Consider the following 56939-nt stretch of genomic DNA (forward strand, 5'->3'; position numbering starts at 1 on the left):
GGGTCGACGGCGGCAGGCTGCGGTTGCAGCGGGTCGGCGCGGACGACCGGTACGACTTCACGATCTACCTCGCGACCCGGGACACGGCCGGGCGGCTGTGCGGGGCGGGCGGGATCGACATCCGGGTGGGCGGGGTGCCGTACACGTCGTGCCGGGTGCCGGGCAAGGTGGTGATCAACCTGGACCGGTGGCGGACCTCGGCGCCGCACCTGGTCGACGCCGGGATGCCGCTGGACACGTACCGGCTCTACGTGGTCAACCACGAGGTGGGGCACCAGCTCGGGCACCGGCACGAGGGGTGCCCGGGTGCGGGCCGGGCGGCGCCGGTGATGCAGCAGCAGACGCTCTTCCTCAAGGGCTGCCGGCCGAACCCGTGGCCCTACGTGGGCGGGAAGCGGTACACCGGGCCGGCCCTCTGAGCGCCGGTTTGTGAAGAACATTCGCGGCATAGGCGGCAAAAGCAGCCAAATGCCCGAATTGCATGGCACGCTGAGGTCATGACGTCGTCGTCCCCTTACGACACCCCTGCCGCGCCGCCGTCCGAGCGTCCCGCCCTGCGCCGGATGCGACGGCGCCGCCGCCGCTCGGTGCTGCTGCTGGCGATGCTGCTCGCGGCCGTCGGCGGCGCGGTCGGCATCACCCGGCTGAACGCGCCGTCGCCAGGGCACGGTGGGACGTCGCTCGCCGCCGAACCGTCGCTGGCGCGCGGCGCCGAGGCCGACGTCCCGGCCCTGGCACCGACCGGCTACCCCACCGCCGGCCCCGGCACGTTCGCGGTGGCCCAGGGCCGATCTCCGGTACGCGGACAGGAGGGCCCGCTGCGCCGCTACCGGGTCGAGGTCGAGCAGGACACGGGGCAGGACGCCGACGAGTTCGCCGCCACCGTGGACGCGGTACTGGGCGACCCGCGCAGCTGGATCGCGTCGGGGGACCTGCGGGTGCAGCGGGTGCCCGAGGCGGTCGCCGCAGACTTCACCGTCTACCTCGCCACCCCCGTCACCTCCGAGCGGATGTGCGCCGAGGGAGGCCTGCGCACCGACCGGTACACCTCCTGCCGGCTGCCCGGCCGGGTCGTGCTCAACCTGGCCCGGTGGATGACGGCGGTGCCCGACTACGGCGCCCCGCTGGAGGTCTACCGCACCTACGTGATCAACCACGAGGTCGGGCACGAGTTCGGCGAGCTGCACGAGGCCTGCCCCGAGCCCGGCGCCCCCGCCCCGGTGATGCAGCAGCAGACGTACGGGCTGGACGGCTGCCTGCCGAACGCCTGGCCGTACGTGGGCGGAATGCGGTACGAGGGCGAGCCCACCGACGGCGTCTGAGTTATTCCCGGTCCCGCAGTTCGGGCCGAGTGTCCCTCATCATGGCCGATCCCCGTCCGGGCGAGCGACAATGGCGCGGTCACACCGCCGATCCCGGGGAGTCCACCGTGTCGTTGCCCCCGCTCGTCGAACCCGCCGCCGAGCTGACCGTAGACGAGATCCGCCGCTACTCGCGCCACCTGATCATCCCGGACGTCGGGGTGGAGGGGCAGAAGCGGCTGAAGAACGCCCGGGTGCTCTGTGTGGGTGCCGGTGGCCTCGGCTCGCCGGCGCTGCTCTACCTGGCCGCGGCCGGTGTCGGCACGCTCGGCATCATCGACTTCGACACCGTCGACGAGTCGAACCTCCAGCGCCAGGTCATCCACGGCGTCTCCGACGTGGGCCGGTCCAAGGCCGAATCCGCCGCGGCGTCGATCCGCGAGATCAACCCGCTGGTCAACGTGGAGATCCACAACACCGCGCTGGACCGGGAGAACGTCCGGGACATCTTCTCCCGGTACGACCTGATCGTCGACGGCACCGACAACTTCGCCACCCGCTACATGGTCAACGACGCGGCGGTGCTGCTCGGCAAGCCGTACGTCTGGGGTTCGATCTACCGCTTCGACGGCCAGGCGTCGGTGTTCTGGGCCGAGCACGGCCCCTGCTACCGCTGCCTCTACCCGGAGCCCCCGCCGCCCGGCATGGTCCCCTCCTGCGCCGAGGGCGGCGTGCTCGGCGTGCTCTGCGCGTCGATCGGGTCGATCCAGGTCAACGAGGCGATCAAGCTGCTCGCCGGCATCGGTGAGCCGCTCGTCGGCCGGCTGATGGTCTACGACGCCCTGGAGATGAGCTACCGCAAGATCAAGGTTCGCAAGGACCCGAACTGCGTGCTCTGCGGCGAGAACCCGACCCTCACCGACCTGATGGAGGACTACGAGGACTTCTGCGGCGCGGTCTCCGACGAGGCGCAGGAGGCGGTGGTCGACTCGACCATCACCGCGCTGGAGCTGAAGGACTGGCAGGACTCGGGCAAGGGCATCTTCCTGGTCGACGTGCGCGAGCCCGCCGAGTACGAGATCGTCCGCATCCCCGGCGCGACGCTCATCCCCAAGGGCGAGATCCTGTCCGGCGAGGCGCTGGCGAAGTTCCCGCAGGACCGGCAGATCGTGCTGCACTGCAAGTCCGGCGTCCGCTCCGCCGAGGCGCTGGCCGCGCTGAAGGCGGCCGGGTTCTCCGACGCGGTGCACCTCCAGGGCGGTGTGCTCTCCTGGGTCAAGCAGGTCGACCCGTCGCTGCCCGCGTACTGAGTCGTGTCGATGGGCCCGCCCGGCGCTCCGGGCGGGCCCGTCGTGCTTTCCGCGCCCCTGGCGTGGGCAAACGCCGGGTCGGGCAACCCTCCGGCGGATGCCCTCGACGACCGGTGGGCGGTACCGGCCCTGACCGAGCTGCCGAGGCGTAACCTCGGCCGCGCCAGTACCGTCAGTGCCGTGGTCGACTTGGACGCGGCGATCGGATTCGTCGTCGCTCACGGTGACGCGGTGGACCGCGCCCGTCTCTCCCGGCTGCGCTCCGGCGCTCCGGTGCCGCCCGACGTGCTCGACGCCGCCGAGGCCGGGCAGGCGCCGGGCGGCGGCTGGCCCGCGGTCCTCGACGGCGAGGTCGCCTCGATCGACGCGACCTGCTTCCGCCTGGCCGAGCTGGACGACCTCGGCGCGCTGGGCCGCCCGGCCGCCCGGCACGCGCTGGACTGGCTGGCCGCCCGGCAACTGCCCGACGGCGGCTGGGACGAGGACCCCTCGCTGGCCGGGCTCGCCCCCGAGTGGGCCACCCCCGGTGATCCCGAGGCCCGGCTCTACCAGACAGCCAACGCCGGGTTCTGGCTGACAGTGGCCGGGCTGGACGCGCGGGCCGCCGGTCCGCTGGACCACCGGGTCGGCGGCGCGTACGCCGGTGTGGTGCAGGCGGCGGCGCAGGCACTGGCCGCGCAACTCGCGCCGGACGGCAGCTGGCCGTCCTTCCTGCCCGCCGGCTGGCTCGCCGCCGCGGTGCTGCACCGCCAGCAGATGTACTACGAGTCGGCGCGCATCCAGGCGGTGCTGGCCGACCGGATCCCCCGGATGTCCCCGGCCGACGTGGCCTGGCTGGCCGCCACGCTGCGCCGGGTCGACGTGGGCGAGGAGCAGTGGCTGCTGGTCTCCGCGCGCAGGCGGCTCGCCGAGACGCAGCGCAGCGACGGCGGCTGGGACAGCGACGACGGCCACCAGTTCGACGTGCACACCACGCTGCGGGCGATCCGCGCGTGCCGCCCGAACACGCCCGAGGCCCCGACCTCCGGAGCGCCGTTCGTGGTGCCGCAGACCGCGGAGCTGCCCGCGCCGCCGGCCGTACCGGCCCCGCGCCCGCGCCGCCTCCCCACATCGCCGCCTGCGCCCGCGCCTGCGTCGCCCGCCCCGCCGGTAACCGCGCCCGCGCCCGCGCCTGCGTCGCCCGCCCCGCCGGTAACCGCGCCCGCGCCCGCGCCTGCGTCGCCCGCCCCGGCTCCCGATGCCGGGCCGCCGCCGCACCGCCTCGGCTCCGACCCTTCGCCGGGGCCGGGTGGCGTGTCGTCGGCCGGGCCGGGGACTGCGCCCGCTTCGTCGGCCGGGCCGGAGACCGCGCCTGCTTCGTCGGCCGGTCCGGACGGCGGGCCGGGGCCGTGGTCCGCCTGGATCGTCGCGCCCGACCTGCTCCCCGACGGGAGCACCGTGCCGGCTGCGCCGTCAGTGCCGGACCCGCCGTCCGGCCCGGTGCCGCCCGCTGCTCCGGTGCCCCCGGGGCTGCCTCCGCTCGTCACACCGCCATCGGCGGACGGGGATCCACTCCAGATCGCCTAGCCCGGCCAGTTGATCAACACCAGTTCGGCGAGATGGTGGCATCGGAGGCACCATGATGCCCCCACTACCCCGTACTGGTGGCCGCCCAGGGGACCGGACCGATCAGCGCAGGTGACCGTCTCCGGTGACCACGTACTTGGTGCTGGTCAGCTCCGGCAGGCCCATCGGCCCGCGCGCGTGCAGCTTCTGCGTCGAGATGCCGATCTCCGCGCCGAAGCCGAACTCGCCGCCGTCGGTGAAGCGGGTGGACGCGTTGACCATGACCGCTGCCGAGTCCACCCGGGCCACGAACTCCCGGGCCGCCCGCTGCGAGTCGGTGACGATCGCCTCGGTGTGGCCGGTGCCGTACCGGCGGATGTGCGCGACCGCCGCGTCGAGCGAGTCGACCACTGCGACGGAGATGTCGGCGGAGAGGTACTCGGTGCCGAAGTCCTCCTCGGTGGCCGCGACCACGGCGTCGGAGTGGGCGGCGACCTCGGGCGTGCCGTGCACAGTCACCCCGGCGTCGGCGAACGCGGCCAGCACCGCCGGCAGGAACGCGTCCGCGACGTCGCGGTGCACCAGCAGCGACTCGGCGGTGTTGCAGGTGGACAGGCGCTGCGTCTTGGCGTTCAGCGTGATCGCCAGGGCCTTGCCGAGGTCGGCGGCGGCGTCCACGTACACGTGGCAGTTGCCCACGCCGGTCTCGATCACCGGGACCGTCGACTCCTCGACCACGGCGCGGATCAGCGACGCACCGCCGCGCGGGATCAGTACGTCGACCAGGCCGCGGGCGCGCATCAGCTCCTTCACCGAGTCGCGGGTGCTGGAGTCGAGCAGCTGCACCGCGTCCGCCGGCAGCCCGGCGCCGGAGACCGCGTCGCGCAGCACCGCGACCAGCGCCGCGTTGGAGTGCGCGGCCGACGAGGAGCCGCGCAGCAGCGCCGCGTTGCCGGACTTCAGGCAGATCCCGGCGGCGTCGACAGTCACGTTGGGCCGGCCCTCGTAGACGATGCCGACCACCCCGAACGGCACCCGCACCTGCCGCAGTTCCAGCCCGTTCGGCAGGGTCGAGCCGCGTACCACCTCGCCCACCGGGTCGGGCAGCGTGGCCATCTGGCGCAGCGCGTCGGCGATGGCCGCCACCCGGCCCTCGTCGAGCGCGAGGCGGTCCAGCACGGCCGCCGACAGCCCGGCCTCGCGCCCGGCCGCCAGGTCCGCCGCGTTCGCCGTCAGGATCTCCGGGGTACGCGTCACGAGCGCGTCGGCCATCGCGTGCAGCGCGGCGTCCTTGACGGTACGGGTGGCCGTGGCCAGGGCTTCCGCCGCGTCCCGGGCTCGCCGGGCCTGCTCGACGACGCTCATCGTGCGTACTCCTTCAGACGGGGTTCAAGGAGGGGCCCCTTCTTAACAGACGTCTGTTAAGAAGGGGCCCTTCCTTACAGCAGGACCAGGTCGTCGCGGTGGACGACCTCGCGTTCGTACGCCGGGCCGAGCGCCGCGGCGAGTTCGGAGGTGGAACGGCCGAGCAGCCCCGGCAGCTCCACCGCGTCGTAGTTGACCAGCCCTCGGGCCACCGGCGCGCCGGCGGTGTCGACCAGGTCCACCGGGTCGCCCGCGGTGAACGCGCCGTCGACGGCGGTGATGCCGGCGGGCAGCAGCGACTTGCGACGGCCGACCACCGCCTGCACCGCGCCCGGGTCGAGGTGCAGGCGGCCGCGGGGGGCGGTGGCGTGCGCCAGCCAGAACAGACGGGCGGCGGGGCGGCGGCTGCTCGGGTGGAAGTACGTGCCGACCGGCTCCCCGGCCAGCGCCGGTGCGGCCAGCGGCGCGGCGGTCAGCACCACCGGGATGCCGAAGCCGGTGGCGATCCGGGCCGCCTCGACCTTCGTCACCATGCCGCCGGTGCCCACCCCGGCCCGGCCGGCCCCGCCCACGTCCACGCCCGCCAGGTCGCCCTCGCCGTGCACCTCGGTGATGCGGGTGCTGCCCGGGCGGGCCGGGTCGCCGGTCCAGAGCGCGTCGACGTCGGAGAGCAGCACCAGCAGGTCGGCGTCGACGAGCGCGGCGACGAGCGCGGCCAGGCGGTCGTTGTCGCCGAACCGGATCTCCTCGGTGGCCACCGTGTCGTTCTCGTTGACGATCGGCACCGCGTGCAGGTCGAGCAGCTTGCGCAGCGTCCGGTACGCGTTGCGGTAGTGGGCCCGCCGGGTCACGTCGTCCACGGTGAGCAGCACCTGCCCGACGGTGCGGCCGTGCCGGGCGAACGCGGCCGCGTACCGGCCGATCAGCAGGCCCTGGCCGACGCTGGCGGCGGCCTGCTGGGTGGCCAGGTCGCGCGGGCGCCGGGGCAGCCGCAGCGGGGCGAGCCCGGCGGCGATCGCGCCGGAGGAGACCAGCACCACCTCGCGTCCGGAGGCGGCGAGCCCGCCGAGCGTGTCGACGAGCGCGTCGACCCGGGCGTCGTCGAGGCCGCCCGTCGCGGTGGTCAGCGAGGACGAACCGATCTTGACCACGATCCGCCGGGCCGAGGTGACTGCTTCGCGCACCCGACCATTCTGCGCGCTGCGGTCTGCCGCGCCGCGGCGCGTTCCCATATCGTGGCAGCTCGTGACACCTGACGAATACGTCGAGGCGGTGCTGGCGCTGGTCGAGCGGATCCCGCCGGGGCGGGTGATGTCGTACGGGGCGGTGGCCGACGCGCTCGCCGACCGCTCGGGGCGGGCGTCGCCGCGGCTGGTCGGCTCGATCATGGCGCGGCACGGGGGCGGGGTGCCGTGGCACCGGGTGGTGAACGCGGCCGGGCGGATGCCGCCGGGGCACGAGCGCAGGGCCCGGGAACGGCTGCTCGCCGAGGGCTGCCCGTTGCGTGGCGACCGGGTGGACCTGGCGGCGGCGTCCTGGTCACCGGACGAGGGGATGTGACCCGGGCCATAACGTGAGTAACATTCGGCGCCATGACAGCTTCGGGCCTGCCCCGCCGGGTGCACCTCGGGTACGCGCTGGGTTCCCTGGTCACCGGCGCGTTCGGCACCGTGCCCGGGCTGCTCCTGTTGCCGTACCTCACCGACACGCTCGGCGTCGCCGCCGGGCTGGCCGCGCTGCTGGTGCTGCTGCCGAAGGCGTGGGACGTGCTCGTCAACCCGGTCGCCGGGCGGATCTCCGACCGGACCCGCTCCCGCTGGGGCGCGCGCCGTCCGTACCTGCTCGGCGGCGGGCTGGCACTCGCCGTCCTGTTCGCCTCGATCTTCGCCGCGCCGCTCGCCAACGGTCCGGGCGCCGCCGCGTACGTGGCGCTGGCGTTCCTGGCGACGGCCACCGCGTTCGCGTTCTTCCAGGTGCCCTACGTGGCCATGCCGGCCGAGCTGACCGCCGACCCGGCGGAGCGTACCCGGTTGATGACCTGGCGGATCGCGGTGCTGGCGCTGGCCATCCTGGTCTCCGGCGCGGTGGCCCCGGCGGTGGTGAGCGCGGGCGGCGACGGCGTGCCCGGCCACCGGTGGATGGGCCTGTTCGTGGCCGCGCTGATCGTCGCCGGCACGGTCGGCGTCTTCCTCGGCACCCGATCCGCGCCGACCGGGACGGTGGGCGAGAGCGAGCCGAGCCTGCGCGCTCAGCTCGCTGTCGCCACCGGCAACCGGCCGTTCCGGGTGCTGCTGATCTGCTTCGTGATCCAGTCCGCCGGGGTGGCCACCGTGCTGGCCGGGGTGAAGTACTTCGCCGACCAGGTGCTGCGTGAGCCGGACAGCGGCCCGACGCTGCTGTTCGCCTGCTTCGTCGCGCCCGCGCTGCTGGTCATGCCGCTCTGGTCCCGGGCCGGCGCCCGGCTGGGCAAGCGGGCGTCGCTCGTCGCCGCGTCGCTGATCTTCGCCGCGGGCGCGCTGGCCCTGGTCGCCGCGCCCGCTCTGCCCGCCGCCGCGGCCTACGCGGTGGTCGCGGTGATCGGCGTCGGGTACGCCGGCCAGCAGGTGTTCGCGCTGGCCATGCTGCCGGACTGCATCGCGTACGACACGGCACGCACCGGGCGGCGGCAGGCGGGCGTGTTCACCGGGCTGTGGACGGCAGGGGAGACGTTCGGGCTGGCGCTGGGGCCGGGCATCTACGGCCTGGTGCTCCAGCTCTCCGGCTACGTCTCCTCGTCCACCGGCACCGCCGCCGTCCAGTCCGACACGGCCCGGCTCGGCGTGCTGCTCGGCTTCACAGTGCTGCCCGCCCTGCTGGTGGCGATCCCGCTGGTGCTGCTGCGCGGCTACACCCTGACCCCGGCCCAGCTGGCCACCGCGTCCGGGGCCACAGTGCCCGAGGCCACCGCGTCCGGAACCACCGAGGCCGACGCCCCGGTCACGCGGGCGTGAGCACCGTCCGGCCCGTCCACGAGAGGAACCACCCGATGACCGACACGGCAGACGTGGGTGCGCTGCCCGCGCGGGGGATGCCCGCGGCGGACGTACTAGGCGAGATCCGCGCGCTGCGGGCCGCCGACCGCCCGACGCACGGCGGGCGGCTGTTCGCGTACGTCTACGACCCCGGCGTGGCCGGACTGGACGAGCTGGCGCAGGCCGCGTACGCGGAGAGCGCGCACGTCAACGGCCTCGACCCGACCGCGTTCCCGTCGTTGCTGGCGATGGAGAACGCGCTCGTCGGCGCCGCCGCGCGTCTGCTCGGCGGCGGTCCCGGCACCGGCGCACCGGACGTGGTCGGCAGCGTCACCAGCGGCGGCACCGAGTCGCTGCTGCTCGCCGTCAAGGCGGCCCGGGACGCCCGCCCCGACCTGACCGAGCCGCGGATCGTGGCGCCGGCAAGCGCGCACGCCGCGTTCGCCAAGGCGGCGCACTACCTGCGGGTCACGCTGGACACCGTGCCTGTCGACCCGGTGACGCTGCGGCCGGACCCGGCCGCGGTGGCCGCCGCGATCCGCCCGGAGACCGTGCTGGTGGTGGCCTCCGCCCCGTCGTACGCGCTCGGGGTGGTCGACCCGGTGACCGAGATCGCTGCCGTCGCGCAGGCCGCGGGTGTGCGCTGCCACGTGGACGCCTGCTTCGGCGGCTGGGCGCTGCCCTGGCTGCGCCGGCTCGGCGCGCCGGTGCCGCCGTTCGACTTCGCCGTGCCCGGGGTCACCTCGATCTCGGTCGACCTGCACAAGTACGCATACGCGCCGAAGGGCGTCTCGGTGCTGCTGCACCGCGATCCGGCGCTGCGCGCCCCGCAGTTCTTCGCGTACGCCGACTGGCCCGGGTACACGATGGTCAACCCGGTGATCGCCTCCACCCGGTCCGGCGGGCCGATCGCCGCCGCGTACGCCACACTTCGCCACCTCGGCGAGGACGGCTACCTGCGGCTGGCCGCCGCCACCCGGGACGCGGTAACCGGGCTGGCCGACGCGGTACGGGCCACCGGAGGCCTGCGGCTAATGGCCGAACCGGAGACCACAGTGGTCTGCTTCACCAGCGACGATCCGGGGCTCGACCTGTTCGTGCTGGTCGACGAGCTGACCGCGCGTGGCTGGCACACCCAGCCCCAGCTCACGTACGCCGATCTGCCGGCCAGCGTGCACCTCACGGTGACTGCGGCGGTGGCGCCCCGGGTGGCCGAGTTCGGCCCGGCGCTGGCCGAGGCGGTCGCGGCGGCCCGCGCCGCCGGGCCGGTCGTGCTGCCGCCGGAGCTGATGGCGCTGGCCGGCAGCCTCACGCCGGAGGCGCTCACCCCGGATCTGGTGGCCGGGCTTGCCGGCGGCCTCGGCCTGGCCGGCGGCGCCGGTGTGCCGGACCGGATGGCGGTGGTGAACACGCTGCTCGACGCCGCCCCGGCGCGGCTGCGGGAACGGCTGCTCGCCGAGTTCGTCGGGTTGCTCCAACGTCCGGCCTGGTGACGCCGCGACGCCCGGCCGGCGCGTGGGCGCCGGCCGGGCGGGCGACGGGTCAGCTCGCGGCGGCCGCGGTAACCGTGAACGACGTGGTGTTGTCCGACGGGTCCACGTCCTGCGGGTCCTCGGCCTGCCAGAAGTAGCTCCCGGTCACGGTGAGGCTGCCGGTGCCCAACTCGCCCGCCGCCGTGCCGACGGGCGCGCTGAGGAAGACGTCGAAGGTGCGCTCCTCGCCGGGCATGAACCGGCCGCCCGGCACGGTGAACCCGAGCGGGAAGCTCGGCATGTCCTGCGGCTCGATGTGGTCGACCTGCACCCCCGCGGGCAGGGCGGCGGCGACGTTGAGAGCGAAGGTCGGCGCGTCGTTGCCGTAGCGCACGGTGACCGGCATCCGGCCGAGCAGGGTGCCGTCCGGCTGCGGGGTCAGCGTCACGGCGCTGCCCCGGATGCTGAGGTCGGTGTCGACGGCCTGCACGTACGGTCGCGGCTTGCGCAGGCTGCCGGTGGTGGAGCGGAAGAGGGTGGTGAAGCCGGTGGCGTCCGAGGCCGCGGCGGCGCCGTCCGGGACGACCTCGATCCGCCCGCCGTTCGCGACCATCGGGTACGTGCGCGCCGTGGTCCAGACGTGGAAGCCCAGCCGGAAGGTGAGGCTCTTGCTGGCCTCGATCTGCTCGCCGCCGCAGCCGATCACCAGCCGGTTCTCCACCAGGCGGTCGTAGAAGCAGCCGCCGCCGGGCTCGATGGAGGTGAACGACGCCCCCGCCGGCTCGGTGACGACCAGGCTCACCGACGTCGCGGTCGACCGCCGGTTGGTCACCGTCGCGGTGAGCGTCCCGACGTACCCCCGGTCGGTCGGGTCGAGGACGAGCCGCTGGGCCGTGACGTCGACGCGGCCGGTGGCGGCGCCCGGCGCGGCGGCGGCCGGCGCGGCCAGGGTGATCAGTGCGGCGGTCCCACCGAGCAGTGCGGTGGCGATCCGTGCCGTACGTGTGGTCATGCTGTTCCTCCCGTGATTCCCCGTTGCCGGACGGCGGCATCTCCGTCCGTCCGATGCCGGTGACACGTCCAGACGGGACGGTCGGTTGCGATCTGTCGGTCAGCCGACGGAGGTCAGCTCGACCTCGTTGTCCTTCCAGTTCAGGTCGTTCCAGTACCGCTCCTGCGAGTCGATGTGGATCGCCCGCAGCGTCGGCGGCTCGTCGGCGGTCGCCGGATGGTCGAACGTGAACGTGTACGTCCTGCTCGCGCCCACCGACAGGGTGTCCAGCACGCAGGCGATGCCCCCGTCGAGCCGTACGTTCCGGCACCGGTCCAGGGCGGACCCGTTCGGTCTCGTGTAGTCGTACCAACCGGTGAACCCGAGCTGGCGCACGCTCACCGGCCCCCGGTTCACCACTGTCACGGTGACCGTTACCTTCCGGATCCCCTTCTTGTCCGGCGGCCCGGCCACGACGTCGCGGGCGGTCATCGTGAGGTCGGTCAGACGGGGGTCGGTGCCGAACTTCGTGGGTCCGTCGACCTGCCGGAACCGTTCACCGTTCCAGGCGTACGTCCGCCACTGCCGTTGCGGCGTCCATTCGGGTGTGCCGCAACAGGGCTGGATGTCGGCGACGTGCGCCCGGACCTCCCCGCCGTCCCGCACCGAGAACTCGGTGATGTCATCCATGCCCTCACGGGTGCCGACCACCCGGCCCATGGTGATGATCCGGCCGTCCCCGCCCCGATCGAAGGCGAGCACCTGTTTGCCCGACGCCTCGCCGTAGCGGCAGGCGACGAGGACGACCGTCTCGGTCGCGCCGTCGCCGTCGAGGTCGGCGTACTCCGGCCCGGCGAGCAGCGTCGGGACCGATTCGTCCTGCGGGCCGGAACGGAGCCGGACGTCGTCACTGACACAGGTCTTCGGTGCGTCCGGCCAGGACACGAGGTCGAGCTGGGCCGCGAGCAGCTGGGACCGCGTGATCCGCCCGTCCGGAGCGGCCGGGGTCGAGCTGGCCGTGCTCGGCGGCGGCGTCGACGGTGGCGGCGACGTGCTCTCGGACGGAGTCGGGGTGACTGTCTGCGCGGGCGCCGGGGGCGGTCCGGGCCGCCGGTCCAGGGCGGCGTTCGCACCCACCGGGATCACCACGGCAAGCACCACGGCCGCCGCGGTGACCACCGCTGTACGTCGGCGGCGGCGCCGGACCGTGCGCCGGACCGCAGCCGTCCCGGCCGGGTGCACCACAGGCGTGTACGCCGTGCGGAACTCGGCGAACTCGCCGCCGATCAGGATGTCGTCGGGCTCAGTCATGGTGGTTCACCTCGCTCGTGGTGGTGAGCTTCGCCGCCAGCGCGGTCCGCCCCCGGTACAGCCAGGACTTGACGGTGCCCTCCGGCACGTCCTCCTGCGCCGCGATCTGCGCGACGCTCAGATCGGCCAGGTAGTGCAGCACCACGGCGCGGCGCTGATGCGGCGGCAGCTCGGCCAGCGCGGCGGTCAGCGCGACCCGGTCCGGCCCCGGCCCCGGCACGTACTCCTCCCGCTGGCGGTGCAGCCACGCCTGGGCCGTCCGCAGCCGCCGCCAGCGGCTGGTGGCCAGGTTCCAGGCCACCCGGCGGACCCAGGCCACCGGATCGTCGTAGCGGGACACCCGGGACCAGCGGGCGAACGCCCGGCAGAACGCCTCCTGCACCATGTCCTGCGCCTGGGACAGGTCACCGCAGTAGGCGGTGAGCTGAAGCGTCAGGGACCGGAAGTGTGCGTGGTAGAGCCCGTCGAAGTCGACCGCCTCGCGCCTCTCGACGCGCCTCGCTGTCCCCTCGGGTGGCTCGTCGAGCATCGGCTCCCTCGTCACCGTCACCTGGTCCTCCCCGTGTGCGTACCGCCGACGCGGTCACGCCGGTCACACGCCCTGACGCCCGTACCGGTTGCGGGGGTTGCCGATCCGGGCGCTGTGGTTGACTGTCGGTTCAGGGACAGCGGAATTTCGCAGACAGGGGAGGGCCCGAGGTGCAGGTGCCGGCCGTGCTCGGCGAGCCGATCCGGTTCGTGCTGAACTGGGGCCGCCGCTACTCGCTCTGGGTGTTCAACTTCGGCCTGGCCTGCTGCGCCATCGAGTTCATCGCCACCAGCATGGGCCGGCACGACTTCATGCGGCTCGGCGTGATCCCGTTCGCCCACGGGCCCCGGCAGGCCGACCTGATGGTGGTCAGCGGCACCGTCACCGACAAGATGGCCCCGGCGGTCAAGCGGCTCTACGACCAGATGCCCGAGCCGAAGTACGTGATCTCGTTCGGCGCCTGCTCCAACTGCGGCGGCCCGTACTGGGACTCCTACTCGGTGACCAAGGGCGTCGACCAGCTCATCCCCGTCGACGTGTACGTGCCCGGCTGCCCGCCGCGCCCCGAGGCGCTGCTGCACGGCATCCTGCGCCTCCAGGAGAAGATCGCCGCCGAGCAGTCAGGCATCGGCGGCGTGCCCCGGCCCGACGCGCTCACCTCCCCGGCGGACGCTGTGGCGCGGCCGGTCGAGGCGCTCACCGCACCCCCGGTACGTCCGCCGGTCGGCTGAACCGCCAGGTGGCGGCGCGGGGCTAGCCTGCGGCTCATGACCGACCTCGCGGAGAAGCGCTCCGCATTCATCATCGACGTGCTGACCGAGGAGTTCGGCGCGTCCATGGCGATCGACCCGGCGGCGTTCCGTCGCAAGTTCCGCAAGATGGCGGCGTCACCGTTCGCCTTCTATCGGGGCAGCGCCGCGCTGTTCTACGCCGACCAGCGTGGCGACTTCGGCAGCGACCGGTTCCTCGACGAGCGGACCAGCCGGGTGTGGATCCACGGTGACCTGCACGCCGAGAACTTCGGCACCTACATGAACGCCTCCGGGCAGCTCGTGTTCAACGTCAACGACTTCGACGAGGCGTACGTCGGGCCGTTCACCTGGGACCTGAAGCGGTTCGCCGCCAGCGTGGCGCTGCTCGGCTACGCCAAGGCGCTCTCCGACCGGGTGATCGGCGAACTGGTGACCGGCTTCGCCCGGTCGTACCTGGCCGAACTGCGGGCCATCGCCGCGGGCGGGGACGACGCGATCGGCTCGATCACGCTCGACAACGCCGACGGCGTGCTGCGCCGGGTGCTCCAGCAGGCGCGGCTGAACACCCGGGTGGACCTGCTCGCCGCGCAGACCACGATCGACAACTACGAGCGCCGGTTCTCCCTCGGCGACGGCGTCCACGAGATCGACGACGCCACCCGGGAGAAGGTCTGCGCCGCGTTCGCCGACTACCTGCACACGCTGCCGGACTCGACCACCCGGATGCGCCCGGTCGCCGCCGGCATCAAGGACGTGGTGCTGCGCAAGGGCGTCGGCATCGGGTCGGCCGGGCTGCCGTCGTACAACCTGCTGCTGGAGGGGCACACCCAGGCGCTGGAGAACGACGTCGTCATCTACATGAAGCAGGCGCAGGTGCCGGCCGTGGCGCGGTACGTCGACGACGAGCGGGTCCGGTCGTACTTCCGGCACCAGGGTCACCGCACCGCCGAGTCGCAGCGTGCGTTGCAGGCGCACGCCGACCCGTGGCTGGGCTTCACCGAGCTGGACGGCGTCGGGCAGCTCGTCGCCGAGGTGTCCCCGTACGCGGCGGACCTGGACTGGGCCGACGTGAACGAGCCGGAGGCACTGGCGGGGGTGCTCGCCGACCTGGGCCGGGCGGTGGCCCGGATGCACTCGGTCGCCGACGACGAGTCCAGCCACGACCTGGTCGACTACTCCACCGAGGAGGCGATCGTCGCGGTCGTCGACGCCGACCCGGAGGCGTTCGTCGGCTACCTGGTCGACTTCGGCCACCGGTACGGGATCCGGGCGCGCGAGGACCACCAGCTCTTCGTGGACCTGTTCCGCAACGGCCGGCTACCAGGCATCTGAGAGGGCCGGGGCGCCGGGTCCGGCGCCCCGCCTCACTGCGTGAAGTCCAGCACCGCCTTGATGTCCTCACCGACCGAGGCGTACGCCTCGCGGTAGTTCGACAGCGGCACCCGGCGGGTGATCAGCGACGTCAGCCACGACTGTTCGGCCTGGGCGAGCGCCTCGGCGGCCATCTCCCAGTGCCGCCGCCCGGCGTTCACCGAGCCGAACACCACGTTGTTCTCCAGCACCAGCTCCCGGTTGAGCGCACCGGCGTCGAAGTTGATCGTCCGCCCGCCGCTGGACACACCGGTCAGGCAGACGATGCCGGTCGGCGCGGCCTTGCACATGGCGTCCAGCACCACTGTGGGCGCGCCGGTGCACTCGATCACCACGTCCGGCTTCACGTCCAGCTCGGGCACGGTCGCCGTGTGGTACGTCGCCCCGAGCGCCCGGACCAGCTCCGGCTTCGGCCCGGTGGTGTTGCGGTCCAGCACGTGCACCGACAGCCCACGCTGGCTGCCGAGCAGCGCGGCCAGCAGCCCGATCGGCCCGGCGCCGGTGACCAGCACGGTCATCGGTTTCCACTCGGCCCGGCGGCCGATCCGCTCGATGTGGTCCCACGCCTTCGCCACCACGCTCGTCGGCTCCAGCAGCACGCCCACTGATGCGAGCGCCGGGTCCAGGCCGACGGCGAACTTGGGCTGCAACCGCCAGCGCTCCCGGGCGAAACCGGGCAGTGCCTTGATGCCGTGCTCGGTGTACTGGCCGTTGCGGCACATGTCCCACTCGTCCACCGCGCAGTTCGCGCAGGGCACCGGATCGGGGTGGCGGACCACACCGGCGACCAGGTCACCGGTGTGCAACGTGCCGGTCGGATCATCCAGCACACGGCCCAGCGACTCGTGCCCGAGCACCAGCCGTTCCTGGCCCGGCGGCGCCTCGCCGTACTCGCCCGCGACGATCTCGTGGTCGGTGCCGCAGACACCCACAGCCAGCGCCTCGACCAGGATCGCGCCCTCCTCGGGCGGTGGCTCGGGCCAGTCCTCGACGAGCCGCAGTGAGTCCGGGACACCGGGGGTCACAGTCACAGCGCGCACGGACCTCATCTTTCCGCGCGCTCGCCCCGCCCGTCCGGCAAAGCGGCGATCCCGGCACGGGCGGCCCGGCCCGGTCCGCAGCCGTCGGCCATAGGATCAGCGCATGACTCCGGAAGAGGTCGGCCGGCGAGTGGTCGCGCTGCTCGCGCCCGTCGAGGCCACCGCATCGGTCTCCGGCGGTCAGGGGTACGCCCGCGCCACCGTCGACGTACCCCTGGCGAGCTGGGCGGACGCGGTGCGCGCGGCGCGCGACGACGCCGAGCTGGATCTCGACTTCCTGGACTGGCTGTCGGCGGTGGACGAGCTGGCCGACGGCTTCGACGTGGTGCTGCACCTCTGGTCGGTCCGGCACCGGCACGGGCTGCTGCTGCGCACCCGGGTGCCCCGGGACACGCCTGTCGTCGCCTCGGTGGTCGACCTGTTCCCCGGCGCCGCGTGGCACGAGCGCGAGACGCACGAGATGTTCGGCATCGACTTCGCCGGCCACGGTGAGCTGCGGCCGCTGCTGCTGCCGCCCGAGTTCGAGGGGCACCCGCTGCGCAAGGAGTTCGTCCTCGCCTCCCGGGTCGCCAAGCCGTGGCCCGGCGCGAAGGAGCCGGGCGAGTCGGAGGCGGGCGGCGGCCGCCGGCCGGTCCGGCCGCCGGGCGTGCCCGCGCCGGGTGAGTGGGGCACGACGCCCACGCCGGCGGGTGCGGCCGGCGCGGGTGAGGGCCCCCGAGGGGGTACGCCGGCGCGCCCGGCCCGCGAACGGCCGGCGCGGCCCGCTCCGGGCGAGCGTCCGGCGCGGCCTGCTGCCGCTGAGCGCCCGGCTCGGCCGACTGCCGGGGATGCTCCGGAGCGGGCTGTTTCCGGGGAGGCCGGGCCGGCGTCCGCCGCTGCTCCCGCGGCCGGTGAGGCGGGTCCGCTCGGGCGGCCGTTGCCGGGGGAGCGGCCGACCGGGCCGCCCCGCCAGGAGCCGGAGCCGGACGCGGCGGGGGAGAGCTGATGCCGGACTGGTTGGAGCTGGTCCTGCGCGTGGCAGGCGTGCTCGTCGCGTTCCTCACGCTGCCGCTGATCGTGGGCCAGGCCGAGCACAAGGTGATGGCGCACATGCAGGGCCGGCTGGGCCCGATGTACGCGGGCGGCTTCCACGGCTGGGCGCAACTGGTCGCCGACGGCATCAAGTTCGTGCAGAAGGAGGACGTCACCCCGCGCGACGCGGACCGGCCGGTGTTCCGGCTGGCGCCCGCTGTGGCGCTGGTGCCGTACCTGCTGGTGCTGCTCGTCATCCCGCTCGGGCCGGGTGACCTGGTCGCCCAGCCGCTGGACATCGGCCTGTTCTTCGTGCTCGCCGTGGTGGGCGTCGGCGTGCTGGCGGTGCTCATGTCCGCGTGGGCGTCGGCGAACAAGTACAGCCTGCTCGGCGGGCTGCGCGGCGCTGCCCAGCTGCTCGGGTACGAGCTGCCGCTGGTGCTGGCCGCCGCCTCGGTGGCGATGGCGGCGGGCACGCTCAGCCTGCCCGGCATCGTGGAGGCCTGGCAGCCTTGGTGGCTGCTGTGGCAGGCACCGGCCATGGTGATCTTCTTCGTGGCGGGGCTGGCGGAGATCCGCCGTCCGCCGTTCGACATGCCGGTGGCCGACTCCGAGCTGGTCTTCGGCTACATGACCGAGTACACCGGCCTGCGGTTCGCGTTCTTCCTGCTCGCCGAGTACGTGGGCATCGTGGTGATCGCGGCGCTGACCACTGTGCTGTTCCTCGGCGGCTGGCAGGGCCCGTTCGCCGACGCGCAGCTCGGCTGGCTGTGGACGCTGCTCAAGGTCTTCGCCGTCGCCTTCGTGATCATCTGGCTGCGGGTGAGCTACCCGAGGCTGCGCGAGGACCAGCTCCAGCGTCTCTGCTGGCTGGTCCTGGTCCCCCTGGCCCTGGCCCAGCTCGTCCTGACCGCCGCAGTCCGCCTGGCCCTGTAGCCCGCCCGCCGCCCTCTCCTCGCCCTCCGCCCCTCCCCGCCTCCCGTCGATCTTGCACTTCCTGCCCCGGCGAAAGGGGCAAGACGCCCAGGTTCCGGGCCCAAAGTGCAAGATCGGCGAGGCGAGGCGAGGCGAGGACGGGGCGAGGGCGAGGCGAGGGCAGGGCGAGGGTGGGGCGAGACGGGGCGGGGGAGGGAGCGGGTCAGCGCAACGGGGTGTGGGCGGGGTCCACGCGCTCGGACGGGGGTGGGGGCGGGGGTGGGGTGCCGTCGCCGAAGGGACGACCGCCCAGCTCCTCCCGCCCGTGCGGGATCAGCCAGTTGCTCAGGTCGGGGCCGAGCGGCACGATCCCCGTCGGGTTGATGTCCCGGTGGACCTCGTAGTAGTGCCGCTTGATGTGGTCGAAGTCGATCGTGTCGCCGAACCCGGGCGTGGTGAACAGGTCCCGCGCGTACGCCCACAGCACCGGCATCTCACTGAGCTTCTGCCTGTTGCACTTGAAGTGCCCGTGGTAGACCGGGTCGAAGCGCACGAGCGTGGTGAACAGCCGTACGTCCGCCTCGGTGATCGTGTCGCCGACCAGGTACCGCTGCCCGGCGAGCCGCTCGCTCAGCCAGTCCAGCCGGTCGAACAGCCTGTGGTACGCCTTGTCGTACGCCTCCTGGCTGCCGGCGAAGCCGCACCGGTAGACCCCGTTGTTGACGTCGGCGAAGACGACCTGGTTGACCTCGTCGATCTCGCCGCGCAGCGGTTCCGGGTAGAGGTCCGGCGCGCCCGGCCGGTGGTAGGCAGTCCACTCGGTGGTGAGGTCCAGGCTCATCTGCGCGTAGTCGTTCGTCACCACCTGCCCGGTCGGCACGTCGACGAGCGCCGGCACTGTGATGCCGCGCTCGTAGCCGGGGAAGCGGGCGAAGTACGCGTCGGCCAGCCGCTCGATGCCGAGCACCGGGTCCTTGCCGTCCGGGTCGAGGTCGAACGTCCAGCTCCGCTTGTCGTGGGTGGGCCCGGCCACGGCCATCGAGATGGCGTCCTCCAGCCCGAGCAGGCGCCTGATGATGATCAGCCGGTTGGCCCAGGGGCAGGCCCGGCTGACCGCCAGCCGGTAGCGCCCCGGCTCCACCGGCCAGCCGTCCCGCTCGTCCGCGGTGATCCGGGTGGCGATGTAGCGCTGGTCCCGGGTGAACTCGCCACCCGGCTCCACGTACTTGCCGCCGGTCCGGTCCAGGACCTCGTCGTCGCTGCCCACACCCACCTCCGAGTTCGCCTTTCGCTCCCATCATGGTCGCTCCGGCGGCTCCCGGCAGGGCGAGTGCCCCGGAGAGGGGCATAGGCTGCCCGCCGTGACCGATGTGGAGGCGGCAGCCCGGCGTTTCGTCGCCGACGTGTGGAACGCGGGGCGCGAGGAGAGCGCGTACGAGCTGGTGGCGGCGGACTGCCCGGGCCTGGGCGGCACCGGCCCGGCGGCGATGCTGGCGTGGCACCGGGACCGGCGGGCGTCGTTCCCCGACCTGCGCTACAAGATCGTCGACGTGGTGGCGACAGGTACGCGGGTGGCGGTGCGCTGGCGGGCCGCCGGCACCCAGGCCGGCCAGTTCGGCCCGGTGCCGCCGACCGGCCGCGTGGTCAGTTATTCGGGCGCGACGTTCCTGCGCTTCGACGACGACGGCCGGATCGTGGACGTGTGGAGCGTCAACGAGCTGTTCCAGATGCTCCAGCAGCTCGGCGTGGAGATGCTGCCTCCGCTCACACCCGGCGAGGCGTGATCCGGCCGCCCGCGCGGGCCAAAGCGCCGGGTGGTGGTCGCGCGCGCCCGGGCCACAGGGCAGGATGGGCGGCATGAGCGAGCACGGTGGAGTGCCCGGCGGGGGCCTGGTGAAGGGCCTGGCGGTCACGTTGAAGACGATGACCCGCCGCTCGACCACCCAGCAGTACCCGGACGTCGAGCCTGAGCTGCCGCCCCGCTCCCGTGGCGTGATCGCGCTGCTGGAGGAGAACTGCACGGTCTGCATGCTCTGCGCGCGCGAGTGCCCGGACTGGTGCATCTACATCGACTCGCACAAGGAGGAGGTGGCGGTGCCCGGCGCCGCCCGCCCCCGCCAGCGCAACGTGCTCGACAAGTTCGACATCGACTTCTCGCTCTGCATGTACTGCGGCATCTGCGTCGAGGTCTGCCCGTTCGACGCGCTCTACTGGTCGCCCGAGTTCGAGTACGCCGAGTACGACATCAAGAACCTGCTGCACGACAAGGACCATCTGGGCGAGTGGATGGCCACCGTGCCGCCGCCGCCGGCCCACGACCCGCTCGGCGACCCCTCCAAGGAGGAGACCACCGCCGCCCGGAAGGCGGCGGGTCCGTCGGCCCGTCCGGCTCCTTCCCGGGTACGCCCCGACGCCGCCACCGATCCGGGCGGAGGCACCGTCTCATGACCGGTGCGGACGTCCTGCTGCTGGCGCTGGGCGCGGTGGCGGTGGGCGCGGGTGCGCTGGTGGTCGCCACCCGTCACCTGGTCCGGGCCGGGTTGTGGCTGGTGGTGTGCCTGGGCGCGCTGGCCGGTGACTACCTGGTGCTGACGGCTGAGCTGGTGGCCTGGGTGCAGGTGCTCATCTACGTGGGCGCGGTGGTGGTGCTGCTGCTGTTCGCGGTGATGCTGACCCGCGCGCCGATCGGCCCGTCGGACGACCTGGACCGGCCGGGCTGGGCCGCAGCGCTCGTCGGCGCGGGCAGCGGCCTCGGCCTGGCGGTGCTGCTGATCGACGCTTTCCGTTGGTCCCGGGTGGACCTGCCCGCCGCCGGCACCGCCGAGCGCCTCGGCGAGCAACTGTTCCGTTCCTGGGTGCTGCCGTTCGAGGTGCTGTCGGTGCTGCTGCTGGCCGCGCTGGTCGGCGCGATCGTGCTGTCCCGTCCCGACATCGGCCGCCGGTCCACCGACACCAGCGCGTCGCAACCAGCCGACGAGGGTGGGCGCCCGTGAGGCCGGTCATCCCGTACGTCACCGCCGCGCTGCTGTTCGGCCTCGGCGTGTACGGCGTGCTGCGCCGCCGCAACGCCGTCCTGGTGCTGATGGCGGTGGAGCTGATGCTCAACGCGGTGAACCTGGTGCTGGTCACCGCCGACACCACCGTCAAGGCCGTGCTGCCGCACTCCGGGCAGGTGTTCGCGCTGTTCGTGATCGTGCTCGCCGCAGCCGAGATCGGTGTCGGGCTCGCCATCGTGCTCCAGCTCTACCGGCTGCGCGCCAGCGTCACGGTCGACGACGTGCCGCTCGACGAGCCGGCACCGGCGGTCGCGGTGGCCCCGGGCGGGCTGCCGACGCCGGAAGCGCCGGGCACGGAAGGAGCGGTCCGGTGAGCACGCCGACGCTGTGGCTCGCCGCGGTGCTGCCGGCCGCGCCGCTGGTCGCCGGCCTGCTCGGCCTGCTGCTGCCGCCCGCCCCGCGCCAGGACCGGGCGGCGGCCCGTCGGTCGGCTGTCGCGCTGGGCGTGGCCGGGGCGGCCGTGTCGCTGCTGGCCGCGCTGGCGCTGCTGGTCCGCGTGGACGCCCCGGTCGAGGCGTCCACCACCTGGGTCGACCTGGGTGGGCTGCGGGTCACGCTGGGCCTGCGGCTGGACGGCGTGGCGGTACTCGTCGCCACCGCCGTCGCCGCCGTCGCGCTCGCAGTGCAGGTCTACTCGATCGGCTACCTGCGCCGGGGTCCGCACGACGACGTGGACGTCGACCACCGCTACCCGCCGTACGCGGCGCAGCTGAGCCTCTTCACCGCCGCCATGCTCACTGTGGTGGTGTCCGGCGACCTGATCATGCTGCTGGTCGGCTGGGAGGTGATGGGCGTCTGCTCGTACCTGCTCATCGCCCACGACCGGCGGCTGCCCGAGGCACCCGGAGCGGCGGTCAAGGCGTTCCTGGTCACCCGTGTGGGTGACGTCGGCTTCCTGCTCGGCATCGCGCTGCTCGGCGTGGGCGCGGGCAGCTTCCGGATCGCCGACGTGCTGGCACACGACTACGGCACCGGCACGCTCACCGTCGCCTGCCTGCTGCTGCTCGCCGGGGTGGCGGGCAAGAGCGCCCAGTTCCCGCTGCACACCTGGCTGCCGGACGCGATGGCCGGTCCCACGCCGGTGTCCGCGCTGATCCACGCCGCCACCATGGTCGCCGCCGGGGTGTACGCGGTGGCCCGGCTGTTCCCGCTGTTCGAGCGCGCACCGGCCGCGCTCGCCGTGCTGGGCGTGATGGCCGCGATCACCATGCTGCTCGGCGCGTTCGCCGCCACCGCGCAGGACGACATCAAGCGCGTGCTCGCCTGGTCGACCGTGTCGCAGATCGGCTACATGACCGGCGCGCTGGCGGTCGGCGCACCTGCTGCCGCGCTGTTCCACCTGCTCACCCACGCCGCGTTCAAGGCGCTGCTGTTCCTCGCCGCCGGTGCGGTGATCCACGCCGTCGGCACCACGCTGATGTCCCGGATGGGCGGCCTGCGTACCGCCATGCCCGTCACGTTCTGGTGCATGGTGGTCGGCCTGGGCGCGCTCGCCGGCGTACCCCCGCTCTCGGGTTTCTGGAGCAAGGACGGCGTGCTCGCCGCCGCCGAGGCGGCCGCGCTCGACGGCGCCGGGCCGACAGCCGCCTGGGTGGGCTGGCTGGTCTGGCTGGCCGGGCTGGTCGGCGTGGCGGTGACCGCCTGGTACGCGACCCGCCTGCTGCTGCGCACGTTCCTCGGCCGGACGCGCACGCCGCTGCTGCGCCCGCACGACCCGCCCGCGCTGCTGCGCTGGCCGGTGCTGGTGCTCACGGCCCCGGCCGCGCTGCTCGGCCTGGCCGCGTTCGCGCCCTGGTTCGCCGACCGGCTGCGCGTGCCCGGCGACGACACCGGCGAGGCGGTCGAGCTGGTGCACCTGGCGCCGAACCTGATCCTGCCGTTCCTGCTGCTGCTCGCCGGCGCGGGCGTCGCCTGGGCGGGCTGGCGCCGCGACCCGGCCGCCGACCCGGCCCGCTTCCTGGGTCCGCTGCGGCCGGTCTTCGCCCGCGCGTTCCGGCTCGACGACGTCCAGCACGCCCTCGTCGTACGCCCGGCGGGCGCGCTCGCGCGGGTCGTGCGTACCGGTGACGAACTGGGCGTGGACGGGCTGGTCGAGGGCAGCGGCCGGGCGGCGGTCGAGGTGGGCGGCGGCCTGGCCGCGCTGCACCGGGCGGCGCTGCCGCGCGCGGCGGCCGGGGTGCTCGCGGGCGCGCTGCTGATCGGCCTCGCGGTCGCGCTGATCGGAGTGACCTCATGACGTTCGGGCAGGTCCTGCTGGTCGCCGTGGTGGCGGTCCCGGCGCTCGGCGCGCTGGCCACAGCCGTCGTGCCCGGCGACCGGGCCGGCCGGGTGGTCGGCACCGTTGCGGCCGCGCTGACGCTGCTGGCGACGCTCCCGCTGGTCGGCGGCGACCACGGCTGGTTCGGGTACGGGCCACGCCCGGCGGTGCAGCCGTGGCACCAGCTCGACCTGCAGTGGGTGCCCGGGCTCGACCTGCGCTTCCACCTCGGCGTGGACGGCATCTCCTGGCCGCTGGTGGTGCTGACCGCGCTGCTCACGCTGCTGTGCTGCGCGTACACGCTGTGGCGGGTGCCGACCGGTGGCGGCAGCGGGCGCGCGCTCGTGGCGCTGCTGCTGGTGGTCGAGGTCGGCATCCTCGGCACGTTCCTCGCGCTCGACCTGGTGTTGTTCTTCCTGTTCTTCGAGGTCGTCCTGCTGCCGATGTACGCGGTGATCGCCGGCTGGGGCGGCGCGGACCGTCGTCGGGCGGCCCGCAAGTTCGCGCTCTACACGCTGTTCGGCTCGGTGCTGCTGCTGGTCGGCGTCTACGTGGTGGTGGCCGCCGCGGGCACCGCCGACCTGGTCGCGCTCACCGGCGGCGCCGGGCTGTCCCGGGGCACGCAGCTCGCCGCGTTCACGCTGCTGGCGCTGGCGTTCGCGGTGAAGAGCCCGCTCTGGCCGCTGCACTCGTGGCTGCCCGACGCGCACACCCAGGCCCCCACCGTCGGCAGCGTGATCCTCGCCGGGGTGCTGCTCAAGATGGGCACGTACGGGCTGATCCGGGTCGCCGTCGGCGTGGCCCCGGAGGGCGCCCGCTGGGCCGCGCCGGTGCTCGGCGTGCTCGCCGTCGCCGCGATCCTGGTCGGTGGGCTGGTCTGCCTCGCGCAGGACGACCTGAAGCGGCTGATCGCGTACTCCAGCGTGGGACACATGGGCTTCGTGCTGCTCGGGGTCGCCACGCTCACCGCCACCGGGATCCAGGCCGCGCTGATCGGCAACATCGCCCACGGTGTCATCACCGGCCTGCTGTTCTTCCTGGCCGGGGCGGTCAAGGACCGCGCGCACACCGGCTCGCTGGCCGAACTGTCCGGGCTGCGGGAGACCGCGCCCCGGCTGGCCGGACTGCTCGGCTTCGCGGCTGTCGCCTCGCTGGGGCTGCCCGGCCTGGCCGGGTTCTGGGGTGAGGCGTTCGCCGTGGTCGCCGCCGTCCAGCGGGGCGGCCCGCTCTGGCTGACCCTGGCCGTGCTGGCCGCGCTGGGCGGGGCGCTCACCGCCGCGTACTTCCTGCGGCTGCTGCGCCGGGTCACCCACGGGCGGCCCAGCCCGGCGGTGGCGGGGCTCGCACCCGGGCTGGCCGGGGCGGAACTGACCGCCTGGGCGCCGCTGGTGCTGCTCGCGCTCGCGGTCGGCCTGGCCCCGGCGCTCGTGCTGTCGTACGCCTCCGGTCCGGTGGAGGCGCTGCTGGGGGTCGTCCCATGAGCCTGGTGCAGAGTGTCGACAACGTGGCGATGCTGCCCGCGTACCTGGCCGCCGGCACGGCCGTGCTGGTGCTCCTGTTCGACCTGCTGGTGGCCCGGCCCGCCGTCACGGTGGCGGTGGCGGCGCTCGGCGCGGCCGGCACCGTGGCCGGCGCGGCACTGGTCGGGGCGGCCGGTGAGCGGCGCACGTTCTGCGTGGGCGCGGACTGCTCCTGGGTGTGGGGTGGCCGGGCGGCGCTGGTCGGGGCGGTGATCGCCCTGCTCACGCTCGGCGTGCTGGCGCTGTCCGGTCCGCTGCTGCGTGCCGGGCGCACCCCGGTCGGCGAGTACTGCTTCCTGCTCGCCTGCGCGATGACAGGCGGCGTGGTGCTCGGCGCCGCCGGTGACCTGATCACGCTGATCGTGGCGCTGGAGACGCTGACGCTCCCGCTGTACGTGCTGGTCGGCCTGCGCCGGGGCAGCCTCGCCGGTGCCGAGGCGGCTGCGACGTTCTTCGTGGTGAGCGTGGTCGCCACCACAGTGACGCTGCTCGGCGCGGCGCTGCTCTACGCGGTCACCGGCACGCTGCACCTGGACCGGCTCGGCGCCACACTGGCCGCCCGCGACGACCTGACCGATCTGCCGCTGACCACAGTCGCTGTGGCACTCGTGGTGGCCGGGCTGGCGTTCAAGGTCGCCGCCGTGCCGTTCCACGCCTGGGCCCCTGCCACGTACGACGGCGCGCCGCTGCCGGTGGCCGCGTACCTGTCGACCGCCTCGAAGCTCGGTGGCGTGGTGGCGCTGCTGGCTGTGGTGCAGCGGGCGCTGCCCGGCGACCTGACCGGCCCGGTGCTGGCGGCGCTGACGGTGCTGACCATGACCGTCGGCAACCTGGTGGCGCTGCGTCAGCGGCGTACCGTGCGGTTGCTCGCCTGGTCGTCGGTGGCCCAGGCGGGGTACATCCTCGCCCCGCTGGGCGCGCTGGCGCTGGCCGCGGGCCGCACCGGCGACGCGCGGGCGGCCGCGTACGCCGCAGCCGTCGCGTACGCGATCTTCTTCGTGCTGCTGGAGCTGGCCGCGTTCGCCGCTGTGGTGGCGTTGCGCCCGGCGGACGGCGACGGCGGCACGCTCGCCGACCTGCGCGGCGCGGCGCGGCGGCACCCGTGGGTGGGCGGCGCGTTCGCGCTGGCGCTGATCGGGCTGGCCGGGCTGCCGCCGGGCCTGGCCGGGCTGTTCGCCAAGGTGACGGTGGTACGCGCGCTGTTGGCCGGGCACGCGGGCTGGCTGGCGCTCGTGGTGGCGTTGAACGCGGTGATCGGCCTGGCGTACTACCTGCGGGTCACCGCCTCCCTCTACGCGACGCCGGCCGGCGTGGCGACGGTCCGGCCCGCCCGGACCGTGGTGCTGGCGCTCGGCGCGGCCACCGTCGCCGCGGTGGTGATCGGTTTCGCACCGCAGCTCGTGCTGGACGTGGCGGCGCGCTGACCGGTTCCTGCCCGGATGGGCGACCGCTTCAGCCTGCGCACAGCAACATCCAGGCAACTTTCAGCCATGAGCCGGATGGTTGACGGGTACCGGTGTGTTGAACCGGTCAGCGGGCCTCCCGCAAGGGCCCGTGCACCGAAGGAGAGATCGTGCATCACAACCGTCTCAAGACCGCAGCGCTGCTCGGCCTGTTGACCTCGCTGATCCTCGCGATCGGCTACTGGTTCGGCGGTAGCGGCGGTCTCGTCATCGCCGTCGTCGTCTCGTTGCTGATGAACGGCGTCACCTACTTCTACTCCGACAAGCTCGCACTGCGCTCGATGAAGGCGCAACCGGTCAGCGAGGCACAGTTCCCCGAGCTGTACCAGATGGTGCGGGAGCTCTCCACGCAGGCCGGCAAGCCGATGCCGCGGCTCTACGTGAGCCCGACGTCGCAGCCCAACGCGTTCGCCACCGGTCGTAACCCGGAGAACGCGGCGGTCTGCGTCACCCAGGGCATCGTGGAGATCCTGGACTACCGGGAGCTGCGTGGCGTGATCGGCCACGAGCTGTCCCACGTCTACAACCGGGACATCCTGATCTCCAGCGTGGCTGCCGGCCTGGCCGGCATCATCACCATGCTGGCCAACCTGGCCTGGTTCATCCCGCTGGGCTCCTCGGACGACGAGGACGCCCCGAACCCGGCCGTGCTGCTGCTCACGCTGATCCTCGGCCCGATCGCCGCCACGGTGATCCAGCTCGCGATCAGCCGGAGCCGGGAGTTCCAGGCCGACCAGTCCGGCGCCGAGCTGAGCCGCGACCCGCTGGCCCTGGCCAGCGCCCTCCGAAAGATCCACATGGGTACGCAGGCGCGCCCGCTGGCGCCCCAGGGCCAGCTCGCCAGCACCGCCCACCTGATGATCGACAACCCGTTCAAGCGGGGCGGCGGCATCGCCGCGATGTTCGCCACCCACCCGCCGATGGAGCAGCGGGTGGCCCGCCTGGAGCAGATGGCCCGCAACTCCGGGCCGGTGCAGTTCCAGCGCTGACCCGCCGTACTCCCCACCGCGCCCGCGTCCCACGACGCGGGCGCGGTGGTGTGTCCGGGCACAATGCGTTTCCCCCGGTCAGGTCACGCCGTTAGGGTCGAAACGTCTCCCGCTCATTACCCTCCTGGAGGTCGACTGTGGCCGCACTGCGCCAGTACCAGGGCGTCTGGCGGATCCCCGGCGCGCCGATGCTGCTGATCCTCGGCATCATCGGCCGGCTCGGGATCGGCATGACCCCGCTGGCGCTGCTGCTCGTCGTCGAGCAGGTCACCGGCCGGTACTCCCTGGCCGCAGTCGCCGGCGGCATCTACGCGCTCTCCGGCGCCGCGCTCAGCCCGGTCGCCGGCCGGATCGCCGACCGGGTCGGACCCACCCCCGTCCTGCTGCTCACCGCGGTCACCCACCCGCTCGCCCTGATCGGGCTGCTCGTCGCCACCCGCTCCGACAGCGGCAACCTCGGGCTGATCTACCTGGCTTCGGGCGTCGCCGGAGCCACGTACCCGCCGCTCACCGCCGCGATCCGGGGCGCCTGGAACGACCTCACCGCCCCCGCCACCGGCCGGGCGCACCTGCGCAACACCGCGCTCGCCGCCGAGACCACCCTCTTCGAGGTCGTGTTCGTGATCGGGCCGCTGCTGGTAGCCGGCTTCGTGCTGCTCGCCGACGCCTCCGCCGCGCTCGTCGGCGCCGCGGTGGTAACCCTGATCGGCACCGGCACCGTCGCGCTCGGACGGGTCATGCGCGGCTGGCGCCCGCACCCCCGCGAGCACCACGCAAGGGGCCTCGGCCCGCTGCGGCTCGGCGGCTTCCCCGCGCTGCTGCTCTGCGTGGCGAGCCTCGGCATCGCGTTCGGCGCCTCCGGCGTCATCGTCCCGGCCTTCGCCGGGAACTCCGGCGCCGACGACCCGGAGAGCCTTGCCGGTGTGCTGCTCGCCGTCTGGGGCATCGGCAGCGCCATCGGCGGTTTCTGGTTCGGCGTACGCAAGCCCGCCGCCAACATGACCCGTCAGTTCGCCTGGCTGCTCGGCACCGTCGCGGCCAGCTTCGCCGTCTTCGCGGTGATGCCCGGCCCGGCCGCGCTCGGCGTCGCGCTGGTGCTCGGCGGCGCGGCCATCGCCCCCGCGCTCACCCTGGAGAACACGCTCGTCGGGCGGATCACCCCGGCCGGCATGCTGAACGAGGCGTACACCTGGGTGGTGACCATGTCGGTGGCGGCGAGCGCCGCCGGCGGCTCGATCGCGGGCCTGATCATCGACCACGCCGGCGGCGTCTCCTGGGCGTTCGTCTTCGCCGGGGTGGCGGTCGCCGTCGGAGCCGCGGTCGCCGCGCTGCCCGGCGGCCCGATCGCCCGGGCCGAGGCCACAGCGGTACGCGCCGAGCAGACGCTCGCCGCCTGACCGCTCACCCGCCGGCGGTCACCACCCGCTCCACCCCGGGCAGCTTCTCCACCGCGGCCCGGATCGGCGCCGGGTCCTCACCCTGCGCGAGCAGCACCGACAGGACGACCCGGCCGTCGCCGTCCGGCCGGGCCGCGACCGTCCTGCCACCGCAGCGCAGCCCGGTGTCCCCGCGCGCCTGCCCGATCCGGTAGTCGACCTCCCCGATCTGCGGCGCGCCGGCGCCCGGCCGGAAGACGACGTCCAGCCGTACCGGAGGGTCGGCCTGACACACGGCCGACGCCGCGGCGGACGGGGTGGCCGCGCCGCCGCCGGCCGGCATCGGCGTCGCCGGTCCGGACAGCGTCGCCATGGTCGCGGCACCGCCGGTGACTGTCACAGCGGCCACCCCCGCCAGAACCGCGGCCCGGCGCCGGCTCCTGGCACGCCCCCGTGCGCGCACCTCGGCCGCCGGGCTGAGCCGCAGCCCGGTCATGTCCTGCTCCAACTCCCGCAGAGCCTCACCAATGCGTGCCGACATCGACTTCCTCCTTGTCGTCGGTCAGTAGAACGGCGAGCGCGGCACGACCCCGGGACAGGTACGACTTGACAGTCCCCTCCGGCATGCCTGTGGTCCGGGCGATCTCCGCCACCGGCAGGTCGTGGAGGTGGTGCAGGACGACGACCAGCCGTTGCGCGTCGGGCAGTCGCCGTAACGCCGCCAGCAACGCCACCCGGTCCGGGTTGGGCCCGGGCGCCGGAGTCTCCCGGCCCAGCCGGGCCCGCGCGGCGAACCAGCGCCGCAGGCCGCGCCACCGGTTGGCCGTCAGGCGCCAGGCCACCGTCCGGACCCAGCCCTCCGGATCCTCGTACGCCCCGACTGTCGACCAGCGCTGCCAGGCCCGCGCGTACGCCTCCTGCGTCACGTCCTGCGCCTCGGCCAGGTCGCCGCAGAGGGCGTAGACGTGGTGCACGACCCGCCGCGCGGTCGCCGTGTAGAAGGCGTCGAAGTCCTCGGGGCCGTCCATGCCCACCTCCCGTGTCCGCTCTCACCACTCGACACCCCGATGCGGCTCCGGCGGTTGCACCCGGATCAGGACGCTCCGGGTCGTACCCGATCCGGCGCCTTCACCCGGGCGGACCGGTCGTGCGGCTCGGGCTGGTCGTGCGGGCCTGTCGTCTGCGGGCCGGGCCGGTCGTGCGGGCCTGTCGTCTGTGGGCCGGGCCGGTCGTGCGGGCCCGCCGGCCCGGTCCGCTCCGTGTTCTGCGCTCCGGGGCGCGCGGTGGACACCGCGGCGACCAGACCCAGCGCGAGGATCGCCACCGCGCACGCCAGGAGCGTGGGACGTGCCCCGAACGCGGCGGTCGCCGGACCGCCGAGCATCGTGCCCAGCGGCACCGCCAGCACGGTGACCGCCCCGTTGGCCGCCAGCACGCGGGGGAGGTCCACGGTGCCAGCGCGGCGCTGGAACAACGCCGTCGCGGTCGGCTGGTAGGGCGCCCAGACCAGGCCGGCGAGCGCGAACGCGGGCAGCGACAGGACGACCGGCGCGCCCAGGCCGAGCGGCATCAGCGCGGCGCCGAACAGCACCACGATGCCGGCGAGCGTGGTCCGCAGCGGCCGTCCGCGCAGGTGACCCGTGAGCAGCCCGCCGAGCAGGGAGCCGACGCCGAACGCGGTGTAGTAGGCCGCGAGCGTCCCGGCGGAGGCGTGCAGGTCGTCGGTGACGTGCACCGGCATGGCGACGTAGAACGGCCCGAAGAGGAAGAAGAACGCGAAGGTCAGCGCCAGCAGTCCGAGCAGCGACCGGTCCCGCCCGATGATCCGGAATCCCGACGTACGCGACGGTCCGGCCGTCGGGTTCTCGTGGCGGTCTCCGCCCTCGTGCTGGTCTCCGTCCTCGTGCTGGTCTCCGGCCTGGTGGCGGACGGCGGGTTCACGGTGGGCGCCTTCACGCCGGACGGCACCTTCACGGCGGGCGGCGCCTTCACGGCGGGCGGCCGAGACGACGAGGCGGTAGCTGACGGCCAGCACGGCGAAGCTGGCGGCGTCGACGGCGATCACCCACACCGCGCCGACCCAGGCGATGAGCAGGCCGGCCAGCGGCGGGCCGACGATCGTCGCGGCCTGGCCGAACACGCCGAGCAGCGCGTTCGCGGCCAGGTGATGCCGCTGCGGCAGAAGTTCCGCCACGAGCGTGAAGCGACCGGCCGACCCCCACGGGTGCAGCAGCGAGGACACCACCAGCAGGGCGACGTACAAACCGATGTCCAGTACCCCGGCGAGGTGGGCGACCGGAATCGCGCCTAGGGCGGCCGCCCGCACCGTCGCGTCCCAGCCGGCGAGCTGAGCCCCGCTCCGTGCACCCAGCCACCGCCCGAGCAACAGCGTGCCGGCGGCGCCCGGCAGCGTGTACGCGGCCACCGCGAATGCGGTCCACGTGCCGCGTTGCCCGGCGGGGGCGAGTTGCAGAGCCAGCCACGTCACCGCGACCAGGGCGAGCCCGTCACCGAGAGCGGATGTCGCGAGACCGGGCAGCAGCCGACGCAGTACCGGTTGACCGAGCACCGGGCGATAGGGGAGGAGCATCGCGGGGGTCATGGCTCCCAGCCGACCTCACGACCGGCCCGTACCCCAAGGAAGTCGCCTGACGGCAGAAGGAACCGCAGCTGTTCGCGGCCGAGATGCAGGCCGCGCGTTCTGGCCACTGCGTGGCAGGTGACCGTGCCGGTCACCTGCCACGCGACTCGATCGTCGTGCCTACCGGTAGTTGGTGAACTGGAGCGCCAGCCCGAAGTCCTCGCCCTTGAGCAGGGCGATGACGGTCTGGAGGTCGTCCTTCTTCTTGCCGGTGACGCGGAGCTGGTCGCCCTGGATCTGCGCCTGCACGCCCTTCGGGCCCTCGTCGCGGATCTTCTTGCTGATCGCCTTGGCCTTGTCCGAGTCGATGCCCTGCACCACCTTGGCGTCGATCTTGAAAATCTTGCCCGACTGCCGGGGCTCGCCGGCGTCGAGCGACTTCAGCGAGATGTTCCGCTTGACCAGCTTCTCCTTGAAGACGTCCAGCGCGGCTCGGACCCGCTCCTCGGTCTCCGCCTGGAGGCTGATCGCCTCCTCGCCCGACCAGGAGATCTCCGCGCCGGTGCCGCGGAAGTCGAACCGCGTCGAGAGCTCCTTCTCCGACTGGCGGACGGCGTTGTCGACCTCCTGCCGGTCGACCTTGCTCACGATGTCGAACGACGGGTTCGCTGCCATGCTCATGCTCCTGCTGTCCGGCGGTCTGTCCTGGTCCGTCCCGCGCTGACCAGCGTGGGACCTCCTGACGGTACCCGGTTGCGGCAGTGCCGGGGGCAACCGCTATCCTTGCTTCCGCTGCCGCGTTGCGACGCGGTGGTGTGCCCTGGCGGGTTGCCCGAGCGGCCAATGGGAGCGGACTGTAAATCCGTCGCGAAAGCTTCAGAGGTTCGAATCCTCTACCCGCCACCAGGTGCAGATGCGGCCCCTGACCAGCAGAGATGCTGATCGGGGGCCGTTCTCGTACGTCTGGGGGAGTCCGGCTGAGTCCAGCCGTCTACGACTCGTTGTGGGCAGATGGTGGGCAGGTCGATCTTGCCGCTGAGGGCTCTTCTGGGGGCTGCGAACGCTGGGTTGGTGGCTGGGCCGACGTGGCAGAGTCCGTGCGTGTGGCGATCGGCTGAGGGGTCCGCGGTGAGGTGTCGCCGGCCCTACGACCTCCGGCACGCGGCGGCCTCGCTCTGGCTGAATGCCGGCGTCCCGCCGACCGAGGTCGCCCGGCGCTTGGGTCACGGCGTCGCCGTCCTGCTCCGCGTCTACGCCAACTGCATCGACGGCGGAGACGACACCATGAACGACAAGATCAGCGATGCGCTCGGATGACCCGTCACACCCGGCGAATCTCATTGCTCCAGGGCTACGCCATCAACACGACATTGCTGTGCGCCGATACCCTCGCCGTCATGAGCCAACACGGGGCCCGATCGCACGATCGCCCGGCCGCCCGACGCTGCCGCCGAGGTTTGGCACTGGCTGCCGCCCTGCTCACCCTCGTCGGCTGCGCTGACTCAACCGAGCAAGGTCGACAGGAGGCTAAGGACATGGCGCTGCGGGACGCCGAGGCTTATACCCGCGACGCCGAGGTCGCCGCGATCAGTCGCACTGAACTCGGCAACGGATCCGTGCGCTACTTGCGCGAGCATCTCGCGAAGTCAAACGGGCAGGTGTTGGACTCCTGGAGCAGCTCAGGCATGGCCGAGCCGGGGCCGGTGGTCGGCTGGGTCGATGTTGCTCTTACCCGCACGTCATCTGACAGCGTGTTTTCCAAGGGCGCCACGGTGACCACCTGCATCCGCTTCGAGGTGTACTGGTCTGACCGCAACGGCGCCCAGTACTCCCACCACGCCAAGGACTGCCCAGCGGACATATCGCCGCCTCCGGCCCAATAGCTAGCAACCGGTGCCCTGCCCGCGGCCACAGTCGTGCGACCGCCGAGCTGTCTCCCGTTGTGCGCACATAGTGGGCAGTTGGTCAACCAAACGTTGCATGGGGAAGAGAAACAGCAGCTCAACGAGGTTGAGGCGTGCAAGATCGTTGACACCCTGTAAATCCGTCGCGAAAGCTACAGAGGTTCGAATCCTCTACCCGCCACCAGGTGCAAGAACGGGGCCATTCTCGTTCAGGCCGCGCGGTACTCGTCAGCCCTGCCGAGATGCGCCGTTAAGCTGAGCCGTGATCGAAGCGGGCAGTCGCATGCGTGGTCAAGCGCCTCCGCCGGCCGTCGTCTTCGAGGCGCTGACCGAGCCCGACCGCGACCCGGCACGCCCGTGGCTTCGGTTGCTCGACGACGAACAGCGACCGCAGATCCTGCGCCGCGAACGCCCGAACCTGGTCGTCTGGTCATCGCTGTGGTCGAAGCGACCCGACGCGCAGGTGCGCTTCGATCTCGCGTCCGACGGGCATCAAGGCACCCTGCTTCGGTGGACGCTGCTGCTCGCCGAGCCTCTTCCCGACCCCTCGCTGCTCGGGCATCTGCGTAGACGACTGAACGAGCTGATCAACGCGAATCTGCGGTACACCTTCGGCCAGTAGCCGCGCGACCGGTCCGCCGGGCCGCGTCCTCCGGCGGACGGGCCGGTAGATCGATACTGGGTCGTGGATCAGGATGAGGTTCGGGTGCTGGCGACCGCCGAGTTCACCAGACGGATGCGCGCCGGCAAGCCCCGAGGCGGGTTCCAGATCGACGACTGGCAGATCTCCGAGCCGTACGAAGCGCAGGTGCGAGGACTCCGCGGAACCGAGCGCCTGCTGGTCGTCGACTTCGTCCCCCGTGGCGAGACCCGAGCCCGGGGGCACTGCAAGCTCAGCGTGGCGGTCGATCCGGACACCGGCGTGACGGACATGCTCAGATGACGTACGCCGAAGGCGCTGGACGCCCCTGGTGAGCCCACTGAGCGGTTCCGGCGTGAATGAGCGAATCATCCTCTGGCGTTCATGACAGGGGCAGGTATGGTGGTCAATGCCCGCGGGTCCGGTGGTGGTCCACCGGGCGGATCGGCCAGGTCGAGCCGGCCGGGCGACCCAGGGTTGGTGGTGTGGGGTTTCGCGTGACTTGATCCCCTTCGTGGGTGAAGGTGGGAATCCGCAATGGACGAAGCGGCTGACGTCCCTTCACCCCCATGACCTGGCTGCGTGTCGTGGGTGGCCGGGCCGAACGGCGGAACCTGACAGCTACTCGGGCTGGGCGGGTCCTCTCCGCTTTTCTGCCCCTCAGGCTTGTGGCACGATCGGGAAACCTTCACCATCCCTGTGGCAATCTCCCGACAGGAGCAATCATGTCTGGTCGAACGCTGGGCCGGCTGCTTGGCTCGCTCCTCGTGCTCGCCGCCATCGCAGGCGCCTTCGGCATCCTCCCCGGCACCAGTAGCGCGCAACTCGCCGACATCGTCTGGACGATGGACGCCCCGCGCTGAATCATCGAGTCGTCCGCCGGCCGGCGGACGACGTCTCGGGTAGGAGGGGCATGGCAAGCCAGGGCCGACCTCGTAGGTCAACGGAACGTGCCTGGCTCGTCACCGCCCCTCTGGCGCTGCTGGCGGTGGTCTTCAGCACCTGCATCGCCCTGGTGGCGGACCACCCGTTCGGCAAGTGGCCGCTCGCCTTCGTGTTCTTCGTCGTCATGGCGGGGATCAGCTTCGCGGTGCTGAACGTCTACGTCCGGCGCCAGTCGGTGGGCGTGACGCTCACCGAGGTGCCACTGATCGTGGCGCTCTACTTCCTGCCGCCCTTGAGTGTCGTACTGATCTACACACTCTCGGTGCTGATCTGGAGTGCCTCGCACCGTTTCGGCGCGGCGAAGCTCTGGTTCAACGTCGCCAAGGCCGCCGCCGCAACCTCGCTGGCCAGCCTCGTACTCCTGGCGCTGCCGCCGCTGCGCGGTGTCGGGCCGGGGACCTGGGGCTCGCTGTTCCTCGCCGTCTGCGTGGTCACGCTGGTCAGCCTCGTGAGCGTGGTCGGCGTGCACGTGCTGCTCCAGGGCTGGCAGGCCGGGCGGGACGCGCTGCGCAGCATGCCGACCGCTCTGCTCACCGCCGCCATCAACGTGGCGATCGGCCTGCTCGTCCTGATCGCCCTGAAGACGACGTGGTGGTCGGCGCTGCTGCTCGCCGCCCTCTTCAGCGGCCTGGTCCTGGTCTACCGCTCCTACTCCCAGTTCTTCCGCCAGCACCGCACGCTGGCCGGGATGTACGAGCTCACCCGCCTTCTCGCCTCCGGCACCGAGCGGTCACTCGCCGACATCCTCCTCGACCGGGTACGCGCGCTGATGCAGGCCGAGTACGCGACGCTCTGGCTGCCCGCCCAGGGCCGGCATCCCGAGGTGCTGCTCACCGCCCGGGTGGACACCCCCGGCCTGCTTGACCTGGCGCCCACCCCGGCGAGCCTGCGCCAGCAGGTACACAAGAAGGGTCGTACCCTCTCGATCGGCCGCTGGCTCGGCGGCGATCCGGCGTTGCGGCAGGCCGCGGGGGAGGAGCGGGTCAAGGACGCCATCGTGGTGCCGCTGCGCTCCGGCCAGGCCGTGATCGGCACGCTGGAGGTGACCAACCGGCTCAGCGACATCGGCCACTTCGCCCCCGGCGACATCCCCGTCTTCGAGACGGTCGCCGCGCACGCCGCTGTGGCGCTGGAGAACTCCCGCCTGGTCGACCGGCTGCGGCACGACGCCGACCACGACGCGCTCACCGGCCTGCCCAACCGGCGGCGCCTCACCTCGTCGGTGGCGGAGGCGGTCAAGATCCGCGCCCCGGGTGAGGTGGTGGCGCTGCTGCTCTTCGACGTCGACCGGCTCCGCCAGGTGAACGAGTCGCTGGGTCACGCCGCCGGCGACAAGGTGCTCATGGAGGTGGCCGAGCGGCTGCGCTCCTGCGCGCCCTCCTCGGCGCTCGTCGGCCGGGCCGGCGGTGACGAGTTCCTGGTGACGCTGCGGTTGGAGAGCACCGAGGCGGCCCTGGAACTGGCGGCCCAGCTGCGGGAGCAGATCCGCGACGAGATGGTCTTCGACGCGCTCACCCTGGACGTGGACACGGTCGTCGGGGTGGCCGTGCACCCGGACCACGGCAGCGACGCGGTGGCGCTGCTGCAACGCGTCGACCTGGCCGCCACCGCGGCCAAGTCGGTACCGGGCAGCGTGCAGCTCTACAGCCCGGCGCTGGAGTCGCGGTCGCTGCGCCGGCTCGGCCTCGCCGGCGACCTGCAACGCGCGCTGGACGAGGGCGAGCTGGAGGTCTACTTCCAGCCCAAGGTCACGCTGCGGGACCGCCGCCTGGTGGGCGTGGAGTGCCTGGCCCGGTGGGAGCACCCGGCGCACGGCAGTGTCGCCCCGGACGACTTCGTGGCGGTGGCCGAGCACACCGGCCAGCTCGGCCGGCTCACCGAGTTCGTGCTCCGGGAGAGCCTGCGGCGCAGCCGCGACTGGAGCCACGGCGAACAGCCGCTGTCCGTCGCGGTCAACCTCGCCGCGCGTACGCTCACCGACCAGCACTTCCCGGCGCTGGTACGCGACCTGCTGGCCGAGTACGGCGTACCGCCGCAGCGGCTGACGCTGGAGGTCACCGAGGCGGGTGTCCTGGACGGCACCGAACGTCCCATACCCACCCTGCGCAGCCTGCGTGACCTCGGTGTCCGCCTCTCGGTGGACGACTTCGGCACGGGTAACTCGTCGCTGGCGCAACTGCGCCGGCTGCCGGTGCACGAGGTGAAGGTGGACCGGTCGTTCGTGCAGGGCATGGCGACCGATCCGGGCGACCTCGCGATCGTCAACGCGGTGGTGACGCTGTCGCAGCAGTTCGGCCTGGCGGTGGTGGCCGAGGGCGTGGAGAGCGAGCTGACGCTGGAGCTGCTCCAGGACATCGGCTGTGAGATCGGCCAGGGATTCCTGTTCAGCCGCCCTCTGCCGTACGAGCGGCTGGAGGCCTGGTTCGGCGCCCAGGTCGACCCGGAGACGGTGGTCGCGGGGGAGCTGCCGCGCCTGCGAGTGGTGCCCTGACCAGGGCGGACACGCACTCGGGGGATCCGATTTCACCTGCGCGACGCGGTCGTGTACTGTTTCCCCTGCGCGACACCCCCCGGGGTGATCGAGCAGGCCCCCTTAGCTCAGTCGGCAGAGCGTCTCCATGGTAAGGAGAAGGTCTACGGTTCGATTCCGTAAGGGGGCTCAGAGGGTCCGGCTGGACCCGCCACGGCGGTGTAGCTCAGATGGCAGAGCAAGCGGCTCATAATCGCTGTGTCGCCGGTTCAAGTCCGGCCACCGCTACTCTCGTCCTCCGGGCCCAGCCCGGTGGCCGGTGGGATGGGCGCCACAGGCGCCCACTTTGCATGTCCGCGTCGTCAGCGCGTACGCTGACACGCCGTAGTTGATATCCGTGAGCGAGGAAGGCACTCCGCCGTGGCGAAGGCGACCGATGTCCGGCCGAAGATCACTTTGGCGTGTGTGGAGTGCAAGGAGCGCAACTACATCACGCGCAAGAACCGCCGTAACGACCCGGACCGCATCGAGCTGAAGAAGTTCTGCCCCCGGGACGGCAAGCACACCGTCCACCGCGAGACCCGCTGACCGCGGCCGGCGCAGCCGGCACCGCAACAGCTTCTCGAACGCCGATCCACCTGACGGGTGGCCTCCGGGCCGCCCGACCGGGCGGATCGGCGTTCGTGTTTTCCGTGTAGGTTCGGCGGCATGTCCCTGGACCCGTCCTTCGTCGGCCGGACGTACCCGCCGACCGCCCCCTACCAGGTGGGCCGAGAAAAGATCCGCGAGTTCGCCACCGCCGTCGGCGCCACCGACCCGGTCCACCACGACCCGGAGGCGGCCCGGGCGCTCGGCCACCCCGACGTGGTGGCGCCGCCGACGTTCCCCGTGGTCGTCACCATGTCGGCCAGCCGGCAGATCGTCGAGGACCCGGCGCTCGGCGTCGACTACAGCCGTGTGGTGCACGGCGACCAGCGGTTCGCGTACACCCGGCCGGTGGTGGCCGGGGACGAGCTGGTGTGCGTGAACACCATCGAGGAGGTCACCACCCGGGGCGGGCACGGCTTCCTGACCACCCGCACGGACGTGAGCACGGTGGACGGTGAGCCGGTGGTCGCCGTGTGGTCCAAGATCGTCGTACGCGGGGAGGCCTGAGGACATGGAGCTGCCCACCCAGACGTACCGGGTGACCCGCGCGGACCTGGTCCGCTACGCGGGCGCCTCGGGCGACTTCAACCCGATCCACTGGAGCGACCGCACCGCCACCGGCGTCGGGCTGCCGGGCGTCATCGCCCACGGCATGTTCACCATGGCGCTGGTCGGCCGGGCGGTGGCCGGCTGGGCCGGCGCGCCGGACGCGGTGGTCGACTTCGGCGTCCGCTTCACCCGCCCGGTGGTCGTCCCGGACACCGACGAGGGCACCGAGATCGAGGTGTCAGCGGTGGTCAAGGAGGTCACCGAAGAGGGCCTGACCAGGCTCGACATCACCGCCACCTGCCAGGGCGAGAAGGTGCTGTCGCAGGCTCGGGCACTGATCCGCACGACGCGCTGAGGGTTCGCCCGACGCGCGAGGGGCAGACCGGTTGGGAAAGTCGCACGACTACCCGTACACTGGTCCGCCGTGGGGCAAGTGACCCCCGCTCGGCACAGCGTGTCCGGGTGGAGGTGAGTTGCCGCACAGGGGTGTAGCTCAATTGGCAGAGCAGCGGTCTCCAAAACCGCAGGCTGCAGGTTCAAGTCCTGTCACCCCTGCGCCTCAGGCCTGACCGTTCCGTGGGTCGCGCCGCCCTCACCGGCGGCGTCCGGCCCGTGGTGGTGGCATCGGTGGGGTGGTTCCGAGGCGTTCGGGCCCTCCCGGCCGGTCCGCCGGCCGCGGCCCGTCGCGGGACGGTTGGTCCGGCCGGCGTGACCAACACGCCGCGCACGCCGCCCGGCGTGCGACCCCATACCCGCACGGAGGGCGAAGTGGCCGAGAGCAAGCGCCGCGGCGAGGACGACGGCGACGAGCGTCTGAACGACGACGCGACCGTCGACGACGTGGCCGACGACGACGCCACCGACGCGGACGAGCCGGTCGCCCGGGGTGGCACCGCGACCCGCAAGCGGGCGCAGGCCGAGCCGGCCGAGGGCCGGAAGACCCGCAAGGACACCGAGCGGATCGGGCTGTTCGCCCGCATCGCGCGGTTCTTCCGCGAGGTCGTGGCAGAGCTGCGTAAGGTCATCTGGCCGACCCGCAAGGAGCTGCTGACCTACACGGCCGTGGTGGTCACCTTCGTCGCGGTGATGCTGGCGATCGTGGCCGGCCTGGACTACGGCTTCGCCAAGGCGGTGCTGTGGGTCTTCGGCGAGTCCAGCTGACCTGCGGACAGCGATACTGACGGAAGTGAGCGAGCGTGCCTGAGTACGACGAGACCGCCGGAACCCCGGACGAGCAGTCCACGGTGGCGACGGCGGCCAACAACGAGTCGGTCGAGGCCGCCAGCGAGCCGGAGTTCCCGACCACCGAGCCGGCCCCGGACGAGGACTTCGACCCGGTCGCCGAGCTGCGCCAGAAGCTGCGTTACGCGCCCGGCGACTGGTACGTGGTGCACTCGTACGCCGGCTACGAGAACAAGGTCAAGACCAACCTCGAGACCCGGATCACCTCCCTCGACATGGAGGACTTCATCTACCAGGTCGAGGTGCCGACCCGGGAAGAGGTCGAGGTCAAGAACGGCAAGCGGTCGCAGGTCCAGGCGAAGGTCTTCCCGGGCTACATCCTGGTCCGGATGGAGCTGACCGCCGAGTCCTACTCCTGCGTCCGGAACACCCCGGGGGTCACCGGCTTCGTCGGCGCGACCGACCGGGCCGACCGGCCGGCGCCGCTGAGCCTCGACGAGGTGCTCAAGTGGCTGGCCCCGGCGGTCGAGACCGAGCAGAAGAAGGCCAAGCCCGAGATCAAGGTCCTCGACTTCGAGGTCGGCGACTCGGTCACCGTCACCGACGGCGCGTTCGCGTCGCTGCCGGCGACGATCAGCGAGATCAACGCCGACCAGCAGAAGCTCAAGGTGCTGGTGTCGATCTTCGGCCGGGAGACGCCGGTCGAGCTGAACTTCAACCAGGTCGCCAAGATCTGACGTACGTCGGCACCGGCGGCCCGCCCCTTCCCGGGGTGGCCGCCGGTGCGCCGTTTCGCCATCCACCGACCTCGGCGCGGGGGGTGGCCGACGGCTGCGCTACCCTAGAACGTCGGCTGTCCGCACCGTGCTGACCGTGCGCGCCCGCGGACCGGCGAGAATCCCAGTTCCAAGCCCCAGGAAGAGACATGCCTCCGAAGAAGAAGCTCGTCAAGACGTTCACGCTTCAGCTGCCGGCGGGCCAGGCCACCCCGGCGCCGCCGGTCGGCCCCGCGCTCGGCCAGCACGGCGTGAACATCATGGAGTTCTGCAAGTCCTACAACGCGCAGACCGAGTCCCAGCGGGGCGACATCGTCCCCGCCGAGATCAGCGTCTACGAGGACCGCACGTTCACCTTCGTGCTGAAGACCCCGCCCGCCGCCCGGCTGCTGATCAAGGCCGCCGGCGTGCAGAAGGGCTCGGGCGTCCCGCACAAGGAGAAGGTCGGCTCGGTCACCCGCGCCCAGCTGCGCGAGATCGCCGAGAAGAAGATGGCGGACCTCAACGCCAACGACATCGACCAGGCCGAGAAGATCATCGCCGGCACCGCCCGGTCGATGGGCCTGACCGTCGCCGACTGATCTCGCTCCACCGCTCCACCCGATCTTTCTGTTCGTGGGAGGGCCGCGTACGCCGCGCGCCCGCCAGAGACCACAGGAGTCACCAGAAATGCAGCGCAGCAAGAGCTACCGCAAGGCCGCCGATGTCATCGACCGGTCGAAGCTCTACACCCCGGTCGAGGCCGTCAAGCTGGCCAAGGAGACCACCAACGTCAAGTTCGACGCCACGGTCGAGGTCGCGATGCGCCTCGGCGTCGACCCCCGCAAGGCGGACCAGATGGTCCGCGGCACGGTCAACCTGCCGCACGGCACCGGTAAGACCGCCCGCGTGATCGTCTTCGCCGCCGGCGCGAAGGCCGAGGAGGCCGTCGCCGCGGGTGCGGACGAGGTGGGCACCGACGAGCTGGTCGCCCGTATCCAGGGCGGTTGGCTGGACTTCGACGCGGCGATCGCCACGCCCGACCAGATGGCCAAGATCGGCCGGATCGCGCGGATCCTGGGCCCGCGCGGTCTGATGCCGAACCCGAAGACCGGCACCGTGACCATGGACGTCACCAAGGCCGTCTCGGACATCAAGGGCGGTAAGATCACCTTCCGGGTGGACAAGCACTCCAACCTGCACCTGATCATCGGCAAGGCCTCCTTCTCGGAGAACCAGCTGGTGGACAACTACGCCGCGGTGCTGGACGAGGTGCTGCGGGCCAAGCCGTCCGCGGCCAAGGGCACCTACCTCAAGAAGGTCACCCTCACCACCACCATGGGTCCGGGCGTCCCGGTCGACCCGAAGGTCGTGAAGAACTTCCAGGAGGGCTCGGCCGAGGGCTGAGCACGCGTACTCCCGAACGGGGCCCCGCCACCACGTCGTGGCGGGGCCCCGTTCGTCTGTCCGGTGTGGCACTCTCGGGCGCATGCGGCTCGACGGCGTCTGGCTCCGCTACCACAGGCACGGCCCGTGGGTGCTGCGGCAGGTCGACGTCGCGATCGGCCCGGGTGAGGCAGCGGTCGTGCTCGGCCGCAACGGCGCCGGCAAGTCCACTCTGCTCCAGCTCGCCGCCGGGGTGCTGCGCCCGAGCCGGGGCCGGGTCGCCGACCGGCCGCCGGTCGTCGGCTGGGTGCCGGAGCGCTTCCCCGCCGACCAGCCGTTCACAGTCGGGGCCTACCTGTCCGCCATGGGCCGCGTCGCCGGCCTGCCCGGTCCCGCCGCCGACCGGGCGGTGCGCCACTGGGTGGAGCGACTGGGCCTGACCCGCTTCCACGACGTGCGCCTGCCGCGGCTGTCCAAGGGCACCGCGCAGAAGGTCGGCCTGGCGCAGGCACTGCTGCGCCCGCCCGGCCTGCTGGTGCTCGACGAGCCCTGGGAGGGGCTGGACGCCACCGCCCGCGAGTCGGTCCCCGAGATCATCGGCGAGGTGCTGGCCGACGGCGGCACGGTGCTGGTCAGCGACCACCGCGGCGAGACGGTCCGGCTCCCCGGGGCCCGGCACCTGTCGGTCACCGACGGCACGGTGACCGAGGAGGCGTCGTCGGGCGGCGCGGCCGTCGCCGTGGTCGAGCTGGCGGTCCCGGCCGCCGGGCTGGCCGCCGCCGTCGCCCGCCTGCGCGCCGACGGCCATCAGATCCTTCGGGTACGCGAACACGCCGTCCCGCCCTCGGCCACGCACCCGGTGCCGGCCTCCGCCGGGCCGTCGGGCACCGGCGGGTCGGGCGGCGCGTCCGCTGCTGGTTCCCCGGACCAGGCCGGTGCCGAGGCCGGGGACTCCGCCCGGCCCGGGCCGGCGCCGGAGGTGGCCCGGTGATCGCGCTGGTCCGGCTGCGGCTGGCCGGCTTCGTGCGTACCGGACGGGCGCTGGCGCCGGTGCTGGCCGGCCTGCTCGTCCTCGGCGTCCTCTACGGCGGTGGCCGGGCCCGGCCGGCGGAGGCCTACGGCGTCTCCGCCGTGGTGCTGTTCCCGGTGCTGGCCTGGCAGACCAAGATCCTGCTGGACGTGGAACCCGACGTGCAGCGCCGGATGGCCCGGGTGGTGGCCGGCCCGGCCCGGGAACGGGCGGCCGGGCTGCTCGCGGCACTGGTGGCCGGGCTCGCCGTGGTGCTCGTCGCGCTGGCGCTGCCGTGGCCGCTCGGCGGGGTCACCGCGACCGTCGGGCCGGGGGAGCGGCCGGTGCTCGTCGGGGTGGCCCTGGGGCTCTGGGCCCACCTGCTCGCCCTGCCCGCTGCGGTGGCGCTCGGCGCGCTGGCGAGCCGGGCCGTGACCCGCAGCGCCGGCTACGGGGTCGCCGTGCTGGTCACGGGCGCGGTCGGGGTCGTGGTGCTCGGGCTCTCCGGCTCGGTCGTGCCGTGGCTGGCCCCGCCGGTCATGGCGACCGCGCGGGCGGTCACCGGGCCGGTCGCGGCCGGGGCCGGTCTGCTGCTCACCGGCTGGGCCCTGGCCTGGACGGCGGTGGCGCTGACCGGCTACGCCTGGGCGCGGCGCACCCGGGCCTGAGCCCTGGTGACCGGGAGCACCTCCGGCGATTTGGTGCTGCGGCGCACGTCGCGTAACCTGGTGCGGTAGTTCCACCCAAAGACCGCTGGTCACCGTGCTCCGGCACGGTCGAAGGTCCCGCGACGACGGGCGACCCGCGCAGGGCGGTAAGCGAAACTCGGTTTCACGCACGGTCCGCCGACTGTGCCCGTGTCCCCGGCCCTCGCCCCGTGCGCCCTGCGCCGGGGCTTTTTCGTTGTCGTGATGCCTCCGCCGCCGTCGTCGAGCCTCGGCTCGCCGCCGGCGTACCAGCTCCGAGCAACGAGAGAGGAGGGACATGGCGGACAAGCCGATCCGGGCCGACAAGGCCACGGCCGTCGCCGAGCTGACCGAGAGCTTCCGCAACGCGGGAGCGACCGTGCTGACCGAGTACCGCGGGCTCACGGTTTCGCAGCTCACCCAGCTGCGGCGCTCGCTCGGCAAGGAGACCAGCTACACGGTCGCGAAGAACACGCTTGCCAAGCGTGCTGCGGCCGATGCGGGCATCTCCGGGCTCGACGAGCTGTTCTCCGGTCCTACCGCGCTGACTTTCGTTTCGGGCGACGTCGTCGAGGCGGCGAAGGGGCTTCGCGACTTCGCGAAGGCCAACCCGAAGCTCGTCATCAAGGGCGGTGTCTTCGAGGGCAAGGCCATTTCCGCGGCCGAGGTCACGAAGCTCGCCGACCTGGAGTCCCGCGAGGTGCTGCTGGCCAAGCTGGCCGGCGCCATGAAGGGCAACCTGAGCAAGGCCGCGGCCCTGTTCCAGGCTCCGCTCTCCAAGGCCGCCCGCGCGGCGGCCGCCCTGGCGGACAAGAAGCGCGAGCAGGAGGGCGCCGAGGCGGCCTGAGGCCCTCCCGGCGCACCACGTTCTTAGTTTTCATTGCGAGAAAGGACGCCAGACATGGCGAAGCTCAGCACCGACGAGCTGCTCGACGCGTTCAAGGAGATGACGCTGATCGAGCTCTCCGAGTTCGTGAAGCAGTTCGAGGAGACCTTCGAGGTCACCGCCGCCGCTCCGGTCGCCGTCGCCGGCCCGGCCGGTCCGGGTGCCCCGGCCGCCGAGGCCGAGCCGGAGAAGGACGAGTTCGACGTCATCCTCGACGCCGACGGTGGCAAGAAGATCCAGGTCATCAAGGTCGTGCGCGAGCTGACCGGCCTGGGCCTCAAGGAGGCCAAGGACCTGGTCGAGGCCGCTCCGAAGGCCGTCCTGGAGAAGGCCAACAAGGAGACCGCCGAGAAGGCCAAGGCCAAGCTCGAGGGCGAGGGCGCCAAGGTCACCCTCAAGTGACCTTGCTCCACCTGACGCGCGTCCGGCTCACGTGAGCCGGGGCACATCGCGTCGCGGCGGGCGGTGATCCGGGAGACCGGGTCACCGCCCGCCGTGTTGGTGCCGCCCGCCGGCGAACGGCGTGAGCAGGGCGTACAGCGTCCTCTCATCGGCCGGTCAGCGACGTCTGTCGGTAGCCCGTCGGTGGGAAAGACACCCCGAGCAGTAACCGGCCCTTGACGCGGCACGGGCCTGCCAGGCACGCTGAACATCAGCAAGACCTTCCGCGCTTGCAACGGCCGCCTCTCGGGTAAGGCAACGGCAGCACCGCCGCCGCGGCTCCCGAGCGGACCGGCAGGAGCGTCGCGTTCCGAGCGGCCCGGTCGACCCGGTTTTCCGAGGTCCCAGGGCTTGTTCCGCGACGACCTGCGGGGTGGGCTGGACAGCGGTTAGCCTCTCGGCTACACTGCTAGTTTGCGCTGCCTTCCGACTTGACCCCTGCTCGGAAATGTCCGATTGTGGATATTTCTGGTGGGGTCATTGGAGTGCACGCGTACCAGCCGTTCTGCAGCACCGGTCCTCGGAAGGACGCATCTTGGCAGCTTCCCGCCCTGCGAAGACCAGTCGTACGTCGAGCGCATTCGCGCCCCGCCGAGTTTCTTTCGGTCGGATCACCGAACACCTCGAGGTCCCCAACCTCCTCGCCATCCAGAACGAGTCCTTCGACTGGCTCGTCGGCAACGAGGCTTGGCAGGGCCGGTCGGCGGACGACCCGCACGCACGCTCGGGTCTCGCGGAGATCCTCGACGAGATCAGTCCCATTGAGGACTTCTCCGGCACCATGTCGCTCTCCTTCTCGGCTCCGCGCTTCGACGAGGTCAAGGCCTCGATCGAGGAGTGCAAGGAGAAGGACCTGACCTACTGCGCGCCGCTGTTCGTGACCGCGGAGTTCACCAACAACACCACTGGCGAGATCAAGAGCCAGACGGTGTTCATGGGTGACTTCCCGATGATGACGCCGAAGGGCACCTTCATCATCAACGGCACCGAGCGCGTCGTGGTCAGCCAGCTCGTCCGCTCGCCGGGCGTGTACTTCGACAAGCAGCCGGACAAGACCTCCGACCGCGACCTCTCCAGCGTCAAGGTCATCCCGAGCCGGGGTGCCTGGCTGGAGTTCGACATCGACAAGCGCGACACGGTCGGCGTTCGCATCGACCGCAAGCGCCGCCAGGCCGTCACCGTCCTGCTCAAGGCCATCGGGTGGTCCGCCGAGCGCATCCGTGAGAAGTTCGGCTGGTCCGAGCTCATGATGACCACGCTCGAAAAGGACCACATCGCCGGCCAGGACGAGGCCCTGCTCGACATCTACCGGAAGCTCCGCCCTGGCGAGCCGCCAACCCGTGAGAACGCCCAGACCCTGCTCGACAACCTCTTCTTCAACCCGAAGCGGTACGACGTCGCCAAGGTCGGGCGCTACAAGTTCAACAAGAAGCTCGAGCTGGACGTGCCGATCACCACCGGCACGCTCACCGAGGACGACATCGTCGCCACCGTGGAATACCTCTGCCGGCTGCACGCCGGTGAGGAGGGCTACGAGGCCGACGACATCGACCACTTCGGCAACCGTCGCCTGCGTACCGTGGGCGAGCTGATCCAGAACCAGGTCCGGGTGGGTCTCTCCCGGATGGAGCGGGTCGTCCGCGAGCGGATGACCACCCAGGACGTCGAGGCGATCACGCCGCAGACCCTGATCAACATCCGCCCGGTGGTGGCGGCGATCAAGGAGTTCTTCGGTACGTCGCAGCTGTCCCAGTTCATGGACCAGACCAACCCGCTGGCGGGCCTGACCCACCGGCGCCGGCTGAGCGCGCTCGGCCCGGGTGGTCTGTCCCGCGAGCGGGCCGGCTTCGAGGTCCGGGACGTGCACCCGTCCCACTACGGCCGGATGTGCCCGATCGAGACGCCGGAAGGCCCGAACATCGGCCTGATCGGCGCCCTGTCCACGTTCGCCCGGGTCAACCCGTTCGGCTTCATCGAGACGCCGTACCGGAAGGTCATCGACGGCCGGGTCACCGACCAGATCGACTACCTGACCGCGGACGAGGAGGACCGGTTCGTCAAGGCGCAGGCAAACGCCCCGCTGAAGTCGGACGGCACCTTCGCCGAGGACCGCGTCCTGGTCCGCCGTAAGGGCGGCGAGACCGAGGACGTCGCGCCGGGCGCCGTGGACTACATGGACGTGTCGCCGCGGCAGATGACCTCGGTCGCCACCGCGATGATCCCGTTCCTGGAGCACGACGACGCCAACCGCGCACTCATGGGTGCGAACATGCAGCGTCAGGCGGTGCCGCTGGTCAAGGCCGAGGCTCCGCTGGTCGGTACGGGCATGGAGTACCGCGCCGCGGTCGACGCCGGTGACGTCGTCGTCGCCGAGGTCGGCGGCGTGGTCGAGGACCTGTGCGCGGACTACATCACCGTCCACCAGGACGACGGCCACCGCCGTACGTACCTGCTGCACAAGTTCCGCCGCTCCAACGCCGGCTCCTGCGTCAACCAGAAGCCGGTCGTCTTCGAGGGCGACCGCGTCGAGGCCGGTCAGGTCATCGCCGACGGTCCGTGCACCGACGAGGGCGAGATGGCGCTCGGACGCAACCTGCTGGTGGCGTTCATGTGCTGGGAGGGCCACAACTACGAGGACGCGATCATCCTGTCGCAGCGCCTCGTGCAGCAGGACGTGCTCACCTCGATCCACATCGAGGAGCACGAGGTCGACGCCCGGGACACCAAGCTCGGCCCGGAGGAGATCACCCGCGACATCCCGAACGTCAGCGAGGAGATGCTCGCCGACCTCGACGAGCGCGGCATCATCCGGATCGGCGCCGAGGTCGTCCCCGGCGACATCCTGGTCGGCAAGGTCACCCCGAAGGGTGAGACCGAGCTGACTCCCGAGGAGCGGCTGCTCCGCGCGATCTTCGGCGAGAAGGCGCGCGAGGTCCGGGACACCTCGCTGAAGGTGCCGCACGGCGAGACCGGCACGGTCATCGGTGTGCGTACCTTCTCCCGCGAGGACGGCGACGAGCTGCCCCCGGGCGTGAACGAGCTGGTCCGGGTCTACGTGGCCCAGAAGCGCAAGATCCAGGACGGTGACAAGCTCGCGGGCCGCCACGGCAACAAGGGCGTCATCTCCAAGATCCTGCCGATCGAGGACATGCCGTTCCTGGAGGACGGCACCCCGGTCGACATCGTGCTGAACCCGCTCGGTGTGCCGTCCCGGATGAACATCGGCCAGGTCCTGGAGACCCACCTCGGGTGGGTTGCCAAGACCGGCTGGAGCGTGGACGGCGACGACGCCGAGTGGAAGCGCCAGCTCCGCTCGATCAACGCGCACGAGTCCGAGCCGGACACCAACGTGGCCACGCCGGTCTTCGACGGTGCCCGCGAGGAGGAGATCTCCGGCCTGCTGGCGTCGACCCTGCCCAACCGGGACGGCAACCAGCTCATCGGGGGCAGCGGCAAGGCGCAGCTGTTCGACGGTCGTTCCGGCGAGCCGCTGCCGGACCCGATCGCGGTCGGCTACGTCTACATCCTGAAGCTCAACCACCTGGTCGACGACAAGATCCACGCCCGGTCGACCGGCCCGTACTCGATGATCACGCAGCAGCCGCTGGGTGGTAAGGCGCAGTTCGGTGGCCAGCGCTTCGGTGAGATGGAGTGCTGGGCCATGCAGGCGTACGGCGCCGCCTACGCCCTGCAGGAGCTGCTGACCATCAAGTCCGACGACGTCCTGGGCCGGGTCAAGGTCTACGAGGCGATCGTCAAGGGCGAGAACATCCCCGAGCCGGGCATCCCGGAGTCGTTCAAGGTGCTGCTCAAGGAGCTGCAGTCGCTGTGCCTCAACGTCGAGGTGCTCTCCAGCGACGGTGTGGCCCTGGAGATGCGCGAGACCGACGACGAGGTGTTCCGGGCGGCGGAGGAGCTGGGCATCGACCTGTCCCGGCGCGAGCCGAGCTCGGTCGAAGAGGTCTGAGGTGGTGATCCGGGGCAGGGTCACCCTGCCCCGGATCCCACTCGTTAGCTAGCAGTACAGACGACGACATAGGGGACATAGTGCTCGACGTCAACTTCTTCGACGAGCTGCGCATCGGCCTCGCCACCGCTGACGACATCCGTCAGTGGTCCCACGGCGAGGTCAAGAAGCCCGAGACCATCAACTACCGCACCCTCAAGCCGGAGAAGGACGGGCTCTTCTGCGAGAAGATCTTCGGTCCGCAGCGGGACTGGGAGTGCTACTGCGGTAAGTACAAGCGGGTCCGCTTCAAGGGCATCATCTGCGAGCGCTGCGGCGTCGAGGTGACCCGCTCCAAGGTTCGCCGGGAGCGGATGGGTCACATCGAGCTGGCCGCTCCGGTGACCCACATCTGGTACTTCAAGGGCGTGCCGAGCCGGCTGGGCTACCTGCTGGACCTCGCCCCGAAGGACCTCGAGAAGATCATCTACTTCGCCTCGTACGTCGTGACGAGCGTGGACGCCGAAGCGCGTCACCGCGACCTCTCGACCATCGAGAACGAGATCCTGGCCGAGAAGCGGCAGGCCGAGAACAGCCGCGACTCGGAGATCGAGAAGCGGGCCGCCAAGCTGGAGGCCGACCTGGCCGAGCTGGAGGCCGAGGGCGCGAAGGCGGACGTCCGGCGCAAGGTCAAGGAGGGCGGAGAGCGCGAGATGCGCCAGATCCGCGACCGGGCCCAGCGCGAGATCGACCGCCTCGACGAGGTCCTCGACACCTTCCGCAAGCTGGAGCCGAAGCAGCTGGTCACCGACGAGCTGCTCTACCGCGAGCTGCGCGACCGCTTCGGTGAGTACTTCACCGGCAGCATGGGCGCCGAGGCGATCAAGGCCCTGGTCCAGAACATGGACCTGGAGGCCGAGGCGGAGAACCTGCGCGAGACCATCCGCTCCGGCAAGGGCCAGCGGAAGATCCGTGCGCTCAAGCGGCTCAAGGTCGTCGCGGCGTTCCAGAACACCCGCAACTCGCCGCTCGGCATGGTGCTGGACTGCGTCCCGGTCATCCCGCCGGACCTGCGCCCGATGGTGCAGCTCGACGGTGGCCGCTTCGCGACCTCCGACCTGAACGACCTGTACCGGCGTGTGATCAACCGGAACAACCGCCTCAAGCGGCTGATCGACCTCGGCGCGCCCGAGATCATCGTCAACAACGAGAAGCGGATGCTCCAGGAGGCCGTCGACGCGCTGTTCGACAACGGCCGCCGTGGCCGTCCGGTCACCGGCCCGGGTAACCGGCCGCTGAAGTCGCTGTCCGACATGCTCAAGGGCAAGCAGGGCCGGTTCCGCCAAAACCTGCTGGGCAAGCGCGTCGACTACTCCGGCCGTTCGGTCATCGTGGTCGGCCCGAAGCTCAAGCTGCACCAGTGCGGCCTGCCCAAGCAGATGGCGCTGGAGCTGTTCAAGCCGTTCGTGATGAAGCGGCTGGTCGACCTCAACCACGCGCAGAACATCAAGTCCGCCAAGCGGATGGTCGAGCGGCAGCGGCCGGTCGTGTGGGACGTGCTGGAAGAGGTCATCGGCGAGCACCCGGTTCTGCTGAACCGCGCGCCGACCCTGCACCGTCTGGGCATCCAGGCCTTCGAGCCGCAGCTGGTCGAGGGCAAGGCCATCCAGATCCACCCGCTGGTCTGCACCGCGTTCAACGCCGACTTCGACGGTGACCAGATGGCGGTCCACGTGCCGCTGTCCGCCGAGGCCCAGGCCGAGGCGCGGATCCTGATGCTGTCGTCGAACAACATCCTCAAGCCGGCCGACGGCAAGCCGGTCACCATGCCGACCCAGGACATGGTCATCGGTCTGTACCACCTCACCCACCTCACCCCGGGTGGCAAGGGCGAGGGCCGGGCGTTCAGCTCGGACGCCGAGGCGCGGATGGCGTACGACAACGGCGAGCTGCACCTGCAGACGCCGGTCCGGATCCGGCTGCGCGACGTGGTCGGTGTGGACAACGGAGCCGGTGCCGAGCCGTGGACCGCCCCCGAGGGCTGGACCGAGGGCGAGCCGGTGACCGTGGAGACCACGCTGGGCCGGGTCCTGTTCAACGAGACGCTGCCCCCGGGCTACCGCTTCGTGAACTACGAGATCCGCAAGGGCCAGCTCTCCGCGATCGTCAACGACCTCGCCGAGCGCTTCCCGAAGGTGGCCCTGGCGGCCACCCTGGACGGGCTCAAGGAGGCCGGTTTCCACTGGGCCACCTGGTCCGGCGTCACCATCGGCATGGAGGACGTCATCGCTCCGCCGCGCAAGCGGGAGATCCTGGAGCGGTACGAGAAGGAAGCCGACCGGATCGACAAGCAGTACCAGCGTGGTCTGATGACCGCCGAGGAGCGCCGCGGCGAGCTCATCGAGATCTGGACCAAGGCGACCAACGAGGTCGCCAAGGAGATGGACACCGCGCTGCCGCAGGAGAACCCGCTGTGGAAGATGATCAACTCGGGTGCCCGCGGTAACCTGCTCCAGCTCCGGCAGATCGCAGCGATCCGTGGTCTGGTGGCCAACCCGAAGGGCGAGATCATCCCGCGGCCGATCAAGGCCAGCTACCGGGAGGGTCTGTCCGTGCTGGAGTACTTCATCTCCACGCACGGTGCCCGCAAGGGCCTCGCGGACACCGCCCTGCGTACCGCCGACTCGGGTTACCTGACCCGGCGTCTGGTGGACGTCTCGCAGGACGTCATCATCCGCGAGGAGGACTGCGGCACCGACCGCGCCATCCCGATGCAGGTCGGTGAGCGCATCGACGGCAAGCTGGTCGTGCACGAGCACGCCGAGACCAGCGTGCACGCCCGGACGCTCGCCGACGACATCAAGGGGCCGGACGGCACCGTGGTGGCCCACCGCGGCCAGGACATCAACTCGATCCTGGTGGACGCGATCGTCGCCGCCGGGACCGAGACGGTGCGGGTGCGCAGCGTGCTCACCTGCGAGTCGAAGCTGGGCGTCTGCGGTGCGTGCTACGGCCGCTCGCTGCCGACCGGCAAGACCGTGGACGTCGGCGAGGCGGTCGGCATCATCGCCGCCCAGTCGATCGGTGAGCCGGGTACGCAGCTGACGATGCGTACCTTCCACACCGGTGGTGTCGCGGGTGAGGACATCACCCAGGGTCTGCCCCGTGTCCAGGAGATCTTCGAGGCCCGGGTGCCGAAGGGTAAGGCGCCCATCGCCGACACCCCGGGTCGCATCCGGATCGAGGACGGCGAGCGGTCCCGCAAGATCGTGGTCATCCCGGACGACGGCAGCGACGAGATCGTGTACGACAAGATCTCGAAGCGGGTCCGGCTCCGGGCGCACGACGGCGACCACGTCGAGGTCGGCGAGAAGCTCACCGAGGGCACCATCGACCCGCACGAGCTGCTGCGCATCCTCGGCCCGCGCGCGGTCCAGGTCCACCTGACCCAGGAGGTCCAGGAGGTCTACCGCTCGCAGGGTGTGCTCATCCACGACAAGCACATCGAGATCATCATCCGCCAGATGCTCAAGCGGGTGACTGTGATCGACTCCGGCTCGACCGAGTTCCTGCCGGGCGTGCTGGTCGACCGGGCGCTGTTCGAGTCGGAGAACCGCCGGCTCGTCGGCGAGGGTGGCGAGCCCGCCGCCGGTCGCCCGGTGCTGATGGGTATCACCAAGGCCTCGCTGGCCACTGACTCCTGGCTGTCGGCGGCCTCCTTCCAGGAGACCACCCGGGTGCTGACGGACGCGGCGATCCACGCCCGCAGCGACTCGCTGATCGGCCTCAAGGAGAACGTGATCATCGGTAAGCTCATCCCGGCCGGTACGGGCATCAGCAAGTACCGCAACGTCCGGGTCGAGCCGACCGAGGAGGCGAAGGCCAAGGTCTACTCGATGACCGGCTACCCGGAGACCGACTACGGCTTCGGGCCGGCCAGCGGCCAGGCGGTTCCGCTGGACGACTTCGACTTCGGGTCGTACCGCTAAGCAGTAGGAAACGACGAGGCCCCCGGCATCCGCCGGGGGCCTCGTCGCGTCCGGAGTGCCGGGACCGGCTGCCTTCCGCCGGGACGGAAGGCCGGGTCGGGGCATGATGGAGGCATGACGACCGTGCCCGGGCAGGCGCCCGTCGTGCCGCAGGCGTACCGCCATCCGTACGACCCGGAGCCGGTCCGCTCCACCAAGGCCCGCGCCGTCTTCGCGCTCGGGCTGATCGGCGTGCTCACCGGTCTGTTCCTCGGCGGCGCGGTGCCGGCCACGATCGCGCTCGTGCTCGCCCGGCAGGCGCGCCGGGAGGCGTACGCCTCGGGTGGTTATCTCACCGGCGCGGACTGGCTGCGGCGCGGCGAGCAGATGGCGCGGACCGGTCTGGTGCTGACCGCCGCCGCGGTGGTCGCGGCGGTGGTGATCGGCGTGGTCCGCGCCGCGGACGCCTCGTTCGGCCACGACTTCGCGCCGAACTTCGACTGACCCGGTGGGGGAGCGGGCCCGCGCCCGCCCACCCCGCAATGATCGGCGGCGGTAGCCTGGCCGGTGTCCGCCGCGCGGCGGGCGCGTGTGGACAGGAGGACCCCGTGACGGAACCGGCTCCGCCGGGAGGCGACCAGCCGCGCCCCGGGCCGTACCCGCCGGGTTCCGCGTCCGCGCCGGCGCACCAGCCGGGGCCGTACGGGGCGTACCCGGGGAGTCCGCCGGCGCACGGCGGCGGGTGGCCGGCGCCGGCGAGCGTGCCCGGCCACGGCGCCTGGGGTCCGCACGGCGGGCCGGCGCTTCCGCCGCCGCCGGCCGAGACGCCGCGGCCGCCGAAGCGGGTCGACGCGGTGCCGGGTACGCCGTTCGGCGTGGTCCACCTCGACGTGCCGCCCGTCACCTCCGGCCTGGCGATCGGGTCGCTCGTCGCAGGCATCGCCGCGATCGGGGTGTCGCTGCTGGTGTTGTGCTTCGGTCTGGCCGGCCGCGACGTCGGCGGCGCCTGGGCGGCCGGCGCGTTCACGGTGCTCGGCGGGCTGATCGGCGTCGGCGCGGTGGTGGCCGGGCTGCTCGCCCGGCGGCAGATCCGGCGGCCGGCGCCGCCGCCGTCGGTGCGCTTCACCGGCGCCGGCCTGGCCGTGGCGGGTATCTCCTGCGGGGCGGCGGGGGTGCTGTTCGGCCTGATCGGGCTCGCGCTGGCTCTGGTGGTGCAGATCACGTGACGCCGCGTCTGCGACGCCTGCGGCCGGTGACCTGGGTTGAGCGGTATGTCCGGGTGTCCGAAGGCCGGGCGGTGTCGGGGCCGCCGGGTCGCGCGGCGGACGAGCCGGTACACTCGTCACTGTAGGTGCCCATCACCGGCGCATCGGCGACCCGGAGACCGGGCGGCGGACCGCACAGCGGTCCTTCCCGACCCATCCGTTTTGACCGGCGCGGCTGTGGTAGGTACTCTTTCCCCTTGTGCCCGGGCCCGCCCGGGCAATGCGTGCGTGCGCTGGAACCGGTCAGCCGGTGATCGCGCGGTCGCACCACCAAGACCAGAAGATCCGGTACGACGCGTCAGCGGCCGGCACCGGAACCGTGACTCGGGCGACACGCCCGACCGCGGGTGCTGGGGAGCCGTCAGGCGGCCCTGGTTGAAATGTAGGAGAGCCGCCCATCCGGACGGCTGGAGCAGACGGCGCGGTCGCCTCGCAGCGGCCGAAGGGAGCGGAGAAACCCGGTGCCCACCATTCAGCAGTTGGTCCGAAAGGGCCGTCAGGCCAAGACGACCAAGACCAAGACCCCGGCGCTCAAGGGGTCTCCCCAGCGGCGCGGCGTGTGCACCCGTGTGTACACCACCACCCCGAAGAAGCCGAACTCGGCGCTGCGCAAGGTCGCTCGTGTCAAGCTCAGCAGCCAGATCGAGGTGACCGCCTACATCCCGGGCGTCGGCCACAACCTCCAGGAGCACTCGATCGTGCTCGTGCGCGGCGGTCGTGTGAAGGACCTCCCGGGCGTGCGGTACAAGATCGTGCGCGGTTCGCTGGACACCCAGGGTGTCCGCAACCGCAAGCAGGCTCGCAGCCGCTACGGCGCGAAGAAGGAGAAGAGCTGACATGCCGCGTAAGGGACCCGCTCCGCGGAAGCCGCTGGTCGCTGACCCGGTGTACAACTCGCCCCTGGTCACCCAGCTGGTGAACAAGATCCTGCTGCGCGGCAAGCGTCAGCTCGCCGAGCGCATCGTGTACGCCGCCCTGGAGGGCTGCCGCGAGAAGTCCGGCACCGACCCCGTCGTCACGCTCAAGCGCGCGATGGACAACGTCAAGCCGACCCTCGAGGTGCGCAGCCGCCGTGTCGGTGGCGCCACCTACCAGGTTCCGGTCGAGGTCCGGCCGTCCCGCGCGACCACGCTCGGTCTGCGCTGGCTGGTGACCTACTCCCGGGCGCGGCGCGAGAAGACCATGGTCGAGCGGCTGATGAACGAGCTGCTGGACGCGAGCAACGGCCTCGGCGCCGCCGTCAAGCGGCGTGAGGACACGCACAAGATGGCCGAGTCGAACAAGGCCTTCGCGCACTACCGCTGGTAACACCTGAGGTTCCGGCGCCCACCGGCGCCGGAACCGCCACCAGTTGTGTCGAGACGACGATAAGTAGGGATTGAAGTGGCCGCCGCAGACGCGCTCGCCAACGTACGCAACATCGGCATCATGGCCCACATCGATGCCGGTAAGACCACTACCACCGAGCGAATCCTGTTCTACACCGGCATCACGTACAAGATCGGTGAGGTCCACGAGGGCGCCGCCGTCATGGACTGGATGGAGCAGGAGCAGGAGCGCGGTATCACCATCACTTCCGCCGCCACCAAGTGCGAGTGGAAGGGCCACACGATCCAGATCATCGACACGCCCGGCCACGTCGACTTCACGGTCGAGGTCGAGCGGTCGCTGCGTGTTCTGGACGGTGCGGTCGCGGTCTACGACGGCGTGGCCGGCGTGGAGCCCCAGACGGAGAACGTCTGGCGGCAGGCGGACAAGTACAACGTCCCCCGGATGTGCTTCGTCAACAAGCTCGACCGGACCGGTGCCGACTTCTTCCGCTGCGTGCAGATGATGATCGACCGGCTCAACGCCACCCCGCTGGTCCTCCAGATCCCGATCGGCGCCGAGTCCGACTTCATCGGCGTGGTCGACCTGGTCGAGATGCGTGCGCTGACCTGGCGCGGCGAGACCCAGAAGGGTGAGGACTACGCGGTCGAGGAGATCCCGGCCGACCTCGCCGACTCGGCTGCCGAGTGGCGCGAGAAGCTGATGGAGACCCTCGCCGACGTCGATGACTCGGTGATGGAGAAGTACCTCGAGGGCGAGGAGATCTCGGTCGACGAGATCAAGGCCGCCATCCGCCGGTCCACCATCGCCGGCAAGGCCAACCCGGTCCTCACCGGTACCGCCTTCAAGAACAAGGGCATCCAGCCGATGCTGGACGCGGTCGTCGCGTACCTGCCCTCGCCGCTGGACATCCCGGCGATCGAGGGTACGGCCACCGACGGCGAGACCCCGCTGCAGCGGAAGCCCTCGGTCTCCGAGCCGTTCTCCGGGCTGGCCTTCAAGATCCAGACCGACAAGCACCTCGGCAAGCTGACGTACGTCCGGATCTACTCCGGCACGCTCGAGTCCGGTTCTCAGGTGATCAACTCCACCAAGGACCGCAAGGAGCGGATCGGCAAGATCTACCAGATGCACGCCAACAAGCGGGAGGAGCGCAGCTCCGCCCAGGCCGGCGACATCATCGCGGTGCAGGGTCTGAAGCAGACCACCACCGGTGACACCCTGTGCGACCCGGCGAACCCGGTCATCCTGGAGTCGATGACCTTCCCGGAGCCGGTCATCGAGGTGGCCATCGAGCCGAAGACCAAGGCCGACCAGGAGAAGCTCAGCACCGCCATCCAGCGGCTGGCCGAGGAGGACCCGACCTTCCGCGTCAAGCTGGACGACCAGACCGGTCAGACGGTCATCTCCGGCATGGGCGAGCTGCACCTGGACATCCTGGTCGACCGGATGCGCCGCGAGTTCAACGTCGAGGCGAACATCGGTAAGCCGCAGGTGGCGTACCGCGAGACCATCCGCCGCAAGGTGGAGAAGGTCGAGTACACCCACAAGAAGCAGACCGGTGGTTCCGGCCAGTACGCCCGCGTGATCATCAGCGTGGAGCCGCTGCCGCTGGGCAACGACGCCCCGACGTACGAGTTCGCCAACGCGGTGACCGGTGGCCGCATCCCCCGGGAGTTCATCCCCTCGGTGGACGCGGGCGCGCAGGACGCCATGCAGTACGGCATCCTCGCCGGCTTCCCCCTGGTGGGCGTCAAGCTCACC

53 protein-coding genes, 4 tRNA genes and 2 pseudogenes (2 of these 59 running past the window's edge) are annotated in these 56939 nt (G+C 72.0%); 48 read left to right on the forward strand and 11 right to left on the reverse strand.

From position 1 onward, the window contains the following. From BFV98_RS22400 to BFV98_RS33105, 4 genes and pseudogenes are all read left to right on the forward strand, one after another. Positions 1-419, forward strand: the 3' end of a protein-coding gene (locus BFV98_RS22400; RefSeq protein WP_071097711.1) for a DUF3152 domain-containing protein. The gene continues 445 nt to the left of window position 1, outside the view; only the last 419 of its 864 coding nucleotides appear in the window; its start codon lies off the left edge, out of view; it ends in the stop codon at positions 417-419. A gap of 78 nt (positions 420-497) precedes the next feature. Beyond that, positions 498-1322 carry a DUF3152 domain-containing protein gene (locus tag BFV98_RS22405; RefSeq protein ID WP_071097713.1) on the forward strand — a complete coding sequence of 275 codons (825 nt, stop codon included), beginning with the start codon at positions 498-500 and terminating at the stop codon, positions 1320-1322. A 41-nt stretch (positions 1323-1363) separates the two neighbouring features. Further along, positions 1364-2611, forward strand: a complete 1248-nt coding sequence (moeZ, locus tag BFV98_RS22410; protein WP_176921716.1) for an adenylyltransferase/sulfurtransferase MoeZ — start codon at positions 1364-1366, stop codon at positions 2609-2611. Positions 2612-2740: 129 nt separating this feature from the next. Continuing rightward, positions 2741-3610: pseudogene (locus BFV98_RS33105) on the forward strand (prenyltransferase/squalene oxidase repeat-containing protein); the annotation flags it as partial. A 669-nt stretch (positions 3611-4279) separates the two neighbouring features. Here BFV98_RS33105 and BFV98_RS22420 read toward each other — a convergent pair. Further along, positions 4280-5521 carry a glutamate-5-semialdehyde dehydrogenase gene (locus BFV98_RS22420; protein WP_071097716.1) on the reverse strand — a complete coding sequence of 414 codons (1242 nt, stop codon included), beginning with the start codon at positions 5519-5521 and terminating at the stop codon, positions 4280-4282. Positions 5522-5595: 74 nt separating this feature from the next. Continuing rightward, positions 5596-6753: a glutamate 5-kinase gene (gene proB / locus BFV98_RS22425; protein WP_013288683.1), complete on the reverse strand. Its 1158-nt coding sequence runs from the start codon at positions 6751-6753 to the stop codon at positions 5596-5598. Between the two features lie 13 nt (positions 6754-6766). On the opposite strand from proB, the gene BFV98_RS22430 reads away from it, so the two are divergent. Genes BFV98_RS22430 through BFV98_RS22440 form a run of 3 tightly spaced genes read left to right on the forward strand, consistent with a single transcriptional unit; the run spans position 6767 to position 10025 of the window. Continuing rightward, positions 6767-7081: an MGMT family protein gene (locus tag BFV98_RS22430; protein ID WP_013288682.1), complete on the forward strand. Its 315-nt coding sequence runs from the start codon at positions 6767-6769 to the stop codon at positions 7079-7081. Between the two features lie 32 nt (positions 7082-7113). Beyond that, the gene (locus BFV98_RS22435; RefSeq protein ID WP_071097718.1) at positions 7114-8511 is read left to right on the forward strand and encodes an MFS transporter; all 1398 of its coding nucleotides are present in this window, start codon (positions 7114-7116) and stop codon (positions 8509-8511) included. A 35-nt stretch (positions 8512-8546) separates the two neighbouring features. Beyond that, positions 8547-10025 carry an aminotransferase class V-fold PLP-dependent enzyme gene (locus tag BFV98_RS22440; RefSeq protein WP_071097720.1) on the forward strand — a complete coding sequence of 493 codons (1479 nt, stop codon included), beginning with the start codon at positions 8547-8549 and terminating at the stop codon, positions 10023-10025. A gap of 49 nt (positions 10026-10074) precedes the next feature. Here the strand turns inward: BFV98_RS22440 and BFV98_RS22445 are convergent, their stop codons facing one another. The 3 genes from BFV98_RS22445 to BFV98_RS22455 form a co-directional block, all read right to left on the reverse strand. Further along, positions 10075-11016 (reverse strand): hypothetical protein, encoded by a 942-nt coding sequence (locus BFV98_RS22445; RefSeq protein WP_071097722.1) that lies wholly within the window; start codon positions 11014-11016, stop codon positions 10075-10077. Between the two features lie 99 nt (positions 11017-11115). Beyond that, positions 11116-12306, reverse strand: coding sequence for a hypothetical protein (locus BFV98_RS22450; protein ID WP_071097724.1), 1191 nt, complete (start codon positions 12304-12306; stop codon positions 11116-11118). Then, positions 12299-12856: an RNA polymerase sigma factor gene (locus tag BFV98_RS22455; RefSeq protein ID WP_071097726.1), complete on the reverse strand. Its 558-nt coding sequence runs from the start codon at positions 12854-12856 to the stop codon at positions 12299-12301. The genes BFV98_RS22450 and BFV98_RS22455 overlap by 8 nt, the downstream gene beginning before the upstream one ends. Positions 12857-13005: 149 nt before the next feature. Between BFV98_RS22455 and BFV98_RS22460 the strand changes: the two genes are divergently transcribed. Both BFV98_RS22460 and BFV98_RS22465 read left to right on the forward strand, forming a co-directional pair. Next, complete coding sequence (locus BFV98_RS22460; RefSeq protein ID WP_013288676.1) at positions 13006-13566, forward strand: NADH-quinone oxidoreductase subunit B; 561 nt, start codon at positions 13006-13008, stop codon at positions 13564-13566. 36 nt (positions 13567-13602) lie between these two features. Continuing rightward, positions 13603-14919, forward strand: coding sequence for a DUF2252 domain-containing protein (locus BFV98_RS22465; protein ID WP_013475209.1), 1317 nt, complete (start codon positions 13603-13605; stop codon positions 14917-14919). Between the two features lie 32 nt (positions 14920-14951). Here the strand turns inward: BFV98_RS22465 and BFV98_RS22470 are convergent, their stop codons facing one another. Further along, entirely contained in the window at positions 14952-15998 is a 1047-nt protein-coding gene (locus tag BFV98_RS22470; protein ID WP_030269284.1) for a glucose 1-dehydrogenase, read from the reverse strand. Between the two features lie 103 nt (positions 15999-16101). Here BFV98_RS22470 and BFV98_RS32770 point away from each other — a divergent pair. Next, positions 16102-16749, forward strand: a pseudogene (locus BFV98_RS32770) (NADH-quinone oxidoreductase subunit C); the annotation flags it as partial. A gap of 233 nt (positions 16750-16982) precedes the next feature. Beyond that, the gene (nuoH, locus tag BFV98_RS22480; protein WP_013288672.1) at positions 16983-17945 is read left to right on the forward strand and encodes an NADH-quinone oxidoreductase subunit NuoH; all 963 of its coding nucleotides are present in this window, start codon (positions 16983-16985) and stop codon (positions 17943-17945) included. Between the two features lie 202 nt (positions 17946-18147). Here nuoH and BFV98_RS22485 read toward each other — a convergent pair whose 3' ends face one another. Continuing rightward, positions 18148-19191, reverse strand: coding sequence for a glutathione S-transferase family protein (locus BFV98_RS22485; protein ID WP_071097730.1), 1044 nt, complete (start codon positions 19189-19191; stop codon positions 18148-18150). Between the two features lie 94 nt (positions 19192-19285). Between BFV98_RS22485 and BFV98_RS22490 the strand changes: the two genes are divergently transcribed. The 9 genes from BFV98_RS22490 (at position 19286) to BFV98_RS22530 (ending at position 28606) form a co-directional block, all read left to right on the forward strand. Then, positions 19286-19708 carry an ester cyclase gene (locus tag BFV98_RS22490; protein WP_030269290.1) on the forward strand — a complete coding sequence of 141 codons (423 nt, stop codon included), beginning with the start codon at positions 19286-19288 and terminating at the stop codon, positions 19706-19708. A 73-nt stretch (positions 19709-19781) separates the two neighbouring features. Then, entirely contained in the window at positions 19782-20372 is a 591-nt protein-coding gene (locus tag BFV98_RS22495; protein ID WP_013288668.1) for an NADH-quinone oxidoreductase subunit I, read from the forward strand. Next, on the forward strand, positions 20369-20917 hold the full coding sequence (locus BFV98_RS22500; RefSeq protein ID WP_071097731.1) for an NADH-quinone oxidoreductase subunit J: 549 nt from the start codon (positions 20369-20371) through the stop codon (positions 20915-20917). Before BFV98_RS22495 ends, BFV98_RS22500 begins: the two co-directional genes overlap by 4 nt. Then, complete coding sequence (gene nuoK / locus BFV98_RS22505) at positions 20914-21294, forward strand: NADH-quinone oxidoreductase subunit NuoK (protein ID WP_013288666.1); 381 nt, start codon at positions 20914-20916, stop codon at positions 21292-21294. Before BFV98_RS22500 ends, nuoK begins: the two co-directional genes overlap by 4 nt. Continuing rightward, positions 21291-23216, forward strand: a complete 1926-nt coding sequence (locus BFV98_RS22510; protein ID WP_071097733.1) for an NADH-quinone oxidoreductase subunit L — start codon at positions 21291-21293, stop codon at positions 23214-23216. The genes nuoK and BFV98_RS22510 overlap by 4 nt, the downstream gene beginning before the upstream one ends. After that, positions 23213-24718, forward strand: a complete 1506-nt coding sequence (locus BFV98_RS22515; RefSeq protein ID WP_071097735.1) for a NuoM family protein — start codon at positions 23213-23215, stop codon at positions 24716-24718. The genes BFV98_RS22510 and BFV98_RS22515 overlap by 4 nt, the downstream gene beginning before the upstream one ends. Then, a complete protein-coding gene (locus BFV98_RS22520) occupies positions 24715-26181 on the forward strand; it encodes an NADH-quinone oxidoreductase subunit N (protein WP_071097737.1) in 1467 nt (488 codons plus the stop codon). The genes BFV98_RS22515 and BFV98_RS22520 overlap by 4 nt, the downstream gene beginning before the upstream one ends. Positions 26182-26330: 149 nt before the next feature. Continuing rightward, positions 26331-27209, forward strand: coding sequence for a zinc metalloprotease HtpX (gene htpX, locus BFV98_RS22525; RefSeq protein WP_030269305.1), 879 nt, complete (start codon positions 26331-26333; stop codon positions 27207-27209). Positions 27210-27346: 137 nt separating this feature from the next. Then, positions 27347-28606, forward strand: coding sequence for an MFS transporter (locus BFV98_RS22530; protein WP_013288661.1), 1260 nt, complete (start codon positions 27347-27349; stop codon positions 28604-28606). A gap of 4 nt (positions 28607-28610) precedes the next feature. Here the strand turns inward: BFV98_RS22530 and BFV98_RS22535 are convergent, their stop codons facing one another. The 4 genes from BFV98_RS22535 to BFV98_RS22550 all read right to left on the reverse strand — a co-directional run bounded on the left by BFV98_RS22535 (position 28611) and on the right by BFV98_RS22550 (position 31841). After that, a complete protein-coding gene (locus tag BFV98_RS22535) occupies positions 28611-29126 on the reverse strand; it encodes a hypothetical protein (protein WP_047894108.1) in 516 nt (171 codons plus the stop codon). Next, on the reverse strand, positions 29107-29613 hold the full coding sequence (locus BFV98_RS22540) for a SigE family RNA polymerase sigma factor (RefSeq protein WP_013473722.1): 507 nt from the start codon (positions 29611-29613) through the stop codon (positions 29107-29109). The genes BFV98_RS22535 and BFV98_RS22540 overlap by 20 nt, the downstream gene beginning before the upstream one ends. 65 nt (positions 29614-29678) lie before the next feature. Then, the gene (locus BFV98_RS22545; RefSeq protein ID WP_071097739.1) at positions 29679-31187 is read right to left on the reverse strand and encodes an MFS transporter; all 1509 of its coding nucleotides are present in this window, start codon (positions 31185-31187) and stop codon (positions 29679-29681) included. Between the two features lie 159 nt (positions 31188-31346). After that, on the reverse strand, positions 31347-31841 hold the full coding sequence (locus tag BFV98_RS22550) for a YajQ family cyclic di-GMP-binding protein (RefSeq protein WP_013288657.1): 495 nt from the start codon (positions 31839-31841) through the stop codon (positions 31347-31349). Between the two features lie 147 nt (positions 31842-31988). Here BFV98_RS22550 and BFV98_RS22555 point away from each other — a divergent pair. From BFV98_RS22555 to fusA, 28 genes are all read left to right on the forward strand, one after another. Beyond that, positions 31989-32072 (forward strand) — tRNA-Tyr (locus tag BFV98_RS22555). 222 nt (positions 32073-32294) lie between these two features. Further along, positions 32295-32483: a hypothetical protein gene (locus BFV98_RS31585; protein ID WP_053065517.1), complete on the forward strand. Its 189-nt coding sequence runs from the start codon at positions 32295-32297 to the stop codon at positions 32481-32483. Further along, positions 32480-33049 carry a hypothetical protein gene (locus BFV98_RS22565; protein WP_071097741.1) on the forward strand — a complete coding sequence of 190 codons (570 nt, stop codon included), beginning with the start codon at positions 32480-32482 and terminating at the stop codon, positions 33047-33049. The genes BFV98_RS31585 and BFV98_RS22565 overlap by 4 nt, the downstream gene beginning before the upstream one ends. Positions 33050-33332: 283 nt before the next feature. Then, a complete protein-coding gene (locus BFV98_RS22570) occupies positions 33333-33692 on the forward strand; it encodes a hypothetical protein (RefSeq protein ID WP_013288656.1) in 360 nt (119 codons plus the stop codon). 84 nt (positions 33693-33776) lie between these two features. Beyond that, positions 33777-34013 carry a hypothetical protein gene (locus tag BFV98_RS22575; protein ID WP_013288655.1) on the forward strand — a complete coding sequence of 79 codons (237 nt, stop codon included), beginning with the start codon at positions 33777-33779 and terminating at the stop codon, positions 34011-34013. 422 nt (positions 34014-34435) lie between these two features. Then, positions 34436-34573 carry a hypothetical protein gene (locus BFV98_RS32330; protein WP_013288654.1) on the forward strand — a complete coding sequence of 46 codons (138 nt, stop codon included), beginning with the start codon at positions 34436-34438 and terminating at the stop codon, positions 34571-34573. A gap of 50 nt (positions 34574-34623) precedes the next feature. Further along, positions 34624-37146 carry a bifunctional diguanylate cyclase/phosphodiesterase gene (locus tag BFV98_RS22580; protein WP_013288653.1) on the forward strand — a complete coding sequence of 841 codons (2523 nt, stop codon included), beginning with the start codon at positions 34624-34626 and terminating at the stop codon, positions 37144-37146. Between the two features lie 96 nt (positions 37147-37242). Next, positions 37243-37315: transfer RNA gene (locus BFV98_RS22585), tRNA-Thr, on the forward strand. 25 nt (positions 37316-37340) lie between these two features. Next, a tRNA-Met gene (locus tag BFV98_RS22590) sits at positions 37341-37413 on the forward strand. Between the two features lie 132 nt (positions 37414-37545). Continuing rightward, positions 37546-37713, forward strand: coding sequence for a 50S ribosomal protein L33 (rpmG, locus tag BFV98_RS22595; RefSeq protein WP_013288652.1), 168 nt, complete (start codon positions 37546-37548; stop codon positions 37711-37713). A gap of 120 nt (positions 37714-37833) precedes the next feature. Continuing rightward, entirely contained in the window at positions 37834-38280 is a 447-nt protein-coding gene (locus BFV98_RS22600; protein ID WP_013288651.1) for a MaoC family dehydratase N-terminal domain-containing protein, read from the forward strand. Between the two features lie 4 nt (positions 38281-38284). Then, on the forward strand, positions 38285-38677 hold the full coding sequence (locus tag BFV98_RS22605; protein ID WP_030269317.1) for a MaoC family dehydratase: 393 nt from the start codon (positions 38285-38287) through the stop codon (positions 38675-38677). A 127-nt stretch (positions 38678-38804) separates the two neighbouring features. Further along, positions 38805-38877 (forward strand) — tRNA-Trp (locus BFV98_RS22610). Positions 38878-39090: 213 nt separating this feature from the next. Next, positions 39091-39483 (forward strand): preprotein translocase subunit SecE, encoded by a 393-nt coding sequence (gene secE / locus BFV98_RS22615; protein WP_013288649.1) that lies wholly within the window; start codon positions 39091-39093, stop codon positions 39481-39483. A gap of 35 nt (positions 39484-39518) precedes the next feature. After that, positions 39519-40241, forward strand: coding sequence for a transcription termination/antitermination protein NusG (gene nusG, locus BFV98_RS22620; protein ID WP_013288648.1), 723 nt, complete (start codon positions 39519-39521; stop codon positions 40239-40241). A gap of 188 nt (positions 40242-40429) precedes the next feature. Next, positions 40430-40861 carry a 50S ribosomal protein L11 gene (rplK, locus tag BFV98_RS22625; RefSeq protein WP_013288647.1) on the forward strand — a complete coding sequence of 144 codons (432 nt, stop codon included), beginning with the start codon at positions 40430-40432 and terminating at the stop codon, positions 40859-40861. 88 nt (positions 40862-40949) lie between these two features. Further along, positions 40950-41666 (forward strand): 50S ribosomal protein L1, encoded by a 717-nt coding sequence (gene rplA, locus BFV98_RS22630; protein ID WP_013288646.1) that lies wholly within the window; start codon positions 40950-40952, stop codon positions 41664-41666. Between the two features lie 82 nt (positions 41667-41748). Continuing rightward, positions 41749-42636, forward strand: coding sequence for an ATP-binding cassette domain-containing protein (locus tag BFV98_RS22635; RefSeq protein WP_071097743.1), 888 nt, complete (start codon positions 41749-41751; stop codon positions 42634-42636). Continuing rightward, a complete protein-coding gene (locus BFV98_RS22640) occupies positions 42633-43322 on the forward strand; it encodes a hypothetical protein (RefSeq protein ID WP_071097744.1) in 690 nt (229 codons plus the stop codon). Before BFV98_RS22635 ends, BFV98_RS22640 begins: the two co-directional genes overlap by 4 nt. A gap of 316 nt (positions 43323-43638) precedes the next feature. After that, positions 43639-44187: a 50S ribosomal protein L10 gene (gene rplJ, locus BFV98_RS22645; RefSeq protein WP_013288643.1), complete on the forward strand. Its 549-nt coding sequence runs from the start codon at positions 43639-43641 to the stop codon at positions 44185-44187. 54 nt (positions 44188-44241) lie between these two features. After that, positions 44242-44628, forward strand: a complete 387-nt coding sequence (gene rplL, locus BFV98_RS22650) for a 50S ribosomal protein L7/L12 (RefSeq protein WP_013288642.1) — start codon at positions 44242-44244, stop codon at positions 44626-44628. A 574-nt stretch (positions 44629-45202) separates the two neighbouring features. Continuing rightward, positions 45203-48634 (forward strand): DNA-directed RNA polymerase subunit beta, encoded by a 3432-nt coding sequence (locus BFV98_RS22655; RefSeq protein ID WP_013288641.1) that lies wholly within the window; start codon positions 45203-45205, stop codon positions 48632-48634. Positions 48635-48714: 80 nt separating this feature from the next. Then, complete coding sequence (locus BFV98_RS22660) at positions 48715-52602, forward strand: DNA-directed RNA polymerase subunit beta' (protein ID WP_013288640.1); 3888 nt, start codon at positions 48715-48717, stop codon at positions 52600-52602. Between the two features lie 114 nt (positions 52603-52716). Next, positions 52717-53085, forward strand: a complete 369-nt coding sequence (locus tag BFV98_RS22665; protein ID WP_041784065.1) for a hypothetical protein — start codon at positions 52717-52719, stop codon at positions 53083-53085. Between the two features lie 350 nt (positions 53086-53435). Then, a complete protein-coding gene (locus BFV98_RS32335) occupies positions 53436-53807 on the forward strand; it encodes a hypothetical protein (protein ID WP_176739877.1) in 372 nt (123 codons plus the stop codon). A 500-nt stretch (positions 53808-54307) separates the two neighbouring features. Then, positions 54308-54682 carry a 30S ribosomal protein S12 gene (gene rpsL / locus BFV98_RS22675; RefSeq protein WP_007465318.1) on the forward strand — a complete coding sequence of 125 codons (375 nt, stop codon included), beginning with the start codon at positions 54308-54310 and terminating at the stop codon, positions 54680-54682. Position 54683: 1 nt separating this feature from the next. Beyond that, positions 54684-55154 (forward strand): 30S ribosomal protein S7, encoded by a 471-nt coding sequence (rpsG, locus tag BFV98_RS22680; protein WP_013288637.1) that lies wholly within the window; start codon positions 54684-54686, stop codon positions 55152-55154. 75 nt (positions 55155-55229) lie between these two features. Then, a protein-coding gene (gene fusA / locus BFV98_RS22685; RefSeq protein ID WP_013288636.1) for an elongation factor G crosses the window boundary here: on the forward strand, positions 55230-56939 show its 5' portion. The gene runs 387 nt beyond the window's last position; 1710 of the gene's 2097 nt are visible here — the first part of the coding sequence; the start codon lies at positions 55230-55232; the stop codon falls past the right edge of the window.

It is taken from the genome of Micromonospora sp. WMMB235, assembly GCF_001855515.1.
Taxonomy (GTDB): domain Bacteria; phylum Actinomycetota; class Actinomycetes; order Mycobacteriales; family Micromonosporaceae; genus Micromonospora; species Micromonospora aurantiaca.

Excerpts from the sequence above, each read along its gene's own strand:
- rpsG (WP_013288637.1), top strand. The coding sequence starts at position 54,684 with ATGCCGCGTAAGGGACCCGCTCCGCGGAAGCCGCTGGTCGCTGACCCG.
- BFV98_RS22600 (WP_013288651.1), top strand. The coding sequence starts at position 37,834 with ATGTCCCTGGACCCGTCCTTCGTCGGCCGGACGTACCCGCCGACCGCC.
- BFV98_RS22500 (WP_071097731.1), top strand. The coding sequence starts at position 20,369 with ATGACCGGTGCGGACGTCCTGCTGCTGGCGCTGGGCGCGGTGGCGGTG.
- BFV98_RS22545 (WP_071097739.1), bottom strand. The coding sequence starts at position 31,187 with ATGACCCCCGCGATGCTCCTCCCCTATCGCCCGGTGCTCGGTCAACCG.
- BFV98_RS22515 (WP_071097735.1), top strand. The coding sequence starts at position 23,213 with ATGACGTTCGGGCAGGTCCTGCTGGTCGCCGTGGTGGCGGTCCCGGCG.
- BFV98_RS22495 (WP_013288668.1), top strand. The coding sequence starts at position 19,782 with ATGAGCGAGCACGGTGGAGTGCCCGGCGGGGGCCTGGTGAAGGGCCTG.
- rplA (WP_013288646.1), top strand. The coding sequence starts at position 40,950 with ATGCAGCGCAGCAAGAGCTACCGCAAGGCCGCCGATGTCATCGACCGG.
- BFV98_RS22540 (WP_013473722.1), bottom strand. The coding sequence starts at position 29,613 with ATGGACGGCCCCGAGGACTTCGACGCCTTCTACACGGCGACCGCGCGG.
- BFV98_RS22580 (WP_013288653.1), top strand. The coding sequence starts at position 34,624 with ATGGCAAGCCAGGGCCGACCTCGTAGGTCAACGGAACGTGCCTGGCTC.
- rplK (WP_013288647.1), top strand. The coding sequence starts at position 40,430 with ATGCCTCCGAAGAAGAAGCTCGTCAAGACGTTCACGCTTCAGCTGCCG.
- BFV98_RS22440 (WP_071097720.1), top strand. The coding sequence starts at position 8,547 with ATGACCGACACGGCAGACGTGGGTGCGCTGCCCGCGCGGGGGATGCCC.
- BFV98_RS32330 (WP_013288654.1), top strand. The coding sequence starts at position 34,436 with ATGTCTGGTCGAACGCTGGGCCGGCTGCTTGGCTCGCTCCTCGTGCTC.
- BFV98_RS22565 (WP_071097741.1), top strand. The coding sequence starts at position 32,480 with ATGACCCGTCACACCCGGCGAATCTCATTGCTCCAGGGCTACGCCATC.
- nuoH (WP_013288672.1), top strand. The coding sequence starts at position 16,983 with ATGCCGGACTGGTTGGAGCTGGTCCTGCGCGTGGCAGGCGTGCTCGTC.
- BFV98_RS22605 (WP_030269317.1), top strand. The coding sequence starts at position 38,285 with ATGGAGCTGCCCACCCAGACGTACCGGGTGACCCGCGCGGACCTGGTC.
- BFV98_RS22550 (WP_013288657.1), bottom strand. The coding sequence starts at position 31,841 with ATGGCAGCGAACCCGTCGTTCGACATCGTGAGCAAGGTCGACCGGCAG.
- moeZ (WP_176921716.1), top strand. The coding sequence starts at position 1,364 with ATGGCCGATCCCCGTCCGGGCGAGCGACAATGGCGCGGTCACACCGCC.
- BFV98_RS22635 (WP_071097743.1), top strand. The coding sequence starts at position 41,749 with ATGCGGCTCGACGGCGTCTGGCTCCGCTACCACAGGCACGGCCCGTGG.
- rplJ (WP_013288643.1), top strand. The coding sequence starts at position 43,639 with ATGGCGGACAAGCCGATCCGGGCCGACAAGGCCACGGCCGTCGCCGAG.
- BFV98_RS22445 (WP_071097722.1), bottom strand. The coding sequence starts at position 11,016 with ATGACCACACGTACGGCACGGATCGCCACCGCACTGCTCGGTGGGACC.
- BFV98_RS22420 (WP_071097716.1), bottom strand. The coding sequence starts at position 5,521 with ATGAGCGTCGTCGAGCAGGCCCGGCGAGCCCGGGACGCGGCGGAAGCC.
- proB (WP_013288683.1), bottom strand. The coding sequence starts at position 6,753 with ATGGGAACGCGCCGCGGCGCGGCAGACCGCAGCGCGCAGAATGGTCGG.
- BFV98_RS22450 (WP_071097724.1), bottom strand. The coding sequence starts at position 12,306 with ATGACTGAGCCCGACGACATCCTGATCGGCGGCGAGTTCGCCGAGTTC.
- BFV98_RS22435 (WP_071097718.1), top strand. The coding sequence starts at position 7,114 with ATGACAGCTTCGGGCCTGCCCCGCCGGGTGCACCTCGGGTACGCGCTG.
- BFV98_RS22520 (WP_071097737.1), top strand. The coding sequence starts at position 24,715 with ATGAGCCTGGTGCAGAGTGTCGACAACGTGGCGATGCTGCCCGCGTAC.
- BFV98_RS22465 (WP_013475209.1), top strand. The coding sequence starts at position 13,603 with ATGACCGACCTCGCGGAGAAGCGCTCCGCATTCATCATCGACGTGCTG.
- BFV98_RS22665 (WP_041784065.1), top strand. The coding sequence starts at position 52,717 with ATGACGACCGTGCCCGGGCAGGCGCCCGTCGTGCCGCAGGCGTACCGC.
- BFV98_RS22405 (WP_071097713.1), top strand. The coding sequence starts at position 498 with ATGACGTCGTCGTCCCCTTACGACACCCCTGCCGCGCCGCCGTCCGAG.
- BFV98_RS22535 (WP_047894108.1), bottom strand. The coding sequence starts at position 29,126 with ATGTCGGCACGCATTGGTGAGGCTCTGCGGGAGTTGGAGCAGGACATG.
- rplL (WP_013288642.1), top strand. The coding sequence starts at position 44,242 with ATGGCGAAGCTCAGCACCGACGAGCTGCTCGACGCGTTCAAGGAGATG.